The sequence below is a fragment of the Actinopolymorpha sp. B9G3 genome (genome assembly GCF_040120725.1).
Lineage (GTDB): Bacteria > Actinomycetota > Actinomycetes > Propionibacteriales > Actinopolymorphaceae > Thermasporomyces.
In genome coordinates, this window is record NZ_JBEEAB010000011.1 from 173,015 (window position 1) to 229,723 (window position 56,709).

Annotated in this window: 55 protein-coding genes, 1 pseudogene and 1 riboswitch (2 of these 57 only partly in view); of the genes and pseudogenes, 30 read left to right on the top strand and 26 right to left on the bottom strand. The window is 69.3% G+C overall.

From position 1 onward, the window contains the following. The 4 genes in view from ABNF93_RS20150 to ABNF93_RS20165 are tightly spaced (at most 37 nt apart) and all read left to right on the top strand, a layout consistent with a single transcriptional unit that may run on beyond the window. On the top strand, positions 1-355 hold the 3' end of the coding sequence (locus tag ABNF93_RS20150) for an SIS domain-containing protein (RefSeq protein ID WP_349329650.1). Its footprint begins 551 nt before the window's first position; 355 of the gene's 906 nt are visible here — the last part of the coding sequence; the start codon falls outside the window, past its left edge; it ends in the stop codon at positions 353-355. Further along, a complete protein-coding gene (locus ABNF93_RS20155; RefSeq protein WP_349329651.1) occupies positions 352-1,329 on the top strand; it encodes an ROK family protein in 978 nt (325 codons plus the stop codon). Before ABNF93_RS20150 ends, ABNF93_RS20155 begins: the two co-directional genes overlap by 4 nt. Next, on the top strand, positions 1,326-2,474 hold the full coding sequence (gene nagA / locus ABNF93_RS20160) for an N-acetylglucosamine-6-phosphate deacetylase (RefSeq protein WP_349329652.1): 1,149 nt from the start codon (positions 1,326-1,328) through the stop codon (positions 2,472-2,474). Before ABNF93_RS20155 ends, nagA begins: the two co-directional genes overlap by 4 nt. A 37-nt stretch (positions 2,475-2,511) precedes the next feature. Further along, the gene (locus tag ABNF93_RS20165) at positions 2,512-3,348 is read left to right on the top strand and encodes a class II fructose-bisphosphate aldolase (protein WP_349329653.1); all 837 of its coding nucleotides are present in this window, start codon (positions 2,512-2,514) and stop codon (positions 3,346-3,348) included. A 23-nt stretch (positions 3,349-3,371) separates the two neighbouring features. On the opposite strand, the gene ABNF93_RS20170 is transcribed toward ABNF93_RS20165, so the two are convergent. The 6 genes from ABNF93_RS20170 to ngcE all read right to left on the bottom strand — a co-directional run bounded on the left by ABNF93_RS20170 (position 3,372) and on the right by ngcE (position 10,317). Further along, entirely contained in the window at positions 3,372-4,232 is an 861-nt protein-coding gene (locus ABNF93_RS20170) for a sugar phosphate isomerase/epimerase family protein (protein WP_349329654.1), read from the bottom strand. Continuing rightward, positions 4,229-5,407, bottom strand: a complete 1,179-nt coding sequence (locus ABNF93_RS20175; RefSeq protein ID WP_349329655.1) for a dihydrodipicolinate synthase family protein — start codon at positions 5,405-5,407, stop codon at positions 4,229-4,231. The genes ABNF93_RS20170 and ABNF93_RS20175 overlap by 4 nt, the downstream gene beginning before the upstream one ends. Continuing rightward, positions 5,404-6,639 (bottom strand): Gfo/Idh/MocA family protein, encoded by a 1,236-nt coding sequence (locus tag ABNF93_RS20180; protein WP_349329656.1) that lies wholly within the window; start codon positions 6,637-6,639, stop codon positions 5,404-5,406. Before ABNF93_RS20180 ends, ABNF93_RS20175 begins: the two co-directional genes overlap by 4 nt. 291 nt (positions 6,640-6,930) lie before the next feature. After that, positions 6,931-7,875 carry a carbohydrate ABC transporter permease gene (locus tag ABNF93_RS20185; RefSeq protein WP_349329657.1) on the bottom strand — a complete coding sequence of 315 codons (945 nt, stop codon included), beginning with the start codon at positions 7,873-7,875 and terminating at the stop codon, positions 6,931-6,933. A 35-nt stretch (positions 7,876-7,910) separates the two neighbouring features. Further along, positions 7,911-8,816 (bottom strand): carbohydrate ABC transporter permease, encoded by a 906-nt coding sequence (locus ABNF93_RS20190; protein ID WP_349329658.1) that lies wholly within the window; start codon positions 8,814-8,816, stop codon positions 7,911-7,913. A gap of 61 nt (positions 8,817-8,877) precedes the next feature. Further along, positions 8,878-10,317, bottom strand: a complete 1,440-nt coding sequence (gene ngcE / locus ABNF93_RS20195) for an N-acetylglucosamine/diacetylchitobiose ABC transporter substrate-binding protein (protein WP_349329659.1) — start codon at positions 10,315-10,317, stop codon at positions 8,878-8,880. A 293-nt stretch (positions 10,318-10,610) separates the two neighbouring features. Between ngcE and ABNF93_RS20200 the strand changes: the two genes are divergently transcribed. The 4 genes from ABNF93_RS20200 to ABNF93_RS20215 all read left to right on the top strand — a co-directional run bounded on the left by ABNF93_RS20200 (position 10,611) and on the right by ABNF93_RS20215 (position 15,727). Then, entirely contained in the window at positions 10,611-11,648 is a 1,038-nt protein-coding gene (locus ABNF93_RS20200) for a LacI family DNA-binding transcriptional regulator (protein ID WP_349329660.1), read from the top strand. A 192-nt stretch (positions 11,649-11,840) separates the two neighbouring features. After that, positions 11,841-12,857: a hydroxyacid dehydrogenase gene (locus ABNF93_RS20205; RefSeq protein ID WP_349329661.1), complete on the top strand. Its 1,017-nt coding sequence runs from the start codon at positions 11,841-11,843 to the stop codon at positions 12,855-12,857. A 295-nt stretch (positions 12,858-13,152) separates the two neighbouring features. After that, positions 13,153-13,725: a CGNR zinc finger domain-containing protein gene (locus tag ABNF93_RS20210; RefSeq protein WP_349329662.1), complete on the top strand. Its 573-nt coding sequence runs from the start codon at positions 13,153-13,155 to the stop codon at positions 13,723-13,725. A gap of 346 nt (positions 13,726-14,071) precedes the next feature. Next, positions 14,072-15,727 carry a DNA repair helicase XPB gene (locus ABNF93_RS20215; protein WP_349329663.1) on the top strand — a complete coding sequence of 552 codons (1,656 nt, stop codon included), beginning with the start codon at positions 14,072-14,074 and terminating at the stop codon, positions 15,725-15,727. A gap of 89 nt (positions 15,728-15,816) precedes the next feature. Here ABNF93_RS20215 and ABNF93_RS20220 read toward each other — a convergent pair whose 3' ends face one another. After that, positions 15,817-17,562 carry a glycoside hydrolase domain-containing protein gene (locus tag ABNF93_RS20220; RefSeq protein ID WP_349329664.1) on the bottom strand — a complete coding sequence of 582 codons (1,746 nt, stop codon included), beginning with the start codon at positions 17,560-17,562 and terminating at the stop codon, positions 15,817-15,819. A gap of 655 nt (positions 17,563-18,217) precedes the next feature. Between ABNF93_RS20220 and ABNF93_RS20225 the strand changes: the two genes are divergently transcribed. From ABNF93_RS20225 to ABNF93_RS20235, 3 genes are read left to right on the top strand one after another with little or no spacing between them, the layout of a single operon-like run. Beyond that, positions 18,218-20,362: a HelD family protein gene (locus ABNF93_RS20225; protein WP_349329665.1), complete on the top strand. Its 2,145-nt coding sequence runs from the start codon at positions 18,218-18,220 to the stop codon at positions 20,360-20,362. A gap of 57 nt (positions 20,363-20,419) precedes the next feature. After that, complete coding sequence (locus tag ABNF93_RS20230) at positions 20,420-21,109, top strand: maleylpyruvate isomerase N-terminal domain-containing protein (protein WP_349329666.1); 690 nt, start codon at positions 20,420-20,422, stop codon at positions 21,107-21,109. Positions 21,110-21,140: 31 nt separating this feature from the next. Next, the gene (locus ABNF93_RS20235) at positions 21,141-21,770 is read left to right on the top strand and encodes an HD domain-containing protein (protein ID WP_349329667.1); all 630 of its coding nucleotides are present in this window, start codon (positions 21,141-21,143) and stop codon (positions 21,768-21,770) included. 38 nt (positions 21,771-21,808) lie between these two features. On the opposite strand, the gene ABNF93_RS20240 is transcribed toward ABNF93_RS20235, so the two are convergent. Continuing rightward, the gene (locus tag ABNF93_RS20240; protein WP_349329668.1) at positions 21,809-22,150 is read right to left on the bottom strand and encodes a hypothetical protein; all 342 of its coding nucleotides are present in this window, start codon (positions 22,148-22,150) and stop codon (positions 21,809-21,811) included. 159 nt (positions 22,151-22,309) lie between these two features. Here ABNF93_RS20240 and ABNF93_RS20245 point away from each other — a divergent pair, with 159 nt between their 5' ends. Continuing rightward, complete coding sequence (locus ABNF93_RS20245; RefSeq protein WP_349329669.1) at positions 22,310-23,902, top strand: beta-N-acetylhexosaminidase; 1,593 nt, start codon at positions 22,310-22,312, stop codon at positions 23,900-23,902. 234 nt (positions 23,903-24,136) lie between these two features. Here the strand turns inward: ABNF93_RS20245 and ABNF93_RS20250 are convergent, their stop codons facing one another. After that, complete coding sequence (locus tag ABNF93_RS20250) at positions 24,137-24,397, bottom strand: DUF4031 domain-containing protein (protein WP_349329670.1); 261 nt, start codon at positions 24,395-24,397, stop codon at positions 24,137-24,139. Between the two features lie 31 nt (positions 24,398-24,428). Continuing rightward, positions 24,429-25,214 carry a copper homeostasis protein CutC gene (locus tag ABNF93_RS20255; RefSeq protein WP_349329671.1) on the bottom strand — a complete coding sequence of 262 codons (786 nt, stop codon included), beginning with the start codon at positions 25,212-25,214 and terminating at the stop codon, positions 24,429-24,431. Between the two features lie 27 nt (positions 25,215-25,241). On the opposite strand from ABNF93_RS20255, the gene ABNF93_RS20260 reads away from it, so the two are divergent. From ABNF93_RS20260 to ABNF93_RS20290, 7 genes are all read left to right on the top strand, one after another. After that, complete coding sequence (locus tag ABNF93_RS20260; RefSeq protein WP_349329672.1) at positions 25,242-25,583, top strand: DUF8819 family protein; 342 nt, start codon at positions 25,242-25,244, stop codon at positions 25,581-25,583. A gap of 103 nt (positions 25,584-25,686) precedes the next feature. Continuing rightward, positions 25,687-25,941, top strand: a complete 255-nt coding sequence (locus ABNF93_RS20265) for a type II toxin-antitoxin system VapB family antitoxin (RefSeq protein WP_349329673.1) — start codon at positions 25,687-25,689, stop codon at positions 25,939-25,941. Next, positions 25,938-26,345 (top strand): type II toxin-antitoxin system VapC family toxin, encoded by a 408-nt coding sequence (locus tag ABNF93_RS20270; RefSeq protein ID WP_349329674.1) that lies wholly within the window; start codon positions 25,938-25,940, stop codon positions 26,343-26,345. The genes ABNF93_RS20265 and ABNF93_RS20270 overlap by 4 nt, the downstream gene beginning before the upstream one ends. 52 nt (positions 26,346-26,397) lie before the next feature. Further along, entirely contained in the window at positions 26,398-26,883 is a 486-nt protein-coding gene (locus ABNF93_RS20275) for a helix-turn-helix transcriptional regulator (protein ID WP_349329675.1), read from the top strand. Positions 26,884-27,124: 241 nt separating this feature from the next. Beyond that, positions 27,125-27,889, top strand: a complete 765-nt coding sequence (locus ABNF93_RS20280; RefSeq protein ID WP_349329676.1) for an RraA family protein — start codon at positions 27,125-27,127, stop codon at positions 27,887-27,889. Between the two features lie 13 nt (positions 27,890-27,902). Further along, complete coding sequence (locus ABNF93_RS20285) at positions 27,903-28,793, top strand: amidohydrolase family protein (RefSeq protein WP_349329677.1); 891 nt, start codon at positions 27,903-27,905, stop codon at positions 28,791-28,793. 111 nt (positions 28,794-28,904) lie between these two features. Continuing rightward, on the top strand, positions 28,905-29,321 hold the full coding sequence (locus tag ABNF93_RS20290) for a VOC family protein (protein WP_349329679.1): 417 nt from the start codon (positions 28,905-28,907) through the stop codon (positions 29,319-29,321). A gap of 22 nt (positions 29,322-29,343) precedes the next feature. Here the strand turns inward: ABNF93_RS20290 and ABNF93_RS20295 are convergent, their stop codons facing one another. Together ABNF93_RS20295 and groL are read right to left on the bottom strand one after the other, a co-directional pair. Beyond that, the gene (locus tag ABNF93_RS20295) at positions 29,344-30,561 is read right to left on the bottom strand and encodes a dipeptidase (RefSeq protein ID WP_349329680.1); all 1,218 of its coding nucleotides are present in this window, start codon (positions 30,559-30,561) and stop codon (positions 29,344-29,346) included. Between the two features lie 131 nt (positions 30,562-30,692). Continuing rightward, complete coding sequence (groL, locus tag ABNF93_RS20300; RefSeq protein ID WP_349329681.1) at positions 30,693-32,327, bottom strand: chaperonin GroEL; 1,635 nt, start codon at positions 32,325-32,327, stop codon at positions 30,693-30,695. Positions 32,328-32,581: 254 nt separating this feature from the next. Between groL and ABNF93_RS20305 the strand changes: the two genes are divergently transcribed. Then, a complete protein-coding gene (locus tag ABNF93_RS20305) occupies positions 32,582-33,016 on the top strand; it encodes a nitroreductase family deazaflavin-dependent oxidoreductase (RefSeq protein ID WP_349329682.1) in 435 nt (144 codons plus the stop codon). 158 nt (positions 33,017-33,174) lie between these two features. Here ABNF93_RS20305 and ABNF93_RS20310 read toward each other — a convergent pair whose 3' ends face one another. The 5 genes from ABNF93_RS20310 to thrC form a co-directional block, all read right to left on the bottom strand. Continuing rightward, positions 33,175-33,909 carry a hypothetical protein gene (locus ABNF93_RS20310; RefSeq protein ID WP_349329683.1) on the bottom strand — a complete coding sequence of 245 codons (735 nt, stop codon included), beginning with the start codon at positions 33,907-33,909 and terminating at the stop codon, positions 33,175-33,177. 272 nt (positions 33,910-34,181) lie between these two features. After that, positions 34,182-34,382 (bottom strand): cold-shock protein, encoded by a 201-nt coding sequence (locus tag ABNF93_RS20315; protein WP_349329684.1) that lies wholly within the window; start codon positions 34,380-34,382, stop codon positions 34,182-34,184. Positions 34,383-34,929: 547 nt separating this feature from the next. Beyond that, on the bottom strand, positions 34,930-36,534 hold the full coding sequence (locus tag ABNF93_RS20320; RefSeq protein WP_349329685.1) for an alpha-amylase family protein: 1,605 nt from the start codon (positions 36,532-36,534) through the stop codon (positions 34,930-34,932). Positions 36,535-36,652: 118 nt separating this feature from the next. Beyond that, positions 36,653-36,928 (bottom strand): MoaD/ThiS family protein, encoded by a 276-nt coding sequence (locus tag ABNF93_RS20325; RefSeq protein WP_349329687.1) that lies wholly within the window; start codon positions 36,926-36,928, stop codon positions 36,653-36,655. Further along, positions 36,925-38,208: a threonine synthase gene (thrC, locus tag ABNF93_RS20330; RefSeq protein ID WP_349329688.1), complete on the bottom strand. Its 1,284-nt coding sequence runs from the start codon at positions 38,206-38,208 to the stop codon at positions 36,925-36,927. The genes ABNF93_RS20325 and thrC overlap by 4 nt, the downstream gene beginning before the upstream one ends. Positions 38,209-38,221: 13 nt before the next feature. Then, positions 38,222-38,398, bottom strand: a riboswitch (SAM riboswitch). A 357-nt stretch (positions 38,399-38,755) separates the two neighbouring features. On the opposite strand from thrC, the pseudogene ABNF93_RS20335 reads away from it, so the two are divergent. Beyond that, positions 38,756-38,959 (top strand): annotated as a pseudogene (locus tag ABNF93_RS20335) (IS1380 family transposase); the annotation flags it as partial. A 73-nt stretch (positions 38,960-39,032) separates the two neighbouring features. Here ABNF93_RS20335 and ABNF93_RS20340 read toward each other — a convergent pair. After that, on the bottom strand, positions 39,033-39,944 hold the full coding sequence (locus tag ABNF93_RS20340; RefSeq protein ID WP_349329690.1) for a LysR family transcriptional regulator: 912 nt from the start codon (positions 39,942-39,944) through the stop codon (positions 39,033-39,035). Positions 39,945-40,016: 72 nt separating this feature from the next. Between ABNF93_RS20340 and ABNF93_RS20345 the strand changes: the two genes are divergently transcribed. Next, the gene (locus tag ABNF93_RS20345; protein ID WP_349329691.1) at positions 40,017-41,054 is read left to right on the top strand and encodes an aldo/keto reductase; all 1,038 of its coding nucleotides are present in this window, start codon (positions 40,017-40,019) and stop codon (positions 41,052-41,054) included. Between the two features lie 64 nt (positions 41,055-41,118). Here ABNF93_RS20345 and ABNF93_RS20350 read toward each other — a convergent pair whose 3' ends face one another. The 3 genes from ABNF93_RS20350 to ABNF93_RS20360 form a co-directional block, all read right to left on the bottom strand. Continuing rightward, a complete protein-coding gene (locus ABNF93_RS20350; RefSeq protein ID WP_349329692.1) occupies positions 41,119-42,387 on the bottom strand; it encodes a serine hydrolase domain-containing protein in 1,269 nt (422 codons plus the stop codon). A 92-nt stretch (positions 42,388-42,479) separates the two neighbouring features. After that, the gene (locus ABNF93_RS20355) at positions 42,480-42,896 is read right to left on the bottom strand and encodes a DUF2178 domain-containing protein (RefSeq protein ID WP_349329693.1); all 417 of its coding nucleotides are present in this window, start codon (positions 42,894-42,896) and stop codon (positions 42,480-42,482) included. Further along, a complete protein-coding gene (locus ABNF93_RS20360; protein ID WP_349329694.1) occupies positions 42,880-43,077 on the bottom strand; it encodes a helix-turn-helix transcriptional regulator in 198 nt (65 codons plus the stop codon). The genes ABNF93_RS20355 and ABNF93_RS20360 overlap by 17 nt, the downstream gene beginning before the upstream one ends. A 298-nt stretch (positions 43,078-43,375) precedes the next feature. Here ABNF93_RS20360 and ABNF93_RS20365 point away from each other — a divergent pair, with 298 nt between their 5' ends. Then, positions 43,376-44,608 carry a hypothetical protein gene (locus ABNF93_RS20365; protein WP_349329695.1) on the top strand — a complete coding sequence of 411 codons (1,233 nt, stop codon included), beginning with the start codon at positions 43,376-43,378 and terminating at the stop codon, positions 44,606-44,608. 74 nt (positions 44,609-44,682) lie between these two features. Here ABNF93_RS20365 and ABNF93_RS20370 read toward each other — a convergent pair whose 3' ends face one another. The 3 genes from ABNF93_RS20370 to ABNF93_RS20380 are packed head-to-tail and all read right to left on the bottom strand — an operon-like array spanning position 44,683 to position 46,614. Next, positions 44,683-45,297, bottom strand: coding sequence for a hypothetical protein (locus tag ABNF93_RS20370; RefSeq protein WP_349329696.1), 615 nt, complete (start codon positions 45,295-45,297; stop codon positions 44,683-44,685). A gap of 37 nt (positions 45,298-45,334) precedes the next feature. Next, complete coding sequence (locus tag ABNF93_RS20375; RefSeq protein WP_349329697.1) at positions 45,335-45,940, bottom strand: DUF4352 domain-containing protein; 606 nt, start codon at positions 45,938-45,940, stop codon at positions 45,335-45,337. Next, positions 45,937-46,614 (bottom strand): hypothetical protein, encoded by a 678-nt coding sequence (locus tag ABNF93_RS20380; RefSeq protein WP_349329698.1) that lies wholly within the window; start codon positions 46,612-46,614, stop codon positions 45,937-45,939. Before ABNF93_RS20380 ends, ABNF93_RS20375 begins: the two co-directional genes overlap by 4 nt. Before the next feature lie 50 nt (positions 46,615-46,664). On the opposite strand from ABNF93_RS20380, the gene ABNF93_RS20385 reads away from it, so the two are divergent. From ABNF93_RS20385 to ABNF93_RS20410, 6 genes are all read left to right on the top strand, one after another. Continuing rightward, positions 46,665-47,321: a hypothetical protein gene (locus ABNF93_RS20385; RefSeq protein WP_349329699.1), complete on the top strand. Its 657-nt coding sequence runs from the start codon at positions 46,665-46,667 to the stop codon at positions 47,319-47,321. A gap of 115 nt (positions 47,322-47,436) precedes the next feature. After that, positions 47,437-48,891, top strand: coding sequence for an alpha,alpha-trehalose-phosphate synthase (UDP-forming) (locus ABNF93_RS20390; RefSeq protein WP_349329700.1), 1,455 nt, complete (start codon positions 47,437-47,439; stop codon positions 48,889-48,891). A gap of 138 nt (positions 48,892-49,029) precedes the next feature. After that, on the top strand, positions 49,030-50,124 hold the full coding sequence (locus ABNF93_RS20395) for a glycosyltransferase (RefSeq protein WP_349329701.1): 1,095 nt from the start codon (positions 49,030-49,032) through the stop codon (positions 50,122-50,124). Positions 50,125-50,163: 39 nt separating this feature from the next. After that, complete coding sequence (locus tag ABNF93_RS20400; RefSeq protein ID WP_349329702.1) at positions 50,164-51,543, top strand: O-antigen ligase family protein; 1,380 nt, start codon at positions 50,164-50,166, stop codon at positions 51,541-51,543. A gap of 24 nt (positions 51,544-51,567) precedes the next feature. Further along, positions 51,568-52,845, top strand: a complete 1,278-nt coding sequence (locus ABNF93_RS20405) for a glycosyltransferase family 4 protein (RefSeq protein WP_349329703.1) — start codon at positions 51,568-51,570, stop codon at positions 52,843-52,845. Continuing rightward, positions 52,845-54,845: a hypothetical protein gene (locus tag ABNF93_RS20410; RefSeq protein ID WP_349329704.1), complete on the top strand. Its 2,001-nt coding sequence runs from the start codon at positions 52,845-52,847 to the stop codon at positions 54,843-54,845. The genes ABNF93_RS20405 and ABNF93_RS20410 overlap by 1 nt, the downstream gene beginning before the upstream one ends. A gap of 91 nt (positions 54,846-54,936) precedes the next feature. Here ABNF93_RS20410 and otsB read toward each other — a convergent pair whose 3' ends face one another. Next, positions 54,937-55,779, bottom strand: a complete 843-nt coding sequence (gene otsB / locus ABNF93_RS20415; RefSeq protein WP_349329705.1) for a trehalose-phosphatase — start codon at positions 55,777-55,779, stop codon at positions 54,937-54,939. Between the two features lie 22 nt (positions 55,780-55,801). Next, on the bottom strand, positions 55,802-56,101 hold the full coding sequence (locus ABNF93_RS20420) for a DUF3263 domain-containing protein (protein WP_349329742.1): 300 nt from the start codon (positions 56,099-56,101) through the stop codon (positions 55,802-55,804). Positions 56,102-56,269: 168 nt separating this feature from the next. On the opposite strand from ABNF93_RS20420, the gene ABNF93_RS20425 reads away from it, so the two are divergent. Then, on the top strand, positions 56,270-56,709 hold the beginning of the coding sequence (locus ABNF93_RS20425; RefSeq protein WP_349329706.1) for an amidase family protein. 1,249 nt of this gene lie beyond the right edge of the window; 440 of the gene's 1,689 nt are visible here — the first part of the coding sequence; its start codon is at positions 56,270-56,272; the stop codon falls past the right edge of the window.

Below are 56,709 nucleotides of genomic sequence, written 5' to 3' on the forward strand. Positions count from 1 at the left end.
CACCGGTTGGACCATCGGCCTCGCCAACGAGGCGGCGCTGAAGATGCGCGAGGCGTCGCTGTCGTGGACCGAGGCCTACCCCGCCATGGAGTACCGGCACGGGCCGATCAGCATCACCGACACGTCGTCGGTCGTGTGGTTCCTCGGCGCTCCTCCGGCTGGCCTCGTGGAGGAGATCCGCAAACTCGGCGCGCTCGTCGTGTCCGAACCACAGAGCGACCCGGTTGCCGAGCTGATCCGGATCCAGCGGCTCGCGGTCGAGATCGGCGCCGCCAAGTCGCTCGACCCCGACCGCCCTCGCAACCTCAGCTTCTCCGTCGTCCTGTCCCCTGCCAGCGGAGCCGGCATTTCGTGACCAGGTGCGTGGTCGCCCTCGATGTCGGGGGTACGACGATGAAGGGCGCGCTGGTCGACTCCCGGCGTACCGTCCGGTTCCGCCGGTCGTTTCCGACGCCGGTCGAAGCGGGTCCGGACGCGGTCGTCGACCAGATCGGTACGGCGTTCGAAACACTGTCGGGGCAAGCCCACGGAGCGGGGCTCGCGGCTCCGTCCGCGGCCGGACTCGTCGTTCCCGGGATCGTCGACGAAGCCGCCGGTGTCGCCGTGGTCGCGGCCAACGTCGGCTGGCGTGACGCCCCGCTGGCGACGTTGCTGCGGGAGCGCCTGGGGTTGCCGGTGGCACTGGGTCATGACGTACGCGCCGGTGGGCTCGCCGAGAGCGTTCTCGGAGCCGGGGCCGGCTCGCGCGACGTCCTCTTCGTCGCGCTCGGGACGGGCATCGCCGCCAGCTGCATCGTCGACGGCCGACCGATCGTCGCGGGTGGGTATGCCGGCGAGATCGGGCACATCGTCGTCGAACCCGACGGCGATCCCTGCGGCTGCGGCGGCCGTGGCTGCCTGGAACGGGTGGCCTCCGCGGCGGCGGTCGCCCGCCGGTACACCGCCCGCGCCGGAGTCGAGGTGGCGGGCGCCGCCGGGGTGGCAGCGGCCGTACGCAGTGGAGACCCGGTGGCCCGCGTGGTCTGGGACGAGGCGGTCTCGGCGCTTGTCACGGTCCTGCACACGGCCGTCACCCTGCTGGGACCGGAGGTCGTCGTCGTGGGTGGCGGACTCGCCGAGGCGGAGGACCTTCTCCTCGCGCCGCTGGAGGCGCAACTCGACAAGCGGTTGACGTTCCAGCGCCGGCCCCGGATCGCCCGGGCGGCGCTCGGGGACCAGGCCGGGTGCCTGGGAGCCGCGCTGCTCGCCTGGCGGCTCACCGGGGACAATGCAGGTCCCGACAGCGACGCGGGAGACGTGGGAGACGTGGGAAAGGATGCGACGCCGTGACGGTGCTGGCCAACGCGCGGGTCGTGACTCCCGCCGGTGTCCTCGATCCCGGCTGGGTCGAGGTGACAGGTGACCGTCTGACGTCAGTGGGCTCCGGGGTCGCGCCGACGGCGGTGGACCTGGACCTGTCCGGCCGGATCGTCGTACCCGGCTTCGTCGACACCCACGTCCACGGCGGCGGAGGTGCGTCGTACCTCTCGGCGACCCCGGAGGACACGGCGACGGTCGTCGGCTTCCACCGCGCGCACGGCACGACAACGACGTTCGCGAGTCTCATCTCCACGACCGCGGACGAGCTTCACCGCCAGGTCGCCGGGCTGGCGGACCTCGTGAGCGACGACCTCCTCGCCGGCATCCACCTCGAAGGGCCGTGGCTCAGCACCGCCCGCCGGGGTGCGCACAATCCGGCGGTCCTCCGTCCACCCGCGCGCGAGGAGGTCGCCCACCTGCTGCGGCTAGGCCGCGGGGGCGTGACCATGGTGACGGTGGCGCCGGAGCTCCCCGGCGGGCTCGATGCCGTACGCCAGATCGTCGACGCGGGCGCGGTCGCCGCCGTCGGGCACAGCGACGCCGACTACGCCACCGTCCTCGCGGCCGTCGACCGCGGGGCGACGGTCGGTACGCACCTGTTCAACGGCATGCCACCGCTGCACCACCGCACGCCCGGGCCGGTCGGCGCCCTGCTCGAGGACTCCCGGGTGACGGTCGAGCTCATCGCCGACGGCATCCATCTGCACCCGGCCGCCATCGGACTCGCCGTGCGGTCCGCGGGCGTCGACCGGGTGTCTCTCGTCACCGACGCGATGTCGGCCGCCGGGATGGGCGACGGCGTTTACGGCCTCGGTGAGCAGTCCGTCGAGGTCAAGGCGGGCGTGGCACGCTTGGCCGGCGGCGACTCGATCGCGGGAAGCACGCTGACGATGGGCGGGGCGTTCCGCTTCGCCGTCCACGACGTCGGGCTGTCGCTGGAACAGGCCGCGCGGGTCGCGGCGACGACTCCGGCGCGAGTGTTCGGGCTCGCCGACCGGGGCGCCCTCGAGGCGGGACTGCTGGCGGATCTGGTCGTCCTCGACGCGGACCTCACGGTCGTCGCCGTGATGCGGCGCGGTTGCTGGGTGACCGGCGAACCGGGCGCTGCCCGCTGAAGAGCCTGGCACGGACTTTGCGAAGGAGAAGCCGCACATGCCGCTGACACCCACCGGTGAGATCGTCCGCAATGCCGCCGAGACCGGCCGCGGCGTCGGTGCGTTCAACGTCATCCAGCTCGAACACGCCGAGGCCCTCGTCGCCGGTGCCGAACACGCGGGCGCTCCGGTGATCCTGCAGATCAGCGAGAACGCCGTGAAGTACCACCGCGGACTCGAACCCCTCGCCCTCGCGACGCTCGCGGTGGCCAGGGAGGCCTCCGTCCCGGTCGCCGTCCACCTCGACCACGCGACCGATCCGGAGCTGGTGCGGGAGGCGGTGACGTTGGGCTTCGGTTCGGTGATGTTCGACGCGTCGGTCCTTTCCTACGACGACAATGTGGCCGCAACCCGCGAGGTCACGGCGCGTTGCCACGAGCGGGAGGTCTTCGTGGAGGCGGAGCTGGGTGAGGTCGGCGGCAAGGACGGCGTGCACGCGCCCGGGGCCCGGACCGATCCGGACGAGGCCGCCGCCTACGTCGAGGCGACGGGCGTCGACGCGCTGGCGATCGCCGTCGGCACGTCCCACGCGATGCTGGAGAAGACCGCCTCACTCGACTTCGACCTGATCACCGCGCACCGCCGGGTCGTACCTGTGCCGCTCGTGCTCCACGGCTCGTCCGGGGTACCCGAGGCCGACCTCACCCACGCCGTCGAGGCCGGGATGACGAAGGTGAACATCGCGACGGCGCTGAACCAGGCGTTCACGGCGGCGGTACGGGACTACCTCGCGGCGAACCCGAGCGTCGTCGACACCCGGAAGTACCTCGCACCCGGGCGCGCGGCCGTCGCCCGCGAGGTGACCCGGCTGCTCGGCGTCCTCAAAGCCACCTGAGGGGGCCCGGTACCGCGGGTCGCTCAGAGAACGAGGTCGATGTAGCGCTGGACCATCGTCGCGACCACCTCATCGGGATCGGCCGCCCAGATGTCGGCGTTGAAGATCTCCACCTCGATGTCGCCGGTGTAGCCCGCCTCGTCGACCGCGACCCGGAACGGCCGGTGTTCGATCACGCCGTCGCCCATCATGCCGCGCGCCAGCAACGCGTCGGACGGGATCGGCAGGTTGAAGTCGCAGACCTGGAACGACGCGATCCGCAGCCGCGCCCGGCTGATCTGCGCCCAGACGGTCGGATCCCACCAGACGTGGAACGTGTCGACGACCACGCCCACCCGGTCGAGCGGGAACTTCTCGGCGAGGTCGAGCGCCTGTCCGAGCGTCGACAGCACGGCACGGTCCGCGCAGTACATCGGATGCAGCGGCTCCAGTGCCAGGCGTACGCCATGCTCACCGGCGTACGGCGCCAACTCCGCAACGGCATCGGCCACCCGCGCCCGGGCGCCCGGCAGGTCCCGCGAGCCCTCCGGCAACCCGCCGACGACCAGGACCACACACGGTGCGCCGAGCGTCGCCGCCTCGTCGATCGCCCGCCGGTTGTCGTCAAGAGCACGTTGACGTTCCACCGGGTCGGCGGCGGTGAGGAAACCGCCACGGCACAGCGACGACACCCGGAGCCCGGCATCCCGAACGAGCTTGGCGGCGTGGTCGAGCCCCGTGTCCTGCACCGGCTCGCGCCACAGGCCGATCGCCGGGATCCCGGCGCGTACGCAACCGTCGACCGCTTCGGCCACACTCCAACGGTTCGCGGTCTTCTGGTTGAGCGAGAGCCGCGCGAGTCGCGGATCGGCGGTGCGTTCTGCCGGCGTCGGCGTGGCACTCACGAGCCGGCTCCGTGCACCGTGAGGAACTCCCGCATCCGCACGCACGCCAGGTCCGGATCCGGCAGAAGACCGGCCTGGTCCGCGAGCCGGAACGCCTTCACCAGATGGAGAACGCTGCGCGCACTCTGCATCCCACCGACCATCGAGAACCCCCTCTGATGCCCGGAAAGCCAGGCCAGGAAGCAGATTCCGGTCTTGTAGTAGTACGTCGGCGCACTGAACAGGTGCCGCGACAGGGGCACCGTCCCCGCGAACGCCTCGTCATAGGCTTCTGCATCACCGCGGTCCAGAGCCGCCAGCGCCGTGGCCGCCGCAGGTGCGATGGCGTCGAAGATCCCCAACAGGGCATCGGATCCGGACCTGATCAACGCCGGATAGTTGAAGTCGTCGCCGGTGTAGAGATGTACGCCCCCGGGCAGCGCGGATCGCAGCCGTACTTCGTGATTCTCATCCAGCAAGGAGACCTTGACACCATCGATTCGGGCGGCGTGCTCACGCACGATCGCGACGAACGCGTCGGTGGCCTCGTCGACGTCGACCGCGCCCCAGTAACCCTCGAGCGCCGGATCGAACATCGGCCCCAGCCAGTGCAGGATCGCCGGCGTCGTCGTCTGGCCGAGCAGTCGTGCATAGACCTTCGCGTAGTCCTCAACGCCCCGCGCCGTCGCCGCGAGGTGCCGGCTGGCCATCAGGATCGGGTGGGCACCGGCGCCCTCGACCACCGCGAGTTGTTCTTCGTACGCACCGATCACGGTGTCGAGGCTGACCTCGGCAGGTGCCGGCCACGGCAGCTGGTCGGTTCCGACGCCGCACGCGAGCAGGCCGCCCTGGGCGGTGGCCTCGCCGGCACTGCGCCGGATCAGCTCGGCGGCGGTGTCCCAGGTGAGACCCATGCCCCGCTGGGCGGTGTCCATCGCGTCCGCGACGCCGAGACCGTAGGACCACAGGTGCCGGCGGTACGCAAGCGTCGCCTCCCAGTCGAGTCGGGCCGGCGCGCCGGGTGCGTTGTCGGCCAGCGGATCAGCCACGACGTGAGCGGCTGCGTACGCGATCCGGCTCGTGAAGGGACGCTCCGGACGCTGCCAGCTGCGCGGCTCGGCAAGACGATAGGCCTCGAGCGATCCGTCCGCCCGGGGCAGGGCGACCGACACTGCTCCGGCGGCTGCCGAGGTCACAGGCCCACCTCTGGTAGCTCGATCCGGCGACCCTCGTCGGAGGACCGGCGGCCGAGCTCGGCTAGTTGCACGCCGCGCGCGGCGGCCAGGAAGTCATAGGCGAACGGTGTGTCGTCGAAGCAGTGCCGGAGGAACTGTTCCCATTCGGACTTGAAGCCGTTGTCGAACTCGGCGTTGTCGGGAACGATCTGCCACTGGTCCCGGAACTGCTCCGTGGCCGGCAGGTCCGGGTTCCACACCGCCTTCGGAGTCGTGGCACGGTGCTGGATCCGGCAGTTGCGCAACCCGGCGACCGCGCTGCCCTCGGTGCCGTCGACCTGGAACTCCACGAGTTCGTCGCGGTAGACACGTACGCACCACGACGAGTTGAGCTGCGCGATGACCCCGCCCTCCAGCTCGAAGATCGCGTAGGCGGCATCGTCGGCGGTTCCGTCGTACGGCTTGCCCTGCTCGTCCCAACGGCGGGGAATGTGGGTCACCGAACGGGCCGTGACCGCCTTGACCGGGCCGGCGATGTCTTCGAGGACGTAGTTCCAGTGGCAGAACATGTCGAGGGTGATGCCGCCGCCCTCTTCGGCGCGGTAGTTCCAGCTCGGCCGCTGCGCCGGCTGCCAGTCGCCCTCGAACACCCAGTAGCCGAACTCGCCGCGGATCGAGAGGATCCGGCCGAAGAAACCGCTGTCGACGAGCCGGCGGAGTTTGCGCAGACCGGGAAGGAACACCTTGTCCATCACGACACCGTTGCGGGCGCCGGCATCCCGGGCGGCGCGGGCGAGTTCGAGGGAGCCGAGGAGGGAGTCCGCGATCGGCTTCTCGCAGTAGATGTGCTTGCCGGCCGCGATCGCCGCCAGAACGGACTTCTCGCGCAGCCGAGTGGCCTGGGCGTCGAAGTAGATCAACGCCGACGAGTCGCTGAGCGCGGTGTCGAGATCGGTCGTCCAGCGGGTGAGGTCGTGCCGGTCGGCGATGTCACGCAGCTTCTGCTCCGAACGCCCGACCAGGATGGGATCCGGGACGACCCGGGTGCCATCGGCCATCACCACGCCGCCCTGTGCGCGAATCGCCAGGATCGACCGCACCAGGTGCTGGTTGTAGCCCATCCGGCCGGTAACGCCATTCATGACGATGCCGATCTCGCGTACGGCCATGCGTTCCTCCGCCCTCCGGTCCCCACCCCCGCGAACACTCCGAACTCGCGTCTCCGCGGGGAACGCGTAACCCGCAGCTCCCATCGGCCCGACTCCTTGCGCCAGGTGCCCGGCAGGAAACCCCGGAATCTCCCAGGGAAAACGCTTTCCAGCGTAGCTGAGAGCGACAGTTCCGGGCAAGTCCAGCCTCGGACATCGGCGGCTGCCCCGCTTCCATGATCATGAAGGAAAAGCGGTCTATACGTACACAGATCCTTCCTGATCACGATCATGATCACGGGACAGAGCGCGCGCGGGCAGCCCAGGGCCTCGACCCGTCCTACCTCCCGGGTCGGCGCTACTTCAGGGCTCCGGCGTTACTTCAGGGCTCCGGCGTTACTTCAGGGCTCCGGCGGTCAGGCCTTCCTCGACCCGGCGCTGGAAGACGATGTAGACCGCGAGGACCGGGATCATGGCGATCACCAGACCGGCGAACATCTCCGCCACCGACGTGGCACTTGATTCATAGCGGGTACGCAGTGCGAGATCGGCAAGCCCCTGCGTCAGGAGGAAGTTGCTGTTCTGCTCGTCCTTGGACGGGTTCAGCACCAGGGGCAGGAGGTACTGGTTCCACTGCCCGAGGAAGTTGAAGACCCCGATGCTGATCAGCCCCGGCTTCGCCATGGGGAGCATGATCTGGAAGAACGTCCGGAAATGCCCGGCACCGTCGATGAACGCCGACTCCGCCAGTTCCTTCGGCAGCGAGGCGAAGAACGCGGTGAGGAAGAAGATCGAGAACGGCAGCGAGAACGCGACGTACACGATGATCAGGCCGAGAAAGCTCTGCTGGAGACCGAGGTTCTGGGTGACCTTCACGAGCGGCACGATCGCCAGGAACAACGGAAACGTCATGCCCACCAGGAAGAGGTAGTAGACCAGCCGGCTCCCTGGAAACTCATAGCGGGCAAGGACGTACGCGGCCATCGACGACAACAGCAGCGTCAGCAACACACCGCACGACACGACGATGATCGTGTTGATGAAGAACGTTCCGATGTTGGCGGTCGCCCAGGCGTCGGCGTACGTCGAGAACTGCCACTCACGCGGCAGCGCGAAGGGGCTCGCGAAGATCTCCCGGTTGTTCTTGAACGACGACAGCAGCACCCACACCATCGGCAGGATGACCATCAGGGCCCAGCTGATCACGAAGATCTGCGGAATCGTCTCGCCCAGGACCGCCGCGCCGGTGAATCGCTGGCGCGGTGCCGGTGGCGGGGCCAGGCGTTGCTCGACCTCGCCGGTCTGGGTCGTACCCGGCGCTGCCGGAGGCATGAAGCCCATCGCGACTCTCCTTCCTGGAGCTGGGGGAAGACAGGTCAGTACTCGAGGCGTTCGCGCCTGGTCACCCGGAACGTCAACACCGCAAGGAGAAGCGAGAAGACGAGCAGCATCGTCGCCATCGCCGAGGCGTACCCGAACTGCGAGTTCAACTCGAACGCCGTGCGGTAGAGCTGGGTGGCCATGACGTCCGCGCCGTAGTCGGCGACCCGGCCGTTGCGGGCAAGCACCGACAGCAGAGCGAACATGTCGAGGGTGTTGATGCAGATGTAGACGAGTGCGACCTGCACGTGTCCCCACAGGAGTGGAAGCGTGACCTGGGTGAAGAGGCGGACGCGGCCGGCGCCGTCGATCGCCGCCGCCTCGAAGAGTTCCCGCGGGATCTGCTGAATTCCCGCGATGAACAACACCATGTAGAACCCGATGGACGCCCAGACCGCCACGAAGGCGATGGCCCACAGGATGACACCGGGGTTGCCCAGCGGGCCGTTGGGGATCACGTCCAGCATGTTGATGCGAACGGCTTCCAGCGCCTTCTGCAGCAGTCCGCCGTCGGTGCTGTAGATGAACTGGAACATGATCGCCACGATGACGACCGGCAGAACCTGTGGGAAGAAGTAGACGACGCGGTAGATCTTCGCGCCGAACAGACCCTCCCGAGTTCCGCCTCCGCCGCCGCGGGTGAGCAGGGACGCGAAGATCAGAGCGGGTGCAAGGGTCGCGATCGGGATGACGACGAGCAACTTCAGGTTGTTGCCCACCGCATGCCACCAGGCGGCGTCCTGCAGCAGTGCGATGTAGTTCGCGAAGCCGATGTAGTCGAACGTCGGTGTGAACCCGGTCCAGTTCGTGAACGAGATCTGGATGCCCTGGACGAACGGCGACAGGACGAAGACCACGTAGAGGGCGAGGGGCGGCGTGAGGAAGGCGAGGATGAAAGGCACGCGACCTTTTCGCATCGTTGCGTCGCTCCAGCTCTCGGCGCTCTCGGCGCGCTCGGTGTCGTCAGCGCGTGAACTTCTTGATCTTCGGGTCCTTCTTCACCGCGTCGGCCTTCTTCTGCACCCGCTCCAGGAATCCTCTGGCATCGAGCTTGCCGGTGAGGAGTACGCCCATGGCGGCCTCGATCTCCTCCTGCAGGGGGCGATACCACGTGCCGTACTTCGGCGACTCGATGCGTTCGACTGCCTGGGCGGCCTTGACGAGTTCGAGCGAGGACTCGAGCGTGCTGTCGAGGTCCTGGCTGTCGTGCGCGCCGTCGACGATGGTGAGGGTGTAGGTCAGCTCGGCGAACTTCTGCGCACCCTCCGCCGACAACATGATGCGGAGGAACTCCAGGCCGCCGGCGGTGTTCTTCGCCTTCGACGGCACCAGGAAGCTCTCACCAGGGCTGTACGGAACGGCGTCGAAGGGCAGCTTGTCGCTGGAGTCCAGCGACGGCGTCGGCGCGATCGTCATCTCGAAGTCGCCCGGAAGCTGGGAGCCCAGCTCGCTCTTCAGCCATGAGCCGCAGGGAATGATCGCGGCCTTGTGCTGCGCCCACGCGGCCTGGCTCTGGATGTGGCTGAGCCCAGCCGTGCCCGGCATGATGTAGCCCTTGGACTTCAGCTCGAAGAACGCCTCGGCGACCGCCACCACCGCGTCCTGCTGCCATGCACCGTCCTCGAGGTTGTCGATGTTCTTCATCACCTCGTTGCCGCCGTGCTTCTGCACCATCGGGTTGAAGACCGACACCATGTAGCCGGGGTACTGCCCCTGATAGGTCCACAGCGGTATGCCCTCGGCCTTGGTCTTCTCGCCGAGCGCCATCAGGTCGTCCCAGGTCTCCGGCGTCTCCCAGCCGTTCTCCTCGAACAGCTTGCCGTCGTGCCAGAGCCCGTTGATGTTGAGGGCGTACGGAACTCCGTACGGCTTGTCCTCGAAGAGCAGCGGGTCGAGCGCGCCTTCGATGAGGGTCTCGCCGACCTTCTTGCCGGGGATGTCCCACGAGGGGGCGTCGAGGAGCGGGGTGATGTCGAGCAGCTGGCCCTGGTTGACGAGGGTGGCGGTGTCGAGGTCCTGCGCGCCGGAGTTGTCGAAGACGTCGGGCGGGGTGCCGTTGACAAACCGCGGCTGCAGCTGCGGGGTGATGTCCTGGGTGCCGAGGTGTTTGACCTCGGACTCGGGGTAGCGCTTCTTGTACATCGCCTCGTGGTACTTCGCGTACTCGTCGCTGAAGCCACCCTTGAAGATCACGACGTCGAGAGGCGCCTTGGGGTCGACACCGAACGGGTTGTTGGCGTCGACCTTGCCGGCCGGCTTCTTCGTGGGTCCGGTCGTGCCACCACCGCCGCCGGTCGCGCAGGCGCCGAACACCGTGCCGCCTCCGGCGGCTGCGGCGAGGAACGCGGCGCGGCGAAGCAGCTCGCGACGGTCGAACCCTGCGTACCTGCGGTGCTGGGTCATCCTGCCTCCTGGTGAGCCATGCCGGCGGCTTCGATGTGTGGGCGCGTGGCGTCCGCGCCGGAAGCTCCACAGACCCCGTTCGACCGTGGAGTGCCGAGCACACTAGTGGCGGGACCACGCCGCAACAAGGGTTTACGGCGGTGGTTCGCAGAGTCGTAACTTTCATTCGAACGTTTCGAAGCACGCGCCATGGCGAACGGCGGCCATCAGGCGGCTCGGCGTCCATCGTTGCCCGCGATCCGGCATGCTGGTGCTCAGAACCCATCGCGTCGAGTGCCGGGGCGGAGAAACTGATGAGCATTCCCACCGTCGTCACCCTCGGCGACGTCGCGCGGCGTGCCGGAGTCTCGCTCGCCACGGCGTCACGGGTCCTCAACGGCAGTACCCGCCGGGTCAACGAGGACCTGCGTACCGTCGTGCTCCAGGCTGCCGACGAACTCGGTTACACCCCCAACCTGCACGCACAGGCCGTGGCTCGGGGCACGAGCTCGACCGTGGGCCTCGTCGTCCACGACATCGCCGATCCGTACTTCTCCGCCATCGCCTCCGGCGTCATGAGGGTCGCCGACGAGCGTGGGCTGATCGTCACCCTCGGCACGACCTCCCGCAACCCGAACCGTGAGGTGCAGTACGTCGCGATGCTGCGTGCCCAGCGCGCCCGGGCGGTGATCCTGGCGGGATCCCGGATGGCCGACAAGGAGCAGACTGATCGGCTGGCGAAGGAGGTCACCGCGTTCCGGCGTACCGGCGGGCGGATCGCCTGCGTCAGCCAGCACCGGCTGCCGGCCGACACCGTGCTCCCTGAGAACCGCGCGGGGGCGAGGGAGCTGGCCGTCCGGCTCGCAGAACTCGGGCACCGGCGGTTCGGCGTCCTCGCCGGGCCGCGGGCGATCCTCACCGCCCGCGACCGGCTCGCGGGCTTTCGGGCCGGCCTGGCCGAGAAGGGCATCGAGCTGGCGCCCGAGGCGCTGGTCGAGGGGCCTTTCACCCGCGACGGCGGCTACGAGGCCGGACGGGAACTCCTGTCCCGGGGGCTCGACATCACCTGCGTCTTCGGCGTCAACGACGTGATGGCGGTGGGCGCCATGGCCGCCTGCCGCGAGCTGGGGGTCGACGTTCCACGCGACCTGTCGATCGCCGGATTCGACGACATCGAGACCCTGCGTGACCTGGTGCCGCCGTTGACGACTGTCCGGCTGCCGCTGGAAGAGATGGGAGTACGCGCGGGAGAGCTGGCCCTCGAGCTCGAGGCGCCGACGAAGGACCGGCTCGTGCGCGTACGCGGTGAGGTCGTCATTCGCGAGAGCACCCGCGATCTGCGTACGTCCTGATCTGGCTCTTGATGAGGGCGCCCCCGCGCCGAGAGGTTCGCCACAGGGGCGCACTCATCCAAGGTGCCATTGGATGAAGGGCACCCTCACCCACGTCGCGCATCGCCTCGGTGATGTCCGATTCCATCGCCGTTGATCATCTTCATCAGGGTGGGAAAGCGCTTGCAGGGCCTGTCCGCTACCCTGCGAGGCATGCCTGCCGTCCGCCGTCCCTCCGTCGTGCTCGCGATGTCGCCCGCCCACCCACCGCGACTGTTCGACGACCGGCTCCGGGAGCGACTCCGCGACCTCGCCGAGGTCGACGTCGACCAGATCATCGACGACTTCACGACCGACGAGGCCCGCGAGGCACTCCGCACCGCAGAGGTGCTCCTCACCTGCTGGGGATGCCCACCGCTCGACGCCGACGTCATGGCCGCGACCCCCGCGCTCGAGGCGGTCATCCACTCCGCCGGATCGGTCAAGTCGCTGATCACCCCCGCCTGTTGGCAGCGGGGCATCGCGGTGTCGTCCGCCGTCTCCGCCAACGCCGTGCCCGTGGCGGAGTACACGTTGGCCATGATCCTGCTGGCCGGCAAGCGGGCGTTGCCGATCCAGGCGGCGTACCGGGCCGATGCGACCCGTCGGGACTGGGCGGCGGTCCATCCCGGCCTCGGCAACTACCGGACGACGGTCGGCATCGTCGGCGCCTCCCATGTCGGACGCCGGGTGCTCGAGCTGCTCCGTCCCTTCGACATTCGCGTGCTCCTCGCCGACCCGACGATCGACGTCGCCACGGCCGAGCGGCTCGACGTCCGACTGGTCGGGCTGGACGAACTGGTCCGCAGCTCCGACGTCGTGACCATCCACGCGCCGGACATCCCGGCGACGCGGGCCATGTTCGACGCGCGACGGCTGGCGATGATGCGTTCGGGTGCGACGCTCATCAACACCGCACGTGGCCGGTTGGTCGACACGGAGGCGCTCACGGCTGAGCTCGCGACCGGCCGGATCTACGCCGTGCTGGATGTCACCGACCCGGAACCGCTACCGCCTGACTCGCCGCTGTTCGCCATGCCCAACGTCGTGCTCACGCCCCACATCGCCGGGTCGCTCGGCCGGGAGATCAACCGGATGGGCGCATTGGCGCTCGACGAGTTGGAACGCTACGCCCGCGGTGAGGGCTTTGCCTTTCCCGTACTCGCAGACCGCCTGCCGATCCTCGCGTAGAAGGCTCCGCCCCACGGCGGTCTCCTGCCACCGTGGGCTGATGCGTGCTGCGCGATCAGTGGCTACGTGGCGCCTCCTGCGGAAGGCCCCAGGTGCGTTCCCACGAGTTCCAGTCCACCGGTGCCTCCGATGGCTTTGGCTGTCGCGGGTGTCTTAGCTGCCTCTGATGTCTCGGCCTGCCGCGCGTGCGGCACGTGCGCCTCCTCTACTGCGCCGCTTGGACCCGATGTGAGATGTAATAGGCATCGAGCAGTTGTGCTCCTTACATTTCGGGTTTGGGCGGTAAGGTACACAAGTGGACTTTCTCCGTTACGCCGAGCAGGCGGCCGATCTCGTCAATGCCCTGCTTGACGACGAGGACGATCTGCGAACCCACCTCGGTGAACGACCCTGGCTGGCCGACCGGGTGACCGGCACCGACGTCCGCGCTCTCCGCCGGCTCCAGCGCCAGCTCCGGCCCGCGTTCGAAGCAGACTCGAACCACCCGGAAGACGTCGTACGCCTACTCAACGAACTTCTCGCCCGGCACCCCGTCTCGCCGTTCGTCTCCGGTCACGACGCGCAGAGCTGGCACCTGCACGTGGCCGAGCGGGAGTCGTCCGTGGCCGAAACGCTCGCGGCAGAGGGGTTGATGGGGATGGCCGTCGTGGTCTGCGACCTGGGCGCGGACCGGTTCGGGTGCTGCCAGGCGAAGGGCTGTCAGAACGTCTTCGTCGACACCTCGCCCAACCGGTCGCGGCGCTACTGCTCCGAACGCTGCTCGTCCCGCGCCAACGTCGCCGCGTTCCGCGCCCGCCGCAGGTCCGCCGCAGGAGCTGACGGCTCCATAGCTGACGCCGCAGGGCCAGACGCCTCCGCTGGCCCGTGATCATGATCGTGATCATGAAGGCTATGTGGGGCTATGGCCCCGTCGCCTTACCTGACCCCGTGTCGGTTCATGATCACGATCATGATCACAGGTGGGTCCCGGCCGGGCTCTTCGATCCGCTCCTCGATCGCAGGTCGGGGCGAGTTTGGACCCAGCCAACCGGGACACAGCCAATCCGGACCCAGGCAACCCGGACCCAGGCAACCCGGACCCAGGCAACGCGGACACAGCCAACCCGGACAGAGCGGAGCGCACCTCGCCGTCCGCCCCCACTGGCGAGGCGGAACAACACCGGGGTTGCCCGGGGTTGGACACTGGAGGTTCCCGACGAGATCCCGGAGATCGCGTGAACGACGGCCCGCTCATCGTCCAGTCCGACAAGACCCTGCTGCTCGAGGTGGGGCATCCCGCAGCCGACGACGCCCGCAAGGCGATCGCGCCATTCGCCGAGCTCGAGCGCGCCCCGGAACACGTCCACACCTACCGCCTCACACCCCTCGGCCTCTGGAACGCCCGCGCCGCCGGCCACGACGCCGAGCAGGTGGTCGACACGCTGCTCCGCTTCAGCAGGTACGCCGTACCCCACGCTCTCCTCGTCGACGTCGCCGACACGATGGCGCGCTATGGTCGGCTGCGCCTCGACAACGATCCGACCCACGGCCTTGTCCTCGTCACCACCGACCGGCCGGTACTCGAGGAGGTCCTTCGCAGCGCGAAGCTCAAGCCCATGCTGGGCAAGCGGATCGACCTCGACACGGTGGCGGTCCATCCCTCCGAGCGCGGGCACGTCAAGCAGGCCCTGCTCAAGCTCGGCTGGCCGGCCGAAGACCTCGCCGGCTACGTCGACGGCGAGGCGCACGACATCGACCTGGCCGAGGACGAATGGGCACTCCGTCCGTACCAAACCCACGCCGCCGAAGCGTTCTGGCACGGCGGTTCCGGCGTCGTCGTCCTCCCGTGCGGCGCGGGCAAGACGCTCGTCGGAGCGGCCGCGATGGCGCACGCGAAGGCGACGACGCTGATCCTCGTCACCAACACGGTCGCCGCCCGGCAGTGGAAGGACGAGCTGGTCCGCCGTACCACCCTCACCGAGGACGAGATCGGCGAGTACTCCGGCTCCCGCAAGGAGATCCGGCCCGTCACCATCGCGACGTACCAGGTGGTCACGACCCGCCGCAAGGGCGCCTACACCCATCTCGAACTCTTCGGCGCCCGCGACTGGGGGCTCATCGTCTACGACGAGGTTCACCTGCTGCCCGCACCCATCTTCCGGATGACGGCCGACCTGCAGGCCCGGCGCAGGCTCGGGTTGACGGCGACGCTGGTCCGCGAGGACGGCCGCGAAGGCGACGTGTTCAGTCTCATCGGACCCAAGCGGTACGACGCTCCGTGGAAGGACATCGAGTCGCAGGGCTGGATCGCGCCGGCCGACTGCGTGGAGGTACGCGTCACCCTCACCGACGCCGAACGCCTCACCTACGCGACGGCCGAGGTCGACGAGCGCTACCGGCTCGCGTCCACGACGGACACCAAGGCGCGGGTCGTCGAACGCCTCGCCGCGCAGCACCGGGGTGAGCCCACGCTGGTCATCGGGCAGTACATCGACCAGCTCGACGACCTCGCCGCCCGGCTGGACGCGCCGATCATCAAGGGCGAGACGACGGTACGCGAGAGGCAGCGGCTGTTCGAGTCCTTCCGTACCGGCGAGATCTCGCTTCTCGTCGTGTCCAAGGTGGCGAACTTCTCGGTCGACCTGCCGGAGGCGGCGGTCGCGATCCAGGTGTCGGGGACGTTCGGATCGCGGCAGGAGGAGGCCCAGCGGCTCGGCCGGCTGCTGCGGCCCAAGCACGACAAGCGAGCGGCGCGGTTCTACGCGGTCGTGTCACGCGACACGGTGGACCAGGACTTCGCGGCGCACCGGCAGCGGTTCCTCGCAGAGCAGGGTTATGCATACTGCATCATCGACGCCGACGACGTACTGTCGGGCGACCTACCGAGCTAGGTCAGCGCCTGTAGTCGAGGCGTGTTGGATGAGGGGACCCCTGCAGCGAACCCGTTGGCCCAGGGGCGCCCTCATCCAAAGCCGAGCAGTCAGCGAGGATCCGGAGCGGCGCAGCGCGGGATGGGTCGGCTGTAACCGGGCCGCCCGGGCGTGAGGACGTACGCATCCGCCACCCAACCGCCGGAGTCCAGCTGGTTCCACACCGCGCTGGGTCCCACCTGGCTCCCGGCCTGTTGGCAGGTGATGTACGCCAGACCACCGGTCCGGATCAGCCCGACCGCCGGGTACGAGGTCCCAGGCCCGGAACGGACCCTCAGCACGCTCGTCGACACCGGATAGGGGTACCTGCACAGGGGCACCGGCGGCGACATGCCGCGTTGGCTCGCCGTCGAGACGTGCAGGTCGCTCACGTAACTGCCGTTCAACAGCTTGTCCCAGACCCGCGTCGTCCCGACCTCGGTGCCGATGGCCTGGCAGACGAGATCGAGGGTCGCACCGGGAGCCCAGACTCCCACCATGGGATACGACGTCCCAGGGCCGGACCGTGCCCGCAACCCGATCCGGGACGTGACCGCGTACTGGTACTTCACCGAGCCGAGCGGCCCGTCGACCATGTTGCTGTCGATGTTGAGCCGGCGACCACCCCAGGTCTCGTTGTGCTCGCCGCGGTACTGCTTGAGCCGCTGGTGCGTACCCCACTGGCTATCAGGGACGTGCGGCTCGCCCCACACCGACGCCCGACCGTCCCAGCGCGCGGTCCAGATGGCGTCCGGACGCGCGAACGACGACGACCCGTACGCATCGGAGAGGTCCCGGATCCCCGACGCCGCGCTGGAGTAGACACCGGACAGGTAGCCGCTGTCGTGCAACTGCGTCGTCCAGGCGTGGAGGAACTGCATGACGGTCCGGCGGCAACCGGTGTTGCCGGTGTCGTAGGCCTCCAGGTCGAAGTAGATCGTGCTTCCGCCGTACAGTCCGAACCGTTGCGCCCGGCGTGTGGCGTCCACCGCGGCGGCGGCGCCCTGCTGGGCGACGTTGGTGGGCCTGATCGGGCCGAGGTCGTCCTGGAAGGCACACGGCGCCTGGCGCCCGACGTAGATGGGCAGCATCTGCCACCCGAGCCGGGCACTCGACCGCACCCAGGAGGCCGACAGGTTGCCGTCCGGGCATGCCCGGTTGACGCCGCCGATGTAGATGCCGACCGTGCGGTACGGCGACGCCAGCCAGGCCCTCATGGTCGTGAGAGAGGGTGCGGTGCAGGTGTCGAAGCCGCGACCGAGGTGGCGCGGGGTGTTGCCGCCTGACGCGGTGCGGGAAGGGTCGGAGAACATCGGCTCCGGTGACGACCCGGCGGGCCCGGACGTCGCCGACAGGTCCGCCGGCTCGCCGATGGGTGTCGTCCGTTCGGGCCCCGTGTACTGGACCCGCTCGAGGATCGCGGTCACCACGTCCGGGCTCTCGCCGTACGCCGCGGTCACGGCCAGCCCGGTGCCCGCGAGTGCGTGGGTGGTCTCCTCGCTCGCGGTCGACGCCGGCGTGGTGTCGACTGATGCGGCGCCCGGACCGGCCGGTGCATTCCCCGCGGCGGGCGCGGTGCCAGTCGGTGCCGGGGCGGCGCCGACCGCCAGCGTTCTGTCGGGCTCGCCGCCCGTGGCAGGTGCGACGAGCAGCCCGTCGGACCGGCCGACCGCGCGATGTGGGCAGTCCTGGTCCGCACCAGGAGTGCCGAGATAGAGCGCCGGAACGTCGAACCGTACGCAGGTTCGCGGGCGGGCCTCCAGGTCGTGGACGGCCCAGCTGGACGGCACGTCGAGCCGGAGCCCGCGATAGGTCACCGCCTTGGTGCCTCCCAGGTCTTCACCGGAAACAGCGGGGAGAGCGTCAGCTGTCCCTGGCCCGAGCATGAATATCGGTGACGCGACAATCGCACACGCACTTCCCGCGACAACGACTGACAGTCTTCGGCTCCGCCATTTCGACCGGCGGCCGGCACGTGATCCGAACACGTTTGGATGCGCCTCTCCTGTGAAATCCATCGCGTCACCAACCGCGCTTTCTCACCAGGCAGAGCGGCGGTGAACGCAATCGAACGTCACACAAGCATCACCTCGGCATCCTTTACGCATGGCCGGCATTCCGTAAGCACAGGTGTGTTATTTCCTCATCCCGTATAAATTCGCCAGTCAATATTCAGGCGCACGGAATCGAGCAATTCTGGCCCAAACGGGAATACCAACCTCGTGGCTGGATGCTCATCCGTTCCGGAAGATTGATCACGGCTGTCGATCGGATTGTCGACAGGTGTCGACGGGCTCTCGCCGGGCACCACATAAATCGGTCGAGAACTCCGGAACGGCGTGTTAACGTATCTGGCCCTTTCCGCCCATCACCCCTTTCGGCTCCGTCGACCGACACCCCTAGGTCCGGCTGGGCCGTCGCGTCGCGCCCGGACACCGACACCCTCGGACGTCATCGAAGCGGAGACCCGCCATGCCCACGCACGAGGCGACCCAGCCACCGGATACGACGGCCGCACCCGCCGGCCCACCCTCCGACCCCACGCCCATCCACGAGTCCGCGGATCCCGCGCTCGCCGCCGAACGCCGCCACCTCGCCGAGTCCCGCTCCGCGCTACGCCAGATGCGAGAGCGCACCGAGTCTCTCGAGGCGCAGGGCGGCAACGCCGTCTCCACCGAGTACCTCAAGGCGACCCTCTATCACCGGGCGAAGGCCCTTGCCGACGACCCGAACACGCCGCTCTTCTTCGGCCGTCTCGACTACGGCGTCGACGCCCGTCCCGTGGACGAGGAACCGACGGCCGGCCGGGCCGAGCGCTTCTACATCGGTCGCCGGCACGTGAGCGACGAGGATGGCGACCCGATGGTGGTCGACTGGCGCGCGAGCGTGTCGCGACCCTTCTACCGCGCCACCCGCCGGAATCCGCTCGGCGTCGAGCTGCGCCGGCGGTTCGGGTTCGCGCACGGCTCGTTGACGGCGTACGAGGACGAGCACCTCACCGACCCGCCCGCCACGGATGTCGCCGATGGCGCCGGCACGGCGCTCAACAGCCGGATCCTCGAGGCCGAGATCGAACGACCCCGCGTCGGCCCGATGCGCGACATCGTGGCGACGATCCAGCCCGAGCAGGACGACATCGTCCGGGCCGACCTCTCCGGCACGGTCTGCGTCCAGGGCGCACCCGGCACCGGCAAGACGGCGGTCGGCCTGCACCGTGCCGCGTTCCTGCTCTACGCCCACCGCGACCAGCTGCGCCGGCAGGGCGTCCTCGTCGTCGGACCGAACGACTCGTTCCTGCGCTACATCGGCGACGTCCTGCCCGCCCTCGGCGAGATCGACGCCCGGCAGAGCACGCTGGCCGAGCTGGTCGGCCGGACGAAGATCCGCGGCACCGACCCGCCCGACATCGCGACCCTCAAGGGCGACGCCCGGATGGCGGAGGTCCTCCGCCGCGCCGTGTGGTCCCATGTGAAGGAACCCGGCGAGGGACTCGTCGTGCCGAGGGGCGCCCGCCGATTCCGCGTTCCGGCGTACGAAGTGAGCGAGATCCTCGCCGGCATCCGCGCCCGTGGTGTCCGCTACGGCGCCGGCCGCGCGATCCTGCCGCAACGGCTGGCCCACGCGATCCTCCTCCGCATGGAGGCCGACGGCGACTCGCCCGACGATCGGGTGCAGGCGTCGGTGGCCCGCAGCCGACCGGTCAAGGCGTACGCCGACGAACTCTGGCCGGCCGTCGACCCGGCCAGGCTGGTGTTCCGGCTGCTGGCGGAACCGGACTTCCTCGCCGAGCACGCCGACGGCCAGCTCGACGTGGCCGAGCAGGTGCTCCTCCGCTGGCCGGCCCCGCCGCGCTCGGCCGGGTCCGCCCGTTGGTCACTCGCCGACGCCGTGCTCGTCGACGAGACGACCGACCTGATCGAACGCACGCCGAGCCTGGGACACGTCGTCCTCGACGAGGCGCAGGACCTGTCGCCGATGCAGCTGCGGGCGGTCGGGCGGCGGTGCAGCACCGGCTCGGCGACCGTGCTGGGCGACCTCGCCCAGGCAACGACGCCGTGGGCGACCCGCGACTGGACCGACGCGCTCACCCATCTCGGCAAGTCCGGCGCCCACGTCGAGGAACTGACGAAGGGCTTCCGAGTGCCGGCGTCGGTGATCGAGTTCGCCGCCCGGCTTCTTCCGCACATCGCTCCGACCCTTGCGCCACCGTCGTCGGTCCGGCGTACCCGCGGCGATCTCGTCATCAACCAGGCCGCGAACGTGCTGCCGGCCGCGCTCGACGGCGTGCGGACGGCACTCGACCGGCCCGGCTCCGTCGGCCTCGTGGTGCCTGACGCCCGCATCCGTGCCGTTCGTTCCGCCCTCGACGCCGCCGGCATCTCCTACGCCGTGCTGGGCGACACGGACGACGTCGACGCCCACCTCGACGTCGTACCGGCGTCGCTGGTCAAGGGGCTCGAGTTCGACCACGTGGTGGTCCTCGAACCAGCCGCGATCGTCGCCGCCGAACACGACGAGGTGACGGGCCTACGCCGGCTCTACGTCTGCCTCACCCGGGCGGTCACCTCCCTCCAGATCGTCCACGCGGAACCGCTCCCCGCTCCACTGTCGGGCTGATCGTTTCGCGCAGGTCCGCCGCGCTGGTGGTCCCGTGATCTCGTTAGCGTTGCCGCCATGGACAAGCTGCATCACCGCATCGCGACGGCCGCGCTCACCGACGCCTACTCCGAGCTCTCGCGTCTGGTCGGCTCACTGGAGGACACCGACTATGTGCGCCCGAGTCGTTGTGCCGGCTGGGCGGTGGGCGATGTGCTCTTCCATCTCCTGCTCGACGCGCAGCGGGCCCTGGTGGCGTTCGGTACGCCGACAAGGAAAGCAGCGACCACCGACTACGTGACGTACTGGCGCGACTGGTCCACCCACCGCGACGAGAGAGTGGCAGGGGCGCACGCGCGGTTCGTCCGCGTGGCGACAGCTGCCTACACAGACCCGCAGCAGCTGGCCGGCCAGTGGCAGCAGACCGCGGCCGCCGTGCTCACCACCGCCTCGGCGTTGCCCGGCTCGGAGGTCGTCGCCAGCCAGGGTCGTGCGTTCACGGTGACCGACTTCCTGGGCACGCTCGCGGTCGAGGCGACCGTGCACCATTTCGACCTGCTGATGGAGCTTCCCGGCAAGCCCGAGCCTCGGCCAGGAGCGTTGGACCTCACCGTCCGTGTCCTCGACCAGCTCCTCGGCGACACCGCGCAACGGCCGCCGTGGGACGACCTGACCTGGGTGCTCAAGGGCACCGGCCGCACACCGCTCACCACCTCCGAACGCCGCGCGCTCGGCGCCACCGCCACCCGTTTTCCCCTCGTGGGGTGAGCGGTTCGCGCCCACGGGTAGGGATGACGTGATGAGCGAGCACGACCCGACGGCAGAGGCGCTGCTCGCCCGGTGGACCGTCCTGGTGCCCGACGCACCGGAGGTGGGGCGCGGGCTGGTGGGGAGGTACGCCGAACCGCACCGGCGCTACCACGACCTGCGCCATCTGGCGGAGGTGCTGGACCGGATCGACCGGCTCGCCGCGTACGCCCACGATGCCGACGCCGTCCGCCTGGCCGCGTGGTTCCACGACGCGATCTACGACCCGCACCGGGCCGACAACGAGGAGCAGTCTGCCCGCCTCGCCGAGGACCTGCTGCCCGTGGGCGGTGTGCCCTCGTCCCGCGTCGCGGCGGCGGCCCGGCTGGTCCGGCTGACCGCGAGCCACGACCCGGGCGCGGGCGACGCCGACGGTGCCGTCCTGTCGGACGCGGACCTGGGCGTGTTGGCGGAGAGCCCGGAGCGGTACGCGGAGTACGTCGCGGATGTCCGGGCCGAGTACGCCCACGTCGATGACGAGGCGTTCCGGCGCGGTCGGGCGGAGGTGCTCGAGCGGTTGCTGGCGTACGACGAGCTGTTCCACACGCCGTTCGGGCGTACGACCTGGGAGGTGCGAGCCCGTCACAACCTCCGCGCCGAGCTCCTCCTGCTCCGGAGCTGAGCGGCAGCGAACGAACGGTGCCCGCCGTGGAGTGGCGTTCAGAAGTCGGTGGACCTGAGGACGCGCAGGGACCACACGGCAAGGGGGACGGCGACCAGGACAACGCCGGCCGAGATCGCGATCATGTACGGGCTTCGCTCGTAGTCCTCGTGCCGCTCCTTGACGATGTTGTCGTAGGTGTCACCACCGTTCAGACAGACGTATCCCGCCCGAGGCATCGGATCGTCGCCGCAGGTGACGGGATCGTCGACCGCCAGCCGTTGCTCCACGCCGACGTAGAGGCCGATCAAGGCGACAATCGTGACCGGAAAACCGATCATGAACCCGAGAAGGGCGAGACACCCGCGTCGCCGGCCGCCCCGCCGTGTCACTGCCGGCATCGCGACCCTCCGTTCACCACGGCGCACTCCCCGGCGACCATGCTAGGCGGGGTGATCATCGGCCAGGCGTCGAGGATCAGCACCCATGGGATCCCGGTTGCTCAGAATTGACCTGAACGACCTGTTGGTGCGCAGATTCGGGCACTAGGCTGACGGCCCGTGATCCTGCCTCAGCCTCAGCACCTCGAGCGCCGCGACGGCGCCTACGCCCTGACCAACGCCACCACCCTTCGGGCCGACGACGCGTCGGGACCGGCGGCGGACGCGCTCCGCAGCGCTCTCGGACCCGCCACCGGATTCACGTGGGGCCCGCCGAGCGACCCGGCCTCCGCAGCCGGAATCACCCTGACGGTTGACGCCGCGCGCCACGGCCCCGAGGCGTACTCCCTCACTGTCACCTCCGACGGGATCGAGATCATCGGCGGCGACGCGGCCGGCGTGTTCTACGGCGTCCAGTCGCTGCGGCAGCTGCTGCCGGCCGACGCCTTCTCGTCGTCCCGCGTCGACCGCACGTGGGAGGTCCCCGCCGTCAGCATCACCGACCGGCCGCGGTTCGGCTGGCGCGGCACCATGCTCGACGTCGCCCGGCACTTCATGCCGAAGGCGTTCGTCCTCGAGCTGATCGACCTGATCGCCCTTCACAAGCTCAACGTCCTGCACCTGCACCTCACCGAGGACCAGGGCTGGCGACTCGCGGTCGAGAAGTACCCCAGGCTCACCGAGGTCGGCGCGTGGCGTCCCGAGACCCTCGTCGGACACGCGCACCGGCCCGAGAGCGAGTACACCTTCGACGGCACACCGCACGGCGGTTTCTACACCGCCGAGGACGTTCGCGAGATCGTGGCGTACGCAGCGGAACGCTTCATCACCGTCGTCCCCGAGATCGACATGCCCGGCCACATGCTCGCCGCCATCGCCGCCTATCCGGAGCTGGGGAACGGCTTCAAGCCGGCGGAGGTGTGGAAGCGCTGGGGCATCAGCGAGCAGGTGATCAACCTCGAGGACTCGACGCTGGACTTCTGCCGCGACGTCCTCGCGGAGGTGCTGCGACTGTTTCCCAGTCCGTACGTCCACTGCGGCGGCGACGAGTGCCCGAAGACGGAGTGGAAGGCGAGCGAGTCCGCGCAACGACGCATCGCCGAGCTGGGCCTCGCCGACGACAGTGCCGACCCTGGGGGCGACACCCGGACCCCCGAGGACGCGTTGCAGGCCTGGTTCACCGGCCAGATGGCCGACTACCTGGCAGCCCAGGGGCGCCGGTTCGTCGGTTGGGACGAGGTGCTCGAAGGGGGCGGCCCGGCGCGACTGCCCGACGATGTGGTCGTCATGTCATGGCGCAGCGAGGCCGGCGGCATCGAGGCGGCTCGTGGCGGGTTGGACGTCGTGATGGCGCCGTGCCAGCACGTCTACTTCGACTACTACCAGAGCGAGGACCACGACGCCGAGCCGCTCGCGATCGGCGGCCACATACCCCTCGCGAAGGTGTACGCCTACCGGCCGATCCCCGGCGAGCTCGACGCGGAGGCGGCCGCGCACGTGTTGGGCGCCCAGGCCCAGCTCTGGACGGAGTACGTGCCGACGACCGAGCATGCGGAGTACATGCTCTTTCCCCGGCTGTGTGCGTTCGCGGAGGCGGTGTGGCGGGACGGCTCCGGCGAGATCGATGCGTACGACGTCTTCGTCGCCGAGCGGCTTCGCCCACACCTCGAGCGGCTCGACGCGCTGGGCGTCAACTACCGCGCTCTCGACTGACGCACCTCTCTTGGAGCTGCACAGCGGATGCGGTCCGTTGAGCTGGGCCGATCCCGCCTGAGCGACGTGCAAATGACCACGCTGCCCATGCGTTCGGAACCTGGAACGGGTGTCGAGACCTGTCCCGGCTACCGCAGGCGTGCTCAGCGTGGTCATTTGCCGGTGGAGCGGGCCGTTCAGGGCGCCCTCACACACGCCCCGTTGGAGCAAAGCGTCCCTCACACAGCGACCGGATCAGGGGTGCTTGCGGCGGCGCAGTCCCGCGGCCACGATCCGGGCCACCAGCTCGCGGCTCGTGACCGGGTGCGCGCCCGCGGCCACGATCTCGTCGTAGCGTTCCTCGGGGATGTCGTAGTGGTCGCGGTGGAAACCCCGCTCCGGCACGCCCATCCGCCGGGCGAACTCGTGCAGCTCCTCGAACGACACGTCACTCACCAGATGCGACCAGCTCCGCCCCCGCGCGGGCCAGATCGGCGGGTCGATGAGTAGCGTCACGCCCGCTCCCGGCCCGAACGACGGTTCGCTCTCACGCGGTCCCCGAGTCGGGGTTCGAGACGTCGACCGCCCGACTCACCTCGTCGTCCACCAGGGTGCGCCAGGCGCGTACGTAGCCCGCATCGACGTACGCCTTCCACGACCGGTCCGGGCGTACGGCACTCCCGACATGGAACGCCCGGACGCCCGCCTGCGCCAGCCACGGCACATGCTCGGCGCGCAACCCTCCGCCGGCCATGAGGTGGCGAGCCGCGAAGACATCCGCACGGGCCAGCCAGATCAGGTCCTCGACGCCGTGGTCCGCGCCACGTGCCGATCCGGCCGTGAGGACCTCGGTCAGCCCAGGGAGCTCGCGAATCGCCCGCCAGGCCTGCTCGACGTCAAGAGCATGGTCGACGGCCCGGTGGAAGGTCCACGGCCTCCCGGCCAGTTCGTCGACCACCACCATGGTGGCGGCCACGTCGACGTCGAGCGTGGGGGTCAGGAACCCGAGAACGAATCCGTCGGCCCCGGCACGCGTGTAGTCCGTCACGAGGTTACGCAACCGCGCGAGCTCGGCGGGCGTCGTCGTGAAGCCGTCGCTCAACCGCAGCATCACCCGCATCGGAATCGAGCTACGACGGCGAATCTTCTCCACCAGCGAAGGCTCGGGCGAGAGTCCGTCGGCTTCGATCGCCGCGACCACCTCGATCCGATCGGCTCCGCCTGCCTCGGCGGCCACCGCGTCGGCGGGTCCGAGAGCGATGACTTCGAGCAGGGGACGCGTCCTCGTGTCTCGACCCGCCCCCGCGTCGTCGCCAGCTCCTCGAACCGTCATGGCGCAAAGCCTGCCAGGATCATCTGTGTGACCGACGACGACCCGCTGATCAAAGCCCGCGCCCGGGTACTCCATGATCTGGAAGCCCGTGGCGTCGCCGACCCGCGTGGGGTTTCGATCCTGGAACAGGCGCTGTCCGAGCGTCGCTGGTGGGTGTCCGAGTGGCCCGAGGGCGCCGACTACGTTGCCGGCCAGCTCGCCCAGGACATCCAGGACGCACTGCTCGACGAGGTAGGCCGGTGGCCCCTGTGTAAGGCGTGCGACGAGGTGGCGCCGCACGAGCTGCGGATCAACCCCGAGCTGGGGCCCGACCCGCACTGGGTCTGCGAGCGCTCCGGGATCGACGTCGCCCCCCTCGGCGAGCTGTGATCATCGGTCCGTTCGATCTCGACGGGTCTCCGCATGGTAGACTGCTACCTCGTTCTAGGTAGAACGGTGCCGCCTGGGCCGAGGGAAAGGGGAGCGGCCACCCGTGAGTCTCAACATCAAGAACGAAGAAGCCCACCGGCTGGCTCGCGAGCTGGCCGAGGCCACTGGCGAATCCATGACCCAAGCCGTGACCGAGGCACTCCGCGAACGTCTCGCGCGCGTCCGCCAGCGCGAGGACTCACCCGAGGTCGAACGCCTCCTGGCGATGGGGCGCGCGATCGGCGAACGTCTCGATCCCTACTGGAGAAGTGTCGACCATGGCGAGCTCCTCTACGACGAGAAGGGCTTGCCACGTTGATTATTGAGACGTCCGCGCTGGTCGCCATCCTTCGGGACGAACCAGCCGCCCGGGAATGCGCCCGTGCGATCCTGGGCGCCTCCCATCGACGGCTTTCAGCAGCTGGATACCTCGAGGCGGCGATCGTGATCGACGGCTCGGGAGATCCGGTTGCCAGCAGACAGTTGGACACCTTGCTCGCCGACTTCGACATCGGGATCGAGCCCCTCACCGAGCGGCAGGCTCAGATCGCGCGGGCCGCGTATCGCGACTTCGGCAAGGGACGCGGAAACTCAGCCCGGCTGAACTTCGGCGACTGCATGTCCTACGCCCTTGCCACAGACCTGAACGAGCCTCTGCTCTTCGTCGGTGACGACTTCAGCAAGACCGACGTCAAGGACGCGCTCGCAGGTGATCGCGACTGACCGGCACGGTCGACTCCGGCCCTGCGTCCCTTTCTGCTGCTAGCGTCCAGCCATGGCTGCACGGCCCGGCGACCGGTCCGGCTGGCTCGACCTGGCCCGGGAGTTCCTTCGTACGTCCGCGCTCACCTGCGTGCGGCTCGAGGACGCGGCGGCGGTCGCCTGCATGTCGCCCTTCCACTTCCACCGCAGCTTCGCGCGGACATTCGGCGAGACGCCGCACCAGTTTGTGACCCGGCTACGCGTCGACCGGGCGAAGGCCCTGCTCGCCGGTACGGACCTGAGCGTCCTGGAGGTCTGCCTTGCGGTCGGCTACCAGAGCGTGGGGACGTTCTCGCGCCGTTTCACCGCGCTGGTGGGTCGTAGTCCGTCCGCATACCGCCACGGTGTGCGCCCCATGCTGGTCGCGGTGCCGGCGCCCGTCTCGTCTCGGCGTACGCCCGGCGACCTCCGCGACGGCAGGGCGCTCTGGACGCCGCCGACCCCGCGGTTCGTACCCCTCTGCTTCACCGCCGGTTGGACCGGCACTCACGCCGCCTGACCACCGGATGCCCTGACCACCGGATGCCCTGACCACCGGGGCCGAGAGACCGAGCGCCGAGAGACCGAGCGCCGGGAGACCGAGCGCCGGGAGACCGAGCGGCGAGAGCCCGAGTGTCATCGCAATGCATTGTCCCCATGAGGACGGCGTACTTCGACTATTGACTCTTGTAGACAATATGCGGTCCGACCTAACCTGCTGAGGGACCTGGAGTACCGCCGCCGCGCCGAAAGGATTCGCAATGTCCACGGGCACAGCAGACACTCCGACCGCCGACACTCAAGCGTCCGAACTCGCCAAGCTCTACAAGCATCTCCGGGTCGTCGACGTCTGCGACGCCATGGACGGCGTCGGCTACTTCGACATCGGCCTGATGGACCGCGACGTCCGTCCGCTCTGGCTCGGCATGAAGTTCTGGGGCGAGGCGGCGACCATCCGCTGCGTACCCGCGAACCGTCCCATGTGGAAGCTCAACTCCACCGAGGACATCGTGGCCGCGCACAGCGTCTGGTTCAACGAGGTGGGTCCGCCCGCCTCGCCCTCGGGTCTGTCGCCCGGCCACGTCCTCGTCACCGATGGCGGCGGCGCGCGTGAGGTGGGCTTCTGGGGTTCGGCGAACGCGTTCTCCGCGCAGGCAAACGGAGCCGTGGGCATCGTGACCGACGGCTACTGCCGGGACACTGCCGAGATCGCCCTCCAGCAGACGCCGGTGTGCGCGGCGGCGCGTGGCCGGCCGATCATCCCGGGTCGGATCGAGGTCGTCGAGGTCCAGACCACGATCGCGTGCGGCGGCGTACAGGTCCGCCCGGGCGACATCGTGGGCGCGGACGACGACGGCGTGATCGTCGTACCCGTGGAGATCGCCGAGGAGGTCGCGGTCCATGCGCGCGCGGTACTGATTGCCGACATGCACGCCCGACGGAAGATCTACGACAAGCTGGGAAGAAAGCCTGACGCGACCACCGATGTCGAGGCGGTCGAGGCCTACTACGCCGGCCTCTCCTGAGCCGGCTGGGCCGATGACGACGGAAAACGCGCCGAGTCCGGAGTCGCCGCCCAGCGCGGCGGGGAGCATCGACGCGCACCACCATTTCTGGCGTACGCCCGAACACCATCAACACTGGCGCGACACCGGACTGCCCACCCTCGCCCGCGACTTCGAGCCCGCGGACCTCGCGGTCGAACTCGAGCGGACCGGGGTGGCCGGGACGGTCCTCGTGGAGTCACTCGACGTGCCGGCGGAGAACCGTTACCTGCTGGAGTACGCCGCCCAGACGCCCACCGTCCTGGGGGTGGTCGGCTGGCTGCCCCTGCGGGATCCGGCAGCGGCCGTGAAGACCCTGGACGAGCTCGCCGGCCATCCGGTCGTACGCGGGATCCGCTACCTGATCGGGCGGGACCCGGCCGACTGGCTGGTCGAACCTCGAACCATCGAGGTCCTGCGGGAGCTGGCCCGTCGCGGTCTCGCCTGGGACATCGTGCCGGTCACGTCCGGCCACGTCGACCATGTGTGCACGATCGCGGAGGCCGTGCCCGACCTGCGGATCGTCGCCGACCACCTCGCCCGGCCACCGCTCGACACCGGCGGATGGGAGCCGTGGGCGTCCGGGATCGCGCGCCTCGCGTCGCACCCCAACGTCGCGCTCAAACTCTCGGTCGGGATCGACGTCCTCACCCGCTGGCCGGCCTGGCAGCCGGAGCGGTTGGGCCGCTACGTGGGCCGGGCCCTCGAACAGTTCGGCCCTCGGCGGCTGATGGTGGCGAGCAACTGGCCGGTGATCATGGTGCGGCGTACGTACGCCGAGACGATGGCGGATCTCCTCGCCGCGCTGGGCACCGGTGTTGCGCCGGATGATCTCGCCGAGGTCCGTGCGGGCACCGCCCGCCGCTGGTACCGGCTTCCCACCTGAAGCTCGCCTGAGGCGGGGACGCGGCGCGCAAGATCGGAGATGCGACCCGCCCTGGCGGCGGCCTAGTGTCGATGGACGAACGGCACCGCGTTTCCGAAGGGACCAGCCAGCATGATCAAGCGACTTTCGCACGCCAGCATCTTCGTTCTCGACCAGGACTCGGCGTACGACTTCTACGTCGACAAGCTCGGCTTCGAGGTCCGCACGGACGCGGCGTTCGGCGACGACATGCGCTGGCTCACGGTCGGGCCCAAGGGCCAGCCGGACCTCGAGATCGTTCTCATGCCGCTGACGGAAGGTCCGCACCTGACGGCCGAGAAGGTCGAGGTCCTCCGCGAACTGATCACCTCGAACACGTTCGGTGCCGGCGTTCTCGAGACCGACGACGTGCAGAAGGAGTACGAAGAACTCTCGGCCAAGGGCGTGGAGTTCGTCCGCCCGCCGGAGGAGCAGTTCTACGGCATCGAGGCGCTGTTCCGCGACGACTCGGGCAACTGGTTCAGCCTCACCCAGCGCACGACGACCTGACTCCTGGCGCGGCGCATAGCGGCTACACCGCCCGTCCGGCCACGGCGTTCGCGTCGCCGTCGAGGTCGGCGTAGGTCGCGAGGGAGGGGCCGCGGCGCTGCTGCAGGTCGGCGGCGACCTCCTCGGCATCGCGCAGCACCCGGAGCGCGTTGGCACCGGCGAGTTTCACCAGGTCCGCTTCGGACCAACCACGGTCGAGCAGCGCGGCGAACAGGCGCGGATAGCCGGACACGTCCTCCAACCCGAGGGGCAACGTGTCGGTCCCGTCGTAGTCGCCGCCGACCCCGATGTGGTCGATGCCGGCGACCTCGCGGGCGTGCTCGACGTGCGCCACCACGTCGGCCAGCGTCGCATCCGGCTTGGGGCGGGCCTTCTTCCACTCGTCCGCGAAGGGGAAGAACGCCTGCAGGTCGCGCGGATTCACCCCTTGTGCGCGGGCCGCCTCGGCGGCCTCGGCGCGCCACTGCGCACAGGCCGGCGCCACGAAGTCGGGCACGAACGTCACCATGCACACGCCGCCGTTGCCGGGCAACGCCGCGAGCACGTCGTCGGGCACGTTGCGCGGGACGTCACAGACGGCGCGGGTCGACGAGTGCGAGAAGATCACCGGCGCCTCGCTCACCCGGAGCGCCGCGCGCATCGTGTCTGCCGAGACGTGGGAGAGGTCGACGAGCATGCCGAGCCGGTTCATCTCGCGGACGACCTCCTCGCCGAACGGAGAGAGCCCGCGCCCGCCCTGGCCGGGCTCGTCGGTCGCTGCGTCGGCCCACGGCACGTTGTCGTTGTGGGTGAGGGTCAGGTAGCGCACGCCGAGCGCGTACATCGCCCGGAGCGTCCCGAGCGAACAGTCGATCGAATGCCCGCCCTCCATGCCCATCAGCGAGGCGATCCGGCCCGACGCGAAGACCTTCGCCACCTCGTCGGCGGTGGTCGCGAGCCCGAACGTGTCGGCGTACCGGTGGATCATCGCGTACACCGCGTCGATCTGTTCGAGCGTCGCCGAGACCGCGTGGTCGCCCTGCAGCCGGCTCGGCACATAGACCGACCAGAACTGCGCCCCGACACGGCCCTCGCGCAACCGTGGGATGTCGGTGTGCAACGCGGGAGCCGGTTGACCGATGTCGAGCCGGTCGAAGTCGTACGCCGCATGCAGGCGCATCGCGATCGGAAGGTCGTTGTGCCCGTCCACGAGCGGATTCGCGGCCAGCAACGCCTTGGCCCGATCGAGGCTGGTGTCCATGCCGCCCCATCATTCCGTACGGCACCGTCGCGAGCGCACACCGCGACGGCTGGACAGCCACGAAGGGGCGGTCCCGGATGGCTCCGGGACCGCCCCTTCTTGGTCGTGCGGTACGAAGGTGGGCGTGGGACTCAGAAGTCCATGCCACCCATGCCACCAGACGGGTCGCCGCCCGCCGGTGCCTTCTCCTTCTCCGGCTTGTCCGCGATGACCGCTTCCGTGGTGAGGAAGAGGGCCGCGATGGACGAAGCGTTCTGCAGCGCGGAACGAACGACCTTGGCCGGGTCGGGGACGCCGGCCTTGAGCATGTCGACGTACTCACCGGTCGCGGCGTTCAGGCCGTGACCGGCAGGCAGGCCGCGCACCTTCTCCGCGACCACACCGCCTTCGAGGCCCGCGTTGATCGCGATCTGCTTGAGCGGAGCCTCCAGCGCCACCTTGACGATGTTGGCTCCGGTGAGCTCGTCACCCTCGAGGTCGAGCTTGTCGAACGCCTTGATTCCGGCCTGGACGAGCGCCACGCCGCCACCGGCGACGATGCCCTCCTCCACCGAGGCCTTCGCCGCGCGAACGGCGTCCTCGATCCGGTGCTTGCGCTCCTTCAGCTCCACCTCGGTGGCGGCGCCGACCTTGATCACCGCAACGCCGCCGGCGAGCTTCGCCAGCCGCTCCTGCAGCTTCTCGCGGTCGTAGTCGGAGTCACTGTTCTCGATCTCGGCACGGATCTGGTTGACCCGGCCGGCGATCTGGTCGGAGTCGCCTGCGCCCTCGACGATGGTCGTCTCGTCCTTGGTGACCGTGACCTTGCGGGCCCGGCCGAGCAGGTCGAGGCTGGCGTTCTCGAGCTTGAGACCGACCTCCTCGGAGATGACCTGGCCACCGGTGAGGATGGCGATGTCACCGAGCATGGCCTTGCGCCGGTCCCCGAAGCCGGGTGCCTTGACGGCAACCGACTTGAACGTGCCGCGCATCTTGTTGACGACGAGCGTGGCCAGGGCCTCGCCCTCGACGTCCTCGGCGATGATCAGCAGCGGCTTGCCCGACTGCATGACCTTCTCCAGGACCGGGAGCAGGTCCTTGACGGCGGAGATCTTGGAGTTGGCGATCAGGACGTACGGGTCGTCCAGCGTCGCCTCCATCCGCTCCATGTCGGTGGCGAAGTAGGCCGAGATGTAACCCTTGTCGAAGCGCATACCCTCGGTGAGCTCGAGCTCGAGGCCGAAGGTGTTGCTCTCCTCGACGGTGATGACGCCTTCCTTGCCGACCTTGTCCATCGCCTCGGCGATGATCTCGCCGACGCTGGTGTCGCCACCGGCGGAAACAGCCGCGACGGACGCGATCTGCTCCTTGGTCTCGACGTCCTTCGCGGCCTGCGCGAGCTGCTCGGTCACCCGCTCGACGGCTGCCTCGATACCACGCTTGAGGCCCATCGGGTTGGCACCGGCAGCGACGTTGCGCAGGCCCTCGCGGACCAGCGCCTGCGCCAGGACGGTCGCGGTGGTCGTGCCGTCGCCGGCCACGTCATCGGTCTTCTTGGCAACTTCCTTGACGAGCTCGGCCCCGATCTTCTCCCACGGGTCTTCGAGCTCGATCTCCTTGGCAATGGAGACGCCGTCGTTGGTGATCGTCGGCGCGCCCCACTTCTTCTCGAGGACGACGTTGCGACCCTTGGGACCAAGGGTCACCTTGACGGCATCGGCAAGCGAGTTCATTCCCCGCTCGAGACCGCGTCGCGCGTCCTCGTTGAACGCGATGATCTTGGGCATCTAGCTGGATCCTCCCCCAGTCGGGTGGATGTCGTGTGGCCGGCCCGACGCCCGCGACGGACGGCCCCTCACCATGCCAGGGGCCTCGCCGAACCGCCCTGCAGCGGATTGTCACTCGCGACCTTCGAGTGCTAAGCACGTGTTTAGCACTCGACCGGGGAGAGTGCAAGCGGCTGGCCTGCCGGTGGGGTCGAACACGGGAGCTAGCATCGGGTGCTCATGGCTTGCGGTGATCGGCTGGGGAGGGGTGGAACGTGGTGTCCGAGGCGGAGGAGGCTCAGGACAGCCCGGTGGACTGGGTAGCTCAGCACACCCGCCACTACCTCGACACTGGGCGTACTGGAGACCAGCTGGGCCTGCCGGCATTGCTGTTGACGACTCGCGGTCGCAGGTCGGGCAAGTGGCGGCGTACGGTCTTGTACTACGGCGAGGACAGCGATCGCTATCTCCTGGTGCCGTCGAACAGTGGGCTTCCTGAGTACCCCGCGTGGTATCTCAACCTGCTCGAGCATCCCGAGGTACGCATACAGATCGGCTTGGAACCAGTCTTTACCGCCTGCGCCCGCCTCGCGACGGCCGAGGAGCAACCGCCACTGTGGGCCACGATGGTGTCGATGCTCCCGGACTACGAGACGTATCGATCGATGAGCGGCCGTGACTTTCCGGTCGTGATCCTGCAGCGGACATGATCTTCAGCGATTGGAGTCGGGCTGGCTTGACACCTGCCTGATGCCGGTTCATTGCGGTCTTCGTCCGAGCATGCGGGGCGATTTGGTGGGGCGAGACCCCGCCAGCCGGGATGCGGGATGTCGTGTGCCGACCCGGCACTGCCAGACAAAACCCTCATCTAGAGGTGGCCGCTGAACGGGTCGTCGGCGAGCGCCCGCAGGCCGGCGGCGATCTGCTGGGCCTGCTGGTCGTACGGCTGTGGCCGCGGACCGGTCGAGATCGCGGCCGCCACCAGGCGCAGCTGGTCGGGAGGAAGCAGCCTGCCACCTCTGCCGCGGAGCATCAGGCGTACGACCTTTCCGGTCGTGGCCTCACGAAGGACGAGGAAGGGAATGCGGCGGCCGGTCCTGACCGTCGTGGACGACGTGCCGTGGGGGCCGTGGGTCGACACGGTCCTGGTCTCCGCCGCCGAGTCGACGCTCACCGCAGAGGTGGCCAGGTCACACCTGCTTGTGCCGAACGGCCCCCGGGCCACGAGCACCGTTCCCCGCAACCAGGTCCGGCAGCGCCGAATCCACTTCGCCAGCGCCACCGCCACGCCCACCGACATGCCCAGGAAGAACAGCCCTACGACGACCGCGACGATGTCCCTCTCCACCGCGGAGAACACCAGCACGAGGATGCTGATCAGTCCGATGAAGAACACGAGCATGAAGCCGAGGGCAAGAAGACATCCGAACCCGAGCTGCTGCCCGCCCACCACCGCCCGGGCGTCGAGCGGGATCTGCTCGGCGGGCAGGGACGTGGGCATCGCCGGATCGTTGGCGGCACCCTGCGCCATGGTGGCAGGCGGCTCCTTCGGGGCTTTCTCACCGCGCAGTTCGGCGAGCCGTTCCTCGGCTGAATCGGCCATTGTCAGGCCCTTCTCTTCAAGGCTCCGGAGCCTGCAAGGCCCAAAGTGGAGTCGACGTGACGCTCGCAAGAGTAGGGCGCGAAAGCGGCGTCCGGCTTTGGTTGTCCACAGCCCTGAAAACTTCCGGACAGCTCACCGGGCCGGACAGCTCACCGGGTAGCCGCCGAAAAGTTGCGGAATCCCGAAGAAGAGTTGAGGCCCGGACGGTTAGCCCGTCCGGACCCCAATCAGGTTATGCGACCGGGCCGCGAGGGCTCGGTTTCGAGCCGGTTTCAGAGGGGTCGAACTCCGTGCGCCTCGAGTCCTTTCGGACCCTCGACGGCTTCGAACTCGACCGACTGGCCATCAGCGAGTGACTTGTAACCGTCCATCTCGATCTTCGACCAGTGAACGAACACGTCATTCCCGCCGTCTACGGCGATGAAGCCATAGCCCTTCTCGGCGTTGAACCACTTCACGGTGCCCTGCGTCATGACCTTCTCCTCAAGGCCGTTCGGGTGCAGACCCGCCCGGCGCGGGCCTGGGTCGTCCATACCGCACCCGTCCCCATGAGGAGGCGTTGCGATCGATCCGCGCGTTTCCGTTTCCCACCGCTAATCGGTCGAGCGACTTACGCACGATCATGCCGACCACGCCCGACCATAGCCCAACCCCCAGGCCATTGGGGAGATGGAAAGTCGATCTCATTGAGTCCGAGACCGGTCCAGGCCCTTGAACAGCGGGGAGTTTCCCGCCTGACGAAACAGCTATGACACACAGGGCTTTGACAGATGATCGGACAGCCGAAGTGTGCAGCCGAACTGTGCAGCGGGACGATGCGACCACGCATCGTGAATGAATCGACAGTTTCGTAGCGCTCCGCAGTCGCGGTTGCATCGATGCGCTCGCTGGGACGAACTGTTCATCGGCACAGCAGAAATCGTGTGTGTGCACGGATTCGGGGGACATCGACCGCACGCCGGACAGACCCGCGGTCAGCGCCGCGGTACGAGGACGCTGCCTCTCCCCGGCGGGCACGCCTCAGGTGGCCAACAGGTTGGCGCCCCAGAGCTCGGTCCAGTCGTAGACGTGCAGTCCCTCGTTCGTACGCCAGCGTCGGGGGTCCGTTGCCCGCAACCAGTCGAGCGGTTCGACGCCGCCCGGGGTTCCACCGTCGAGTGCCAGGCGCACCGCGGAGCGCAGGTCCGCGTCGGCCGACGGAGTGCGTGCCGCCGGGTCGACCGACACGAACAACGCCGTGCCCGAACGTGCCACCAGGTCGAGGAACTGGCGGTTCCTGTCCCACGGCGTGTCCGGTGTGCAGGGTACGCAGTCGGCGTCGGCGACGAAGAACCTCTCGTGCTGGGCGAGCCGGAACGCCAAGGAGTTGACGCCCATTCGCCTGGTGCGTTCCCAGGCGCGCCCCGACGTGTCGTCACCGATGCGTTGCACCTCGACCAGACCGGCGGCCAGCTGGCCGACCGTGTTGCAGCCGATCACGACGGCATCGCCAGCGGCTTCGCGGATGACGCGATAGAGCCTGAGCAGAATCTCTGCGTTCGTACGGCTGCGGTCGGCGAAGTGCCAGCCGCCGTCGGTCAGGCTCACGCCCATCGCCGGACCGAAGCGTCCGAACGCGTCGAAGGTCGAGAAGTCATGCTTGACGAGCTCGAATCCCCAGCCCACAAGGCGATTGACGTCCTCGCGGATCGTGTCAAGGTTGGCTTGCAGGGTGAGGTCGAGCGGCTGCTCGCGAGCCGGTCGCGGCCCGGCGCGCAGCCGACCGGGATCGTCGACGGATGACAATGCGGCCGGACGCATCCAGATGCCCGGACGTGCACCCCGCGAAGCGATGTCGGCGGCGAAACCCGCCATGTCGTCGAACAACCCTTCCACACCGGCGGTCCACGGACCGCCGGGGCACACACCGCCAGGGCTCCATCCGGCATCGACCACGCAGTAGGGACGGACCGGATGGCCGTCGGCGTACTCCACGATCGTCTCAGCGTCGCGAAGGATCTGTGCCGGGCCGAAGTCGCGGCCGTACGCGTAGTACCAGTTGTTGCAACCGACGACGGGATCTCTTACTGGTAAGGGATCGTCACACATCGCTGCCGTCAGCCGGCACTGGACCGCGTACGCCGACTCGCCTGGATCCCCGCCGACGGTGACGACGGTCGCCGCGTCGAGAACTCGATCGCCCAGCAGCACGGGCGATCCGCCGCTCCGCACGTCGATCCAGCAGGACACGCCATCGGCGTCGACGGTCCAGGAACAGAAGGCGTTCGGACGAACCCGCACACCCATGCCGGACGTCGTGCCGGTCGCCTGGTCGTGGCCCAACCACGACCACGGCAGTAACCGGTGTGGTTGGAGGGTCCGCCACTGCAGATCGCCGTACGAGCGCTCCCATGCATCACCGAGTACGAGGGTCGACTCGGGGTGTGGCTCACGCCAGCGCAGGACCACCCACGAAAGTTCCCGGCGGGGAGACGCCACCTGGACAGCACGGCCGCCGGTGACGGTCGGAAGACTGACCTCGACCTCCGAGGACGTGAAACGGCCTCCGTCAAGGTGAGCTTGACGGAGGCCGTCACGACGGTCGTGGACGACGAACACCGCGTCCGGAAGCGTCAGGGAAGGCACGTGGACTTCCTTTCCGGAGACTCCGGGAACCGGGTTCAGCAGTCAGCGACGGGAACTCAGCGGCCCCACGAGCGGGCCCCCGCCAGCGAGCGGGCTCTGCTCCCAGCGACGGTGCGGTTCAGCCGCCGGCGACGGCGGGGATCACCGAGACCTGAACGCCTTCCGGTGTCGGGGTTTCCAGGCCGGAAGCGAAGCGCACGTCCTCCTCGCCGACATAGACGTTGACGAACCGGCGCAGCTTCCCGGCGTCGTCGAGCACCCGCGCGCGGATGCCGGGGTACTTCGTCTCCAGGGAGTCGAGCACCTCGCCGAGCGTGGCACCGTCCGCGTCCACCTCGGAAGCGCCGCCGGTGTAGGTGCGCAGGATCGTCGGAACTCGTACCTTCACGCTCATGCGAGCCCTGCCTTCGTGAATGCGTCGTACGTCGGACGGATGGTTGCCGCAGGCCCCACCTTGCCGGCGATGGCGTCCAGGGTCTTCAGTCCGTCGCCGGAGTTGATGATGACGGTCTCCGCGTCAGGGTCGAGTTGCCCGGTGTCGATCAGCTTCTTCAGCGTCGCGACGGTGACGCCGCCGGCGGTCTCGCCGAAGATCCCCTCCGTGCGCGCGAGCAGCGCGATGCCCTCGACCACCTCGTCGTCACTGACGTCCTCGACGACACCGCCCGTGCGTCGGCAGACATCGAGCACGTACGGTCCGTCGGCAGGGTTGCCGATCGCGAGCGACTTGGCGATGGTGTCCGGACGTACCGGCGCCACCACGTCGTGGCCCGCCTTGAACGCCGCCGACACCGGCGCGCAACCGGTCGCCTGCGCGCCGAAGATCTTGTACGGCGCATCCTCGATCAGCCCGAGGTCGACGAACTCCCGCAGTCCCTTGTCGACCTTCACCAGCTGCGCACCGGACGCGATCGGGACGACGACCTGCTGGGGCAGCCGCCAACCGAGCTGTTCGGCGATCTCGAAGCCCAGCGTCTTGGAACCCTCGGCGTAGTAGGGCCGGACGTTGACGTTGACGAACGCCCAGCTCTCTTCCTCACCGGCGATCTCGCTGGCGAGCCGGTTGACGTCGTCGTAGGTGCCTTCGACAGCGACCAGGGTGCCGCCGTAGACGGCGGTCGTGAGGATCTTCTGCTGTTCGAGGTTGTGCGGGACCATGACGACGCTGCGGATGCCCGCCCGGGCAGCGGCCGCGGCGACGGCATTGGCGAGGTTGCCGGTCGACGGGCACGCCAGCACCTGGAAGCCCAGCTCGCGGGCCGCGCTGAGTGCGACCGCCACCACGCGATCCTTGAACGAGTGGGTCGGGTTGGCCGCGTCGTTCTTGATCCACAGGGTCCTGACACCGAGGGCGGCGGCCAGGCGGTCGGCACGGACGAGCGGGGTGAGGCCGGGTTCGGTGTTGGGGAACGACGCGACGTCGGTGGGCACCGGCAGGAGCGCCTGGTAGCGCCAGATGTTGGCCGGCCCCGCGGCGAGGTCGTCGCGGGTGATCTGCGGGTAGTCGTAGGCCACCTCGAGGGGGCCGAAGCATTCGGTACAGGCGTACTGCGCGCCGAGTTCGGTGGTCGCGCCACACTCGCGACATCGCAGACTCGTGGCGTTGCCGAACGCACCGGGGCGGGGGGTCTGCGCGGCGCCCGTCGTGTCGGCGCCGGCGTACGTGGTCGTCATGAGAGGCCTTCCTTCCTCATCTTCCTCAAGCGTCCGAGCCGGCCCAGGGATCTCCTGGTCGGGTCGTCGTGAGCCGGACTTGGCACCGTGTCCGCCGCGGGGCCTCTGATGCACGCGAGACACACGCGTCGGCGGTCGGCCGGTTGCCGGGGCTTCGTCGGGCCGGTCCCTCTGCCCCTCTGGATGAGATTCCTTGTTGAGTTGTTGTCGGCGAGCGTAACTGACCCGTCTCCGAGATCGTCCGGCAGGACCAGTATTCGAGACGGTTGTCCACCATCGGGACGGTGGCGGTCGGTCCCGCGCCGTGAGGAGCCGCAAATGACCACGCTGGGTAGGCGACAGGACCCCCGCCATGCGTCCACGCATGTGTCGGGTTCCGGGGGCCTACCCAGCGTGGTCATTTGCCTGGCGATTCGGCGAAGGTCGCCAAGGGTCGCTAAGCCCGGACCCACCGACGAATTGGGTGGGATGAGAGTGGCGTGGACCTGTTGCGGCATGGCGGCAAGCGTCCCTCGGGTCTTCGACCGGGCGTACACGCCGTCGACGTTGGGGTTCTTCCTGTGTGCGCGGGCTGAATGCGTTGCTGGCTACGGTGATTGCCGCGACCGGCGCGCCGGTGGTCGTGGCGCAGCGGCTGCGCAAGGGCTCGACTGGCTCACCACGCGGCGCGAAGCGGCTGGTCAGCGACGCGCTGAAGACCATCCGTGGCCTGACTGCCGCCAAGCCGCTGGTCCGGGCGGACTGGGCGTTCTTGCGGACGCGGCCTGGGTGCTGTCGGCGGTCCCGCCGGCGCCGATGTGTCGATCGCTGGCTCATCGGACGTCTCACCGGCTGGCGTCGCCCGTCGCCATTGACGAGGCATTCTCGGCGACGGCAAGGAATCTGGCCAAGGTCGGCGACTGGTTGCTCGCCGACCAGGCCAGCGCCATGTCCCATAGTGGAAGGTCGTCCTGGATCGGGCGGTAGACCACCTGACTCGCATCGTGCGGTGGTGTTGGAGAGATGAGAAGCGAGACGCCCAGGTCGGCGGCGACGAGTGCGGGGATGGTCTGCACCTGAGCCTCCTGCACGATCCGCGGGCTGAACCCTGCGGCCAGACAGTAACCGATGATCGTGTCATGGACGATCGGCCCGGAATCTCTGATGAAGAACACGAATGACTCGTCGGCCAGTGCGGCGAGGGGAATACGTTCGTATCCCACGAGCCGGTGGGTCGCCGGCAGGGCTGCCACGAGCGCGTCGCGCGAGATCACCTTCTTCGTCAGCCCGTGCAGCGCCATGACGGGCCGGAGCAGGCCGACATCGAGATGACCGCTGCGTAGGGCCACGCTCTGTTCCAACGTCGTCATCGTGCGGGCGTTGACGACGACGTCCGGATATGCAGCACGGAAGGTACTGACGAGTCGCGGAATCGCATCGTAGGTTGCCGACTGGACGAATCCCAGCCGTAGGGAGCCAACCTCGCCAGCGTGCGCGCGTTTGGCGTCGCGTACGACTTCGTCGCTACGGGCAAGGATCTCGCGGGCCCCGGCGACCACGACCTCGCCAGCCGGAGTCAGGACGAACCGCCTTCGTGCACGCGAAAAGAGAGGGACACCGAGGTCCTTCTCCATGGCGGCGATCTGCCGGCTAAGCGAGGGTTGGGTGACGCCGAGCCGCTCGGCCGCACGACCCACATGCAGCTCATCCGCGACCATCAACAGGGCGCGCAGCTGGCGCTGCGAACTCGATATCATGCGCAAGATGATATGAGAGCACAACGATTTGGGCATTGGACGCATCAATCGCTGGCTCATAGCCTCTCCTGCATGACAACGGTGAAGGCGATACGCCCAATGGACACCAGGAAACTTGGCCCGCTCCAGGTGACCCGGCTCTGCCTCGGCACGATGCTCATGGGCGGCAAGACGCCGCGCGACGAGTCGCACCGGATGCTGGACCGCTACCTCGAGGCCGGCGGCAACTTCCTCGACACCGCGGACGTCTACGGCGACGGGGAGTCCGAGCGCACGCTTGCGCCGTGGCTGGCCTCGCACCGCGACGAGGTCGTCGTGGCCACGAAGGTCCGCATGCCCGTCTCCGACCCGCCCGGGAAGGGCCTCGCCCCTGACCGCGTGCGCGCGGCGTGCGACGCGAGCCTGAGGCGCCTGGGCATCGACGTGATCGACCTCTACCAGGTCCATGCACCGGACCCCGACACGCCGCTCGAGGACTCGCTGGAGGCCCTCGACGGGCTTGTGCGCGCCGGTAAAGTGCGCGCGCTTGGCGCCTCGAACTTCCCGGCGTGGCTGCTCGCCTGGGCGGTCGGGCTGCAGGACCGCAACGGCTGGGCGTCGTTCGTCTCCCTGCAGCCGCAGTACTCGCTCGTGGAGCGCTCGATCGAGGTGGAGGTCCTGCCGTTCTGCCGCGCCGCCGGCATTGGCGTGATTCCGTGGGGGCCGCTAGGGGCCGGCTTCCTGACCGGAAAGTACTCGCGCGACACCGAGCCCCCAGAGGACTCGCGGATGGCCGGCGCGGGCGACAACCTCGAGGAGGCGCGCCACCGCCGCGCGATCGAGCGCAACTTCCGCGTGGTCGATGAGGCGGATGCGATCGCGCGCAACAAGGGTGCGACGATCGCGCAGGTCGCGCTCGCCTGGCTCCTCGGGGTCGAAGGCGTGGTCGCGCCGATCGTTGGCCCCCGCACATTCGAACAGCTCGATGACCTGCTCGGAACGATAGACGTCACGCTCACCGAAGAAGAGCAGGCGCGGCTGGCCGCGCACACGCCACCGCCGGAGATGTACCCCTACCGGATGCTCTCGCAGCAGCTCGGCCTGGGGGAGCTCGCGCAGCTGAAGCGCTAGACCTTAGCCCCGGATCCTCAATTCGTCGGTGGATCCGGGGCTAAGGATCGCCGAACGGCCCGGGCTAGTCGCAGAGTGCGGCGGCCGCGACCTGCTCGGCGGTGGGGTTCAGCGTCCCGTCCTCCGTCATGATCCACGCGTTGGCGCCGACCGCGGCCTGGCGGGATCCGTCCGGGGTGGTGAAGACGGCGCTGTAGTAGCCGAACACCTGGCCGTTGTGGCCCCATGCGACACCGCCCGGCACGCACGGCACCTCCACGGGATAGATGCCGAGCCCGTAGCCGAACTCGCCGACGTTCCTCATCTCGTCGAAGAGCGGCTTCGGCAGCAGTCTCCCGGAGAACAACGCCCGCAGGAACGTCAGCTCGTCTCGCGTCGTGGACACCACGCCACCGGCAGTCCGCAACCAGCTCATGGAGTACGTCGTCGTGTCGTACAACGGCTTGTCCGGCCCGTCCTGCAGGTACCCACGCAGGTGCCGGCCGGCGATCACCGGGTTCGCCACCGGGTAGGACGTGTCCCTCATGCCAAGCGGCCCGAAGATGCGGCGCGCGAACTCGACACCCACCGGCCGGGCCGTGACCTCCTCGATCAGCATGCCGGCGAGGACGTAGTTGGTGTTGGAGTACTCGTGGTGCGTACCAGGGGTTCGGCGCGGCTCGGGGTTGGTGAGGGCGATCCTCACCAGGTCGCGGTAGCTGAAGTAGTGGAAGCGGTTGCGGTCGTAGGACCAGGGTGGGGACGCCAGCATGGTGTCGGTGTGGAACCCGCTGGTGTGCTGCAGGAGGTGGCGTACGGTGATCCGCTCGTCGAGGCCCAGGCCCGGCATCCAGCGGACGACTCGATCGTCCAGACCGATCTTTCCTTCGGCCACGAGTTGGAGGACGACGACGGCGGTCATCGTCTTGGTGATGCTGCCGATGCGGTAGCGGTCGTCGGGGCGGGCCGGCCGGTTGGTGCGACGGTCGGCCACACCGCGCGCGATGGCCGTGGTCGCACCGTCGCCGGTGATGGTGGCGAGGGCGACCCCTGGCGTACCGGTCTCGATCACCTTCTCCGCAAGGCGTTCCAGCCGGGTCGTGGTCGTTTGGACGTGAGCCGCGGCGGTGCGGGCCGGGGCACCTGGACCGGAAGCACTATCCGGATGGGAGGCGGCGGCCGCCTCCGCGGGAGGAGCCGCGTCTTCTGCGGGAGGTGCCGCGGCCTCTGCGGGTAGAGCCGCGGCCTCTGCGGGTGGAGCCGGAGCGCCTGGGGAGGACGCACCAGCGACGATCAAGGGCGGCGCGAGCACGGCGACCAGCAGCCGGCGTACGGACATGATTTCGGGCAGCATGCGTCAAACCCCCAAAGAAACAAGGCTGATTGGTGGTGATCGGCGCCGGACGTAGCGGTCGTCGACGATGGTCGCCGCGACCGGTTCGGCGCTCAGGTGCGACGGTTGAGCACCAGGAGCGAGACGACGTAGGTGACGCCCGCGACGAACCCCAGGAACGCCCAGGGGTCACCGTGACCGCCACGAGCGATGTCGACGACCGCACCGCCCACGATCACGAGGGCGAGAATGTTCAACGTGTGAAGGGCCGCGCGTTGATGGATCTGCACATGCCGTTCCTCGTGCGTGTCGTCGCCAAGGAGTGCGACCGTGTCACTCAGGCGCGACCCGAACACCAGGAAGAGCACGAGCACAACCATGAGAGCGATCATCGCCAGCCCCAGCCAGAGCCGGTCACTCACGATCGCCGCGACACCCATCGCGATGCCCAGGACCAGGCCCAGAACCAAAGCGGGCTTGGAGATTCGCCGACCCGGGCGGCTGCGGCCGCGGTCATTCGTCGTCGACATGGAATACCTCCTCGACCGTACGCCCGAAGAACCGGGCGAGCCGGATCGCCAACGGCAGCGAAGGACTGTAGCGACCGGTCTCGATCGCGTTGACCGTTTGCCTGGAAACCTCGAGCACCTCGCCCAGGTCCCCCTGGGATAGCCCTTTGGCGAGGCGGAGTGCCCTGACGTCGTTCCGCACGCTGTCAAGCATGCTTTACACACTCCCGGGGTGTCAAGCTCGCTTTACAGGACGGCCGGGTACGATCCGGCGCGTGCCCACGCCCGCGCCGCCACCGATGCAGCCGTGGAGCACACCCGCACCGACACAACCTCCCGTGGGACCCGCACGACCGGGTCACCCACCGGCTGATCCACCGAGTCACCCACCGGCTGATCCACCGGGTCCCCCGCCGGCTCAGCCGCCGAGTCTGTCCGAGCCACCAGGACAGGAACCCACCCTCGCACGACCGCGACCCTCATCACCTGACGCCCTCCGGTTGCCCGCCCGCGCGGCTGGTCTGCTCGCCGGTTACTGGGCGCCGATGCTGGTGTGGTTCGTCGCGGGCTACCTCGCACACAACCTGGTCCTGCGCGGATCGGCGTGGCTCGCGCACCGCAACCAGTGGCTGGGTTTCGCCGGCCTGTCGATCGGCGTACTCGTCCTGCTCGCCTCGACGATCATGATGTTCCATGCCGTAAGACCAGGGCTCGTCCCGTTCGGCGGCCGGCGACGCGGTCATGCGGCGGGCGTTCCAGGCGCACTGCCAGCCCAGGAGCCGGCGAAGTCCCGCATGGTCGACGAGATCGCCGAGGCGATTCTTCCGTTCCTGATCTTCTACGGCGCCTGGGGACTCTTCACCGACGAGGTACGCGAGTGGGGGGTGCAGGTTCTCAACCAGGACATCACCGGGGGGATCGGCGTTCTCGGCGTCCTCACTACCGTCACTCCGATCCCGCTCGCGGTCGCGATCGGCAGTTGGGTCATCCGCGCGATTCTCGAGTTCGTCTACAACCGTCGGGGTGGCCGACTGCTGGGCGTCGGCGTGGCGCTGTTCGAGGCGAACTGGATGTTCTTCGCCGTCATCTCGGTCTCCATCGTGATCGGGCAGGGGATCGACTGGTTGACCAGCCGGGTCGTGTGGGTCGATACCCGCGACGCGGTCGGTGCGGTGTTCTCGATGCTGGACGGCTGGCTGCCGGTCTCGCCGTTCGAGTGGATCGGGGCCACGTGGGCGACGTTGACCGACCAGTTCGGCGGCGTCGTGGCCGACGGCGTTCTGCTCCCCCTGCTCTGGCTCATCATCACGGCGGTCGTCTTCGGCGAGGAGATGGAACGCGACGGCAAAGTGATCGCCCGGACCCGCCTCGAAGGCGCGGGGACGCTCTTTGCGCGGTTGCCCGCCCGGGCGCAGGTGGTGTCGGAGCTGTTCACTCGAGAGATCAGGGAGAAGTGGACGCCGGTCGTCGTCGGGTTGCGGTTCGTCCTCGGCGCAGGGGCGGCCTTCTTCCTGACGTTCTGCCTGCTGTACGTCTGTGTCGAGGTGTTCACCGGCTGGGCGTTCATCGGTGTGAAGCATCTCGTCGGGCCGCACCCGTGGGACTGGTGGTGGCCATGGCTCGAACCCTTGCACTTCGCCGAACTGGGACTCCGCGAGGTACTGCGGATCGCGCTGCTCGCGGCCGCGTTCGAGATCTGCCTGGAGCACTCCCGCCGACCTGCCAGCCGCTGATCACTCCCGGCCATCTCCGTCTGCCCCCACCGCCGAGGGTGCCCTGCCGCGATGATCGGGGCGCGCTTCCATGATCATGAAGGGAAAGCGGGCCATAGGTCGACAGAACTTTCATGATCACGAACATGATCACGGGAGAACTCGAGGTAGCGGGGTGCGGCGTCGCGTACGCCGACCCGGAGGCGGAGCCGGGGTACGACGTCCTTGGGTACGACGAACGCCGTGACGACCTGTTGGCGCTTCCCCGCAACGATAGGCATCTGACCGAAGTCACCTTTCGGTGTGTAGCAGCCGGTGGGCAGGTCGGCTGAGCCCGCGAAGTCGGGTACATCCGTCGGCGCCGTCGCCCACACGCGGCCGTCGTCGTCGGTCGCAGAGAAGTCACACGCCTCGATCCGCTTGGCGGCCCGGGCGTCCCGCGGAGTCACCGAGAAGGCGGCGTACAGCACGACGGCCTTACGCGGCAGCTCGACGTCCTCGGCGGGCGGCCCGGGCGCGGTGCTGGTGAGCTTCCAGCGGGCGCCCGCGTAGTCAACGGACTCGTCCGCCGAGGCGGTGACGGCCTCGTGCATCGGACCGCGGACCGCGTCGCGTTCGAGGTGGTACTCCACCCCGACGGCGAGCGGCACCAACGCCAGCAACGCGATCAGATAGGGCGCCTGGCTACGCCGGGTCGCCTGCCCGCTCATCGCCGTACCCCGTCGGTCGCGCACCCTGCTCCAGCGCTCATGGACCGTACTCCACCGGCCCGATGGTCAGTTTCGGTGCCGCGTCGTCGACCAGGGCCCGCGCCGCCTCGGCGTCGAGCCCCAGGTCGACGACCGCCTCGGGTGACAGACGCCCGCCACCACTGATGGTCTCGTTACGACCGATCCGTACGACCGAACCCGCGAGCTGGTCGGGCGGGATCTCGAAGACGATCCGGCCGCGCCGCGGAATGCCCGGCTCGGTGGAGAGGTCCTCGGTCAGCCGGGTCGACAGGTCGCCGCGCTCGGACACGTAGTACTTCGTACCGTCAGCCGCCTCGAGGAAGGTCTCGGCGTGCGCCGTCGCCTGCCAGTCATCGGTCAGGGTCGCGGTGAGGACCACCCAGATCCCGTCGGTCCGGGCCGGTGGACCGGGGCTGAACCCCTGCTCGGCGAGGACACGGGTGAGGCGGACCTTCGACACGGTGACGGTGAACCCGCCCGCGTCGATCAGTTCGCCGACGTCACCGCGGGTGGAGATCGGGCCCATCCGTTGCGTTGAGTCCGGCACCAGCCGGTGTATGCCGACGATCGCGGCCAGCAGCAGGACGCAGGCGGCCACGGCTCCCAGGCGGCGGAGCGTCATCGCGTTGGCTCCGCCACCGGCAGCCGGAGCCGGCCTGCCAGCCGGTCCTCCGTGGCGACCCGCCAACGCGGCGTCTCGTCGATGAACCCGGGTGCGAACTCCAGGTGGTAGACGTCGACCTCGATCCGGTCCGGCCACGGCTGCCTCGCCGGCAGTTCGTAGACGATCCGCACCCGACGTGGCAGTCCGGGGTGCAGCTGCGCGGCCGATCGGTCGAGAGCCAGCACCACACCGGTGCGGTACTTCAGCGAGTCCGGTGAGTCACCGTCGATCGTGAGCCCGCTCGGGAGGCGTACGCGGACCGCGCGGTCGATGTCGGAGTCGAACTGCAGCGATTCCGGCGCGGTCAGCGCGACATCGGCCTCCACGACGAGGTAGCGACCGGAGTCGGCGTACTCCGGGATGCCGGTCGGATCCTTGGTGGCCGCCCAGGCCCGCCGCACGGTGAGGGTGAAGCGACCGGTGTCGACCGGCTCGCCCACCGTCGCGCGCGAGGGCTGCGCGGGTGGTGCCGCCCGCAGCCCGTCCGCGGCGGCGACGGCGACACCGCAGAGCGCGATCTCGCACACCAGCACCAGCCCCAGCAGGACATGTGGACGGGGTCGTCGCGCGGCCGGGCGCTGTCCCGCCGGGCGCTGGTGCCGGGCGGGCGACCGAGGGCCGGGGCTGGACACGAGCAGGGATCCTACGACGGACGGGCCGGCATGCGCGAGAAGATCGAGGAGTGGAGGAGTACGCCGACGACTCGCCCGGCCGGTCCGGTGGATCCGGGACAGGCCAACCTGGGACGCACGAGTCCGCGACCGGCAACCCTGCGACCGGCAACCCTGCGACCGGCAACCCTGCGACCGGCAACCCTGCGACCGGCAAGTCTGGGACCGGCGCCGCAGCGGATCGTGCGGGCGCGCGTCGACGAGCCTGGACGGTGGGACGGGCGCTGCGGGCCGTGGTCCCGTTGGCCAACGCCGTCAACCTCTCCACCCCACTCGGCATCGCCGTCGCGGTCGCCGGCCGCGCCCGGCTGTCGCGTGGACCGCGCGGGCTGCTGCTCGGCACGTCGTACCGCCTCGGCGTCCCTCAGGCGGTCGCGTTCACGGTCGGCAACGTGATTCTGACCCGGCTCAGCAGGGACGATCTCCTCGCTCGACCAGCGCTGCTCGCGCACGAGGAACGCCATACCTGGCAGTACGCCGCGTGCCTCGGGCTGCCGATGATTCCGCTGTACCTCGCCGCGTGCGGGTGGTCGTGGGTACGGTCCCGCGACTTCGCGTCGTCGAACGTGTTCGAACGCCTGGCCGGACTCGCCGACGGCGGCTACCCCGACGCCAGACGTTCGACCGGGCGCGGGCGGGGACGGCCGACCGGGGATGGCACTGGGTGACCTCTTCCGAGGGGTGACCCCTTCCACGGGTGCCCCCTTCCACGGGTGACCTGTTCCAGGGGGAGCCGTGAGTCAGGCGACTCCCGCCGGAGCAGGTCATCTAGGCTCTGGTCGCATGGCGAGCGAAGGAAACACGAACGTGCTGCTCGCCTCCAACCGGGGGCCCGTCTCGTTCATCCACGCCGATGACGGTTCACTCACCTGTCGGGGCGGCGCGGGCGGGCTGGCATCGGCACTCGCCGCGGTCCCATCAGAGGTCGACGCCACCTGGGTATGCGCGGCCCTGTCCGAGGCCGATCGCGCGGCCGCCGCCTCGGCACCCCGTGGCCGGCTCGACCTTGCGGGCTACGACACCGGGACGGTCCCGGTCCGGCTGCTCGACATCGACCCCCACATCTTCGCGCAGGCCTACAACGGCATCGCCAACTCCACCTTGTGGTTCGTCCACCACATGCTCTTCGACATTGCCGACCAGCCGGTGTTCGACGCCACCTTCCGGCAGCAGTGGGCGGCCTACGGCGACTACAACGCGGCGTTCGCCGACGCCCTCGCCGAGGAGGCGGGACCCGGCACGCGGGTTCTCGTGCAGGACTACCACCTGAGCCTCACGCCGGGCCTGTTGCGCGAGCGGAGGCCAGACCTCGCGATCGGCCACTTCTCCCACACACCTTGGGCGCCACCGGACTACTTCCGGTTGCTGCCCGACGACGTCGCCGTCGCCCTGCTGACAGGAGTGCTCGCCGCCGACTATGCGAGCTTTCTCACCGCCCGTTGGGCCGAGGCTTTCCTCTCCTGCTGCGAGGTCGTGCTGGGGGCGAGCGTCGACCGGCGACGCGGCCTGGTCGAACACGCGGGACACCCGACGAAGGTCGGCGTGAACCCGCTCGGCGTCGATGCGGCGAGTTTTCGCGCCCGAGCGGACCAGCCGGACGTACGCGACCGGATGGCGGGCCTGCGGAGCCTGGTCGGTGGGCGGAAGCTGTTGGTCCGCGTCGACCGCGCCGAGCTGAGCAAGAACATCGTCCGCGGGCTGCTCGGCTACCGAGACCTGCTCCGCCGTCATCCGGAATGGCAGGGGCGGGTCGTCCACGTCGCATTGGCGTATCCGAGCCGGCATGATCTCGACAAATACCGGGAATACTCCGCCGCCGTACACCGGGTCGGCAAGGAGATCATCGACGAGTTCGCAAGTCCTGACTGGGACCCGCTCATTCTTTCTGTCGACGATGACTACGCCCGCTCGCTCGCTGCCTATCGAATGGCACACGTCGCCCTTGTCAATCCGCTTCGGGACGGCATGAATCTCGTCGCGAAGGAAATACCGATCGTCTCCGACGACGGCTGCGCCCTTGTGCTCTCACGCGAGGCCGGTGCGGCCGTCGAACTCGGCGAGGACTCCCTGCTCATCAACCCGTTCGACATCCAGGAGACCGCGGACGCGCTGCATGTCGCGCTTTCCATGCGTCCCGCGGAACGCAAGGCGCGGAATTCCCGCCTGGCAATGCGCGCCGGTGCGCATCCTCCAGGTCGCTGGCTGGCCGACCAACTGGCCGAACTCACCAAATATTGATCCACATTAGTTTCCTCGCGCCTACATCACAAAACGGTGAAGTCGTCGATATCCTCGGACTCGTCACATTGACCGTGGATACCATCACCGGGATCTATTGAGCATCCGTACGCATATCGGGGGACCTGGATGCGAGTAATGGAGCGCACGCGAGGTCAGCCGGACTCCCGTGCCGCGACATGGCCGGGCGTGTCGGTCGTCATGGCCATCCGTGCGGGCGAACGCCACCTGCAGGCGACCGTTCGCCAGGTGCTGCGCCAGGACTACCCCGGCCCGCTCGAACTCGTCGTTGTCCTCGGCCCGGCACGCGACCGCACCGAACGGGTCGCGCTCGCGATCGCCGCGACCGACCCGCGCGTCAGACTGGTGGAAGCGCCCGAGGACCGAGCCTCCGGTGCACTCGCCAGTGCGATCCGCGAGGCGACCTACGACGTGATCGTCCGCGTCGACGGGCGCGGCATGCTCGGCCCCGGCTACCTCCGGCGCGCGGTCGAGGTCCTCGAAGGTACCTCGAACGGCGAGCAGCATGGATCGTCGGCCGCGGTGGCGGCCGGACGCGAGTCCGCCTTCGGCGAAGCCGTTGTCCGGGCCATGGCCAGTCGCCTCGGCATCGACCGCGGCGACCGCGACAACGACGGAAGTCGCGGCAGCCGCCGCACCAACGGGCGTACCGGCCCGATGGACACCGTCTATCTCGGCGTCTTCCGGCGAGGCGACCGTACCCGGGACGGCCAGGTCCACCACGCCGGCGGCACGGTCTGGTTCACGCCGGAGATGCGCGTGACCTACCGGCCGCAGCCCACGCCACGCACTCTCGCCCAGCAGTTCTATCTCAACGGACAGTGGCAACACGCACTTCGCCGGCGTTACCCGGGTGCCTTCAAGGGGCGGGCCGTCGCCGCGCCGCTGGCAGCGATCACCTGCCTCCTCGGCCTCGTGGTGTGCGCGGTCGGCCTGCTGGCAATGTCTCCACCGCTCGTCGTCGGTGGGCTCGCCATCCCCGTCCTCTGCCTCATCACCGCTTGCCTGGGCGCGGCATTCGCGGGCCGGGGCCTTTCTGCGGGAGGCAAACTCTGGCTTCCGGTCACGCTCCTCATCACGCATCTGGCGTGGGGGGCCGGATTCCTCACCAGTCCACCGTTTCTGGGCCACCAGGTCGTCGGCCGGTCCGACACCGGAACGGCCGGGGGCGCTCGTATCCGACACCACCTGACGACGCCCACCAACCGGTGAGCAGGACCACCCGCGCTCTGCACGCGAAGGCCAGCAGCAATGAGAAACTCGACCTTCTGGGTCATGGCCGGGCTGGCCGGTGCCATTCTCGGGCCGGCCGGGGCCGCGATCCTCTACTTCGTACCTGATCCCCTTGGGCTCGCGATCGTCAGCGGCCTGATCTGCTTCTTCTGCTTCCTCGCCCTGCCGTGGCTGGTGCTGCCGGCGGCGATGGTCGGCGGTGCGCTCGCCGCCGTCATCACCGGTACGCAGGTCGCGGCGGGGGAGACCTGGATGGTGGCGGCCACCCACATCGGCGCCATCGCCGCGGGCACGGCCGCTCTCACCGCCCGGCGCATCCTCGGAGCGCCGCGCCGCGGTCGGCCGGTACGGACACCGGCCGACAAGCCGATGCTGCTGCTCGTCATCGTCGTCCTGATCGGTGCGCTCCACGGCCTTGCACAGGACTACCGGCCGGCCGACGTGCTGGTCGCGGCCTATCAGGTCGGCATCATCCCGGCGTACTTCTTCCTCGCCACCCACACGCTCACCACCCCGAGGAGGCGCGCGGCCGCGGCCATCACCACGGTCGCCGGTGCCCTCGCGCTCGCGGCGATCTCGCTGGCCGGAGCCAGCACCGGAGCCGACGCTGAAGCCGGTGCTGGCATCGGCACAGCCCGCGCCGGCGGGACGCTCTCCGCCCTCGCGCTCGTCGTGCTCGCCGTGGTCGCGGCGCGCACGTCCGGATGGCGCCGCATCGGTGCGGCCGCTGGGCTGGTCGCGTTCGCGGCGGACGTCGTTCTCTCAGGTACGCAGGCGGTGTGGGTGTCGACCGTGGTCGCGCTGGCGGTCCTGCTGCTGTGGGGGTCCGCACGACTCCGCGTCCGGCTGGCGGTCTGCGCGCTCGCCACCGTCCTGCTCGCCGCCGGCGCCGCGGTCGTCAGCCCGGAGCTCTCCGGCCGGATGTCGACGATGACGGGCGAGCTCACTCAGTCGGCCGGCGCAATCGGTCCCGGGTCCGCCGTGGGCCTGCGCGCCTTCAGAGAAAGTCCGATCATCGGCACGGGGTTCGGGCACAGTACGACCGACAACGCGACTCCCACGTTCACGCCGTCCTCGTCCGGCCCGGTCTACTCCTCCTTCTGGACCACGCTGCTCGCCAACCTCGGCCTGCTCGGGCTGGTCGCGTTGCTGTGGCCGCTGGCGCTCGCCGGCCGTGCCGGGTTCAGGGACCGCAACGGTCTTCCGCTCGCGTTCGCCGCCCTCGCGTGTGGCTTCGCCATCGGCGGCGGTCTCGCGACACCGGCCGGCGGGCACTGGGAGCTCGGCCTGCTGCCGGCCCTCACCTTCCTCGCGGTCGCCGCCGCACCGGCCCAGTACCTGCCCCGGCCGCGACCCGAAGCGTCCCCCGCTCTGCAGGCGACGACCGGCCGGATCTGAACCCCCCGAGAAAAGCGAGACGACATGCATGTGGTGATGGCCATCGTCGGTGGGCGGACCGAACCCTGGGTCGACCTCATCGCCACGCTCGTCACGCGGCCCGACATCGAACTCACCGTCTTCGCCTCCAGGTCGTCTCCGCGAGCGCGGCGTGACCTGAACCTCCTCGCCCGAAAACACCCGCATCTGGCCTTCCACCACGCCCCCACGCTCCTCGGAGGTGCCGCGGGCGACCAACCGGGCGCGGTGGTGCTCCGCCCCGGCGCCGGGCGAGTCCTCAGAACCCTCCGGCCGGACGTCCTTCACATCATCGGCGAAGCCGGCTATCCGGCGACGTTCCAGATCCTCAGGATGCGCAGGAGGTACTGGCCGCACGTGCCGGCCACGTTGTACGCCACGCAGAACGTCCCGCACACCCTGCCCTTCCCGTTCGCGCAGATCGAGCGCCGGACGTACGCCTCGGTGCACTGCGCGTTCCCCATCACCCCGGCGGCCGAGAAGGTTCTTCGCACGCGGGGATACCGGGGCGAGAGCCAGGTCGTGCCCCAGGGCGTCGACACAGAGTTGTTCCGCCCCTATCCGCAGGCGCGGGCAGCCCGCGCGTCGGGACATCCGTTCACCGTCGGGTACGTGGGTTGGCTCGAACGCCACAAGGGAATCCCGGCTCTCATCGAGGCCGCGGAGAAGCTCGACTGCGACCTGGTGGTCGTCGGCCGGGGCAGCCTGACCCCAGCTGTCGAAGCGGCCGCGGCACGCCGCCCCGGCCGGGTCACGTTCCGGCCCAGGATGAACCGTTTCGAGCTGCCACGCCTGATGGCCGACATGGATGTCCTCGCCATGCCGTCGACGGAGACCGTCCGCCGCACCCTCGTGCCGTGGACCGAGGTGCCGGTCAGGGAGCCGTTCGGGCGCGTGCTGGTCGAGGCGATGTCCTGCGGTGTGCCGGTGGTCGGCAGCAACCTCGGCGAGATACCCCACGTGATCGGCCCTGCCGGGCTGACCTTCCGCGCCGGGGACACCGACGCACTGATCGCTCGCCTGGCCGAGATCCGCGACGACGACGCTCTCGCCCGCCGACTCGGTGCGGCCGGGCAGACCCGATCCCAACTCTTCAGCTGGAGCACGGTTTCCGACTCCATGTGCCGCACGTGGCAAGCGCTGGTTGACACCCATGTCGTCCCAGCCCGTACGTACGGCGTCCATCGTTCCAGCGCGGCGACCGCGCAATCACCGACCGCGCAGTCGCCGACCGCGCAGGCGCCGGCAGCTCGCCGAACCCGAGAAAAGGAAGGGCAAAGATAGTGAGTGCACCTCTCAGCCTGGGCGCCGCACTGCGGGCCGTCCGGTGGCCCGTCAGCATCCTGGCGCTGTCCATCGGCGGCGGGATCGCCGGCGCGCAGGCCATCACCACCCAGCTCCCACCGACCTTCGAAGCGAAGGCCTCCTCGGTGGTCGCAGGGTACGACGCCGAAGGCATCCCGACGATGGGCGAGACCGGGTCGGTCTCGCCGAGCTCCGCGGCGTCGAACCAACCCGGCGGGACGACGGAAGGTGGCGCCGACGGGGACGCTACGAGACGGGTCGGGTCCCACTACGACCCCGCCCTCGCGCAGGCCATGGTCGCGTCTGTCGCCCGGCTCGCCGAGTCGAGCGAGATCGCGCTGACGACAGCACAGGAGACTCGGCTCCCCCCTGACCTGGTGCTGGGTCACATCAAGGCGAGCTTCGAGCCTGGACTCGCGATCATCACCCTGACCACTGAGGCGACGACCCCGCGCGACGCCGCGACGATGGCGAATGTCGCCGCCGACGCACTGCGCCGAAAGGTCGCGGGCGGCGCTCTGTCCGGCCGGAAGGGCACGCTGTACGCCCAGCCACTCGACCAGGCGACCGTGCCGACCAGTCCCGCGTCACCCAACCAGCTGCTCAACTGGGCCATCGGCGGTCTGCTCGGACTGCTCGCCGGCATCGGCCTGATCTCCCTGCGCCGACGCTTCGACAACCGGCTCCGCAGCTGCGAGCAGATCGAGAACGAACTCGGGCTGCCGATCCTCGCGACGCTGCCACGGGTGGGGCGGAGCGGATTCCGGCACGGTGCCCGCAAGGCGTACAAGCGGCGGGCCATCTCGCGGCCGATCCGTACCGCCATCGCCGCGCTGACCCCGCTCACCGACCCGGCCGGCCGCCGGCTCCTGGTGACGAGCGCGTTCCAGGACGACGGGAAGACGTTCGTGTCGGCACTGCTGTCACTCGGGCTCGCCCAGCAGCACTACCACGTCACCCTGCTCGAGGGTCAGCTCCGGCATCCGCCCCTGGCCCGGCACTTCCCGGGCAGCTCGGCGCACACGGTCCAGCGGCTGCTCGGCGTCGACGACGCGGAGCTCGTGTCGTCCAGCCAGGTCGGGCTCCGGGTCGTGACGTCGGAGCCGACCGAACCCGAGATCAGCCGCGCCCTCCTGCGCAGCCGGCCGTTCGCCCGCCTGATGCACCTGGCCGCCGGGGTGAGCGACGCCGTCGTGATCAACGGTCCTGGCGTTCTCGCGAGCGGTGACATCTCACCACTGTCGACGCACGCCGACGCCGCGATCCTGGTCGTACGGGCCGGCGCCACACACATCTCCGACGCCCGCCGGGCGGTGCAGGTCCTGCGTCGGCTGAACGTCCCGGTCGCCGGTGTCATCGTCACCGACGCCGTCGACACCAGCACGGGGCGGCCGCAGCGGCCCGCGACACCGGAACACGTGGACGTCTCGCTGGCGAACGGACAATCGGCGCCGTTGGCGCTGATGGGTCGCGAGCAGGCGGACGAGGCGTCGAAGGGGTTCGGTGACCGGACCGAGGTCCACGTCCCGCGGAGCCTCCCACCTGGCAGGAGCACCGTGACCACTCCTGAGCCGCCGTACGCCGGCGACTCGACCTACGCAGGAGGGTCGTCGTACGCAGGAGGGTCGTCGTACGCAGGAGGGTCGTCGTACGCAGGAGGGTCGTCGTACGCAGGAGGGTCGTCGTACGCAGGAGGATCGAGCTACGAGGGCGGATCGTCGTACGCAGGGGGCCCGACCTACGGCAGCGCGTCGTACACCGTCAAGCCGCCCTCGGCGATGACCGGCTCGACCACCGCGACCGCACCTGGGCCGTCAGCCGTGGCCTCGACCATGCCCACCCGAGCGCCGAGTCCGGGCGAGCCACAAGACGACGCGGATCCGGACGACTCGATCGACCCGATGGACACGGCGGACGCTCCGGAGGCGGGCACGCCGGCCCGGCAGGCCGAACCAGCGGCACCGGCCAGTCGCCGCTGACGGTCCGTTCGATCGCGGCAGCCACGTCCAGGAATTTCAACCACAGCGTCCAGGAAACGCCACCACAGAAGGAGGAACGAACACAGAACAGCTATCCGAGGCGCGCTGCGAGCGCGTTGAAGTAGCTCACCACGCCGGGCGGGCCGTCGACCACCACGTCGGCCCGCCCGGCGAGTGCTGTCACCTCGGTGGATCCGGAGCACACCAACAGCCCGGCGATTCCCTCGCCCCGCAACTCCTCCACGGCGTCGTATGCCGGAAGGTCACCCAGGTCGTCGCCGGAGTACACCACGCAGGACGCGCCGACCTCCGCCACGAGGGCGCGCAGCGCGACGCCCTTGTCCATGCCCGGCGGTTTCAGCTCCAGCACCATCCGTCCCGGTTGCACGGTGAGTCCGTGTGCCTGGGCGAGTTCGGTGAGGCGGCCGGTGAGCAGGTCGGTGGCCGCCGCCGGATCGGACGTACGCCGGACATGGACGGCGACGGCCCGGCCCTTGTCCTCGATCGCCGTACCCTCCGGCGCACCCCACTCGCGAAGCAGGCCCGGTAGCGCGTCGCGGACCTCGGCGACGCCCGCCGGCACCGGCGGTGCGGTGATCTCGCCGGTCGTCGCGTCCCACCGCTCCGCGCCGTAGTGGCCGACGACGAGCAGACCGCCCAGGTCGGGCGCGTCCGCGAACCCGCCGAGACGTACGACGACCTCCGCCGGCCGGCCGGTCACGATGGCGACCGCGCGGAAGCGGGCGGCGAGGCGGGACAGCAGCGGCACTACCGCGGGATGTGCGTGGGCGGCGTCTGGATCGTCGACGATCGGGGAGAGTACGCCGTCGAAGTCGAACGCCAGCAGCGCCTCACCCGGTCGCTCGAGCAGGCAGTGGAGGCCGGCCTCACCCGCAGGCGTACGCGGGACGAGACGGTCTCCCGGAGATGTCACGGCTTCGCTCTGCGCGCCTGGATCAGACCTCGACGCCGAGCCGGCGCGCCGCCCTGGCGCGCTGTCGGCTGGAACGCAGCCGGCGCAGGCGCTTGACGAGGAGCGGGTCGAACTCGAGTGCGTCGGCACGGTCGATGAGGGCGTTGAGCACCTGGTAGTAGCGGGTCGCCGACATGCCGAACTGGTCGCGGATCGCCTGTTCCTTTGCACCTGCGTACTTCCACCACTGCCGCTCGAAGGTCAGGATCTGCTGGTCGCGGTCGGAGAGGTCATCGCCGGAGGTACGGGACGGGTTGGTGGCAGAAGCCCCGGGACCGAGCATCGGATCCATCGCAGCGTCCATCCCAGGCATCCCTCCTCGTCGAGCAACGGTTCGCCGCCATGGTACGCACGAACCACACGGGTGTCATTCATCGGGCCGGCCAGGCGGGGGCTGTCTCGGACACCGGCGGCACTCGCAATGGCCCACCGTACGCGGCACCATGGGCCGATGTCGCCCGAGCCGCCGTTCTCAGCCGCCTCGTCCGGGTCCACGCCCGAATCCGGGTCCGGGTCCAGGCCCTCTCCTGGATCCACTCGTGGCGAGACCGCGACGGCGGCCGTTGGTGTGGCGGCACTCCTGCGCCGGATCGAGGAGGTCGACCGGTCGGGGCCTACCCTGCGTTCGGTCATCCGTACCAACAACGACGCGGTCACCGAGGCGGCAGTGCTCGACACCGAGGCCGCGGCCGGGCGGCGGCGTGGTCCCCTGCACGGCGTATCCGTCCTGGTCAAGGACAACATCGACACGGCGGGCGCGATGGGTACGACTGCCGGGTCGCTCGCACTCGCCGGTGCCGGCCCGGCCGCTGACGCGCCCCTGGTACGCCGGCTGCGGGACGCCGGGATGGTCGTCCTCGGCAAGACGAACCTCTCGGAATGGGCCAACTT

Excerpts from the sequence above, each read along its gene's own strand:
- ABNF93_RS20165 (WP_349329653.1), top strand. The coding sequence starts at position 2,512 with ATGCCGCTGACACCCACCGGTGAGATCGTCCGCAATGCCGCCGAGACC.
- ABNF93_RS20200 (WP_349329660.1), top strand. The coding sequence starts at position 10,611 with ATGAGCATTCCCACCGTCGTCACCCTCGGCGACGTCGCGCGGCGTGCC.
- ABNF93_RS20395 (WP_349329701.1), top strand. The coding sequence starts at position 49,030 with ATGGAGCGCACGCGAGGTCAGCCGGACTCCCGTGCCGCGACATGGCCG.
- ABNF93_RS20240 (WP_349329668.1), bottom strand. The coding sequence starts at position 22,150 with ATGCCGGCAGTGACACGGCGGGGCGGCCGGCGACGCGGGTGTCTCGCC.
- ABNF93_RS20185 (WP_349329657.1), bottom strand. The coding sequence starts at position 7,875 with ATGGGCTTCATGCCTCCGGCAGCGCCGGGTACGACCCAGACCGGCGAG.
- ABNF93_RS20285 (WP_349329677.1), top strand. The coding sequence starts at position 27,903 with ATGACGACGGAAAACGCGCCGAGTCCGGAGTCGCCGCCCAGCGCGGCG.
- ABNF93_RS20405 (WP_349329703.1), top strand. The coding sequence starts at position 51,568 with ATGCATGTGGTGATGGCCATCGTCGGTGGGCGGACCGAACCCTGGGTC.
- ABNF93_RS20225 (WP_349329665.1), top strand. The coding sequence starts at position 18,218 with ATGCCCACGCACGAGGCGACCCAGCCACCGGATACGACGGCCGCACCC.
- ABNF93_RS20280 (WP_349329676.1), top strand. The coding sequence starts at position 27,125 with ATGTCCACGGGCACAGCAGACACTCCGACCGCCGACACTCAAGCGTCC.
- ABNF93_RS20390 (WP_349329700.1), top strand. The coding sequence starts at position 47,437 with ATGGCGAGCGAAGGAAACACGAACGTGCTGCTCGCCTCCAACCGGGGG.
- ngcE (WP_349329659.1), bottom strand. The coding sequence starts at position 10,317 with ATGACCCAGCACCGCAGGTACGCAGGGTTCGACCGTCGCGAGCTGCTT.
- ABNF93_RS20325 (WP_349329687.1), bottom strand. The coding sequence starts at position 36,928 with ATGAGCGTGAAGGTACGAGTTCCGACGATCCTGCGCACCTACACCGGC.
- ABNF93_RS20370 (WP_349329696.1), bottom strand. The coding sequence starts at position 45,297 with ATGAGCGGGCAGGCGACCCGGCGTAGCCAGGCGCCCTATCTGATCGCG.
- ABNF93_RS20275 (WP_349329675.1), top strand. The coding sequence starts at position 26,398 with ATGGCTGCACGGCCCGGCGACCGGTCCGGCTGGCTCGACCTGGCCCGG.
- ABNF93_RS20230 (WP_349329666.1), top strand. The coding sequence starts at position 20,420 with ATGGACAAGCTGCATCACCGCATCGCGACGGCCGCGCTCACCGACGCC.
- ABNF93_RS20205 (WP_349329661.1), top strand. The coding sequence starts at position 11,841 with ATGCCTGCCGTCCGCCGTCCCTCCGTCGTGCTCGCGATGTCGCCCGCC.
- ABNF93_RS20400 (WP_349329702.1), top strand. The coding sequence starts at position 50,164 with ATGAGAAACTCGACCTTCTGGGTCATGGCCGGGCTGGCCGGTGCCATT.
- ABNF93_RS20315 (WP_349329684.1), bottom strand. The coding sequence starts at position 34,382 with ATGACGCAGGGCACCGTGAAGTGGTTCAACGCCGAGAAGGGCTATGGC.
- groL (WP_349329681.1), bottom strand. The coding sequence starts at position 32,327 with ATGCCCAAGATCATCGCGTTCAACGAGGACGCGCGACGCGGTCTCGAG.
- ABNF93_RS20345 (WP_349329691.1), top strand. The coding sequence starts at position 40,017 with ATGACAACGGTGAAGGCGATACGCCCAATGGACACCAGGAAACTTGGC.
- ABNF93_RS20355 (WP_349329693.1), bottom strand. The coding sequence starts at position 42,896 with ATGTCGACGACGAATGACCGCGGCCGCAGCCGCCCGGGTCGGCGAATC.
- ABNF93_RS20255 (WP_349329671.1), bottom strand. The coding sequence starts at position 25,214 with ATGACGGTTCGAGGAGCTGGCGACGACGCGGGGGCGGGTCGAGACACG.
- ABNF93_RS20340 (WP_349329690.1), bottom strand. The coding sequence starts at position 39,944 with ATGATATCGAGTTCGCAGCGCCAGCTGCGCGCCCTGTTGATGGTCGCG.
- ABNF93_RS20295 (WP_349329680.1), bottom strand. The coding sequence starts at position 30,561 with ATGGACACCAGCCTCGATCGGGCCAAGGCGTTGCTGGCCGCGAATCCG.
- ABNF93_RS20420 (WP_349329742.1), bottom strand. The coding sequence starts at position 56,101 with ATGCTCGGTCCCGGGGCTTCTGCCACCAACCCGTCCCGTACCTCCGGC.
- ABNF93_RS20375 (WP_349329697.1), bottom strand. The coding sequence starts at position 45,940 with ATGACGCTCCGCCGCCTGGGAGCCGTGGCCGCCTGCGTCCTGCTGCTG.
- thrC (WP_349329688.1), bottom strand. The coding sequence starts at position 38,208 with ATGACGACCACGTACGCCGGCGCCGACACGACGGGCGCCGCGCAGACC.
- ABNF93_RS20290 (WP_349329679.1), top strand. The coding sequence starts at position 28,905 with ATGATCAAGCGACTTTCGCACGCCAGCATCTTCGTTCTCGACCAGGAC.
- ABNF93_RS20235 (WP_349329667.1), top strand. The coding sequence starts at position 21,141 with ATGAGCGAGCACGACCCGACGGCAGAGGCGCTGCTCGCCCGGTGGACC.
- ABNF93_RS20180 (WP_349329656.1), bottom strand. The coding sequence starts at position 6,639 with ATGGGAGCTGCGGGTTACGCGTTCCCCGCGGAGACGCGAGTTCGGAGT.
- ABNF93_RS20350 (WP_349329692.1), bottom strand. The coding sequence starts at position 42,387 with ATGCTGCCCGAAATCATGTCCGTACGCCGGCTGCTGGTCGCCGTGCTC.
- ABNF93_RS20310 (WP_349329683.1), bottom strand. The coding sequence starts at position 33,909 with ATGGCCGATTCAGCCGAGGAACGGCTCGCCGAACTGCGCGGTGAGAAA.